The following is a 56917-nucleotide window of genomic DNA, read 5'->3' on the forward strand; positions in this document are numbered from 1 at the left end:
GCGGCACAAACACGGCAAAACACACAAACCGAAAATGAAACAGCCCGAGATTGTCCTCAGCGGCGGGATTGTTTACAGGTTTCGGCGGCAGAGACCACCGGGGCGCGGAGCTACTCGAGCATCTCCACACTCTCCTTGGCCGGCTTGGCCTGCCGCAGCGGCAGTTCCTTCCACGTCACGGTGCCCAGCACAGCCAGCAGCGACGTGATCGACACGATCAGGAACACATAGTCCATCGAGTCGGCGAAGCCCTCCTTGATCGGGGTGGCGATGGCGTGCGGCAGCTTCTCGATGATCGACGTGTCGTTCATGACGCTGCCGGTGTCGCCGCCGCCTCCGCTGTGGCTCTGCGCCACCAGCGCCTTGCCGAAGGCCTGGACCTGCGGATCGTGACTCTGCACGGCCTCGACGACGGCGGAACGGAACTCCGGCGTCTTGGCCGCGGACTCCATCGACGTCGAGATGTTGGTACCCATCGTCGAGAACAGCAGCGAGAAGAACACGGCCACACCCAGGGTGCCGCCCATCTGGCGGAAGAACGTCGCGGTGCCGGTCGACATACCCATGTCCTTGGGCGGCAGGATGTTCTGCATGGCCAGGGTGATCGGCTGCATCAGGTTGCCCAGCCCGAAGCCCAGGCCGAAGGCGGCAAGCATGACCAGCCACATCGCCGAGGTGTTCGTCACGAGGTGCAGCAGGAAGGTCATCAGCGTGATCATCAACGACCCGACGATGGTGAAGACCTTGTAGCGGCCGGTCCGCGAGATCATCTGGCCCGACGCCACCGATCCGATCATCAGACCCAACACCATCGGCAGCATCTGCAGACCCGCCACCATCGGCGACGAACCGCGCAGCACCTGGAAGTACTGCGGCAGCATCGAGATGCCACCGAACATCACCATGCCGATGATCACCGACACGACGATGCCCTGCGCGAAGACGCGGTTGCGGAACACGCGCAGCGGAATCAGCGCGTCGTCGCCCATCTTGTTCTCGATGAAGATGAACGCGGCGATCCCGACGACGCCGATGACGTAGCAGATCCACGACTTGCCCGACGTCCAGCCCCAGTTGTAGCCCTGCTCGGCGACGATCAGGAGCGGAGCCACGGCGACGGCCAAAGCCGTTGCGCCCCAATAGTCGACGCGTTGGCCCTTGTTCTTCTGCTGACTGTAGTTGAGCACCCGGAACACGACGAACAGCGCGGCGATGCCGATCGGCACGTTCACCAGGAACACCCAGCGCCAGCCGGAGATCCACAGGATCGACGCCTGGCCGGCGAACAGGCCGCCGAGCACCGGACCGAGCACGCTCGACGTGCCGAACACGGCGAGGAAATAGCCCTGGTACTTCGCACGTTCGCGCGGCGGCACGATGTCGCCGATCGTCGTCAACGCCAGCGTGAACAGACCGCCCGCGCCGAGGCCCTGCAGCGCACGGAACGCGGCGAGCTCGTACATCGACGTCGCCAAGCTGCACAGCAACGACCCGACGATGAAGATCGTGATCGCGACCATGAAGAACGGCTTGCGTCCGTAGATATCGGACAGTTTGCCGTAGAGCGGGGTCACGATGGTCGACGTCACCAGATAGGCGGTGGTGACCCACGCCTGCATCGAATAGCCCTGCAGGTCGTCGGCGATGGTGCGGATCGCGGTGGACACGATCGTCTGGTCCAGCGCGGCGAGGAACATGCCCATCATCAGGCCGCCCAGGATGGTGAGGATCTGACGATGCGTCAGTCCCGCCCCCGCCTGGCCGGCCACGGTCGCCGTGTCATTTGTCATGTGGCACTTCCCTTTTCACTACTTTCGCGGAGTGTATTCTGCGGGTTTTCGTCGTCCGGTTTCGCGCCGCCGGGCTGAGCGCACGCCGCCGGAACGAGGACGTCTTCTGCGGCGTCGACGAATCGGGTCAGCAACCCGACGAGCGTGCTCAGTTCGCCTGCCGACCATCCGTCGAGCAGACGGTGCAGCCGTTCTCGACGATGGCTGCGGATCACGTCCGCGCGGGCCAGCCCGTCGTCGGTGGCGACGAGCAGCGTCGCACGGCCGTCGTCGGGGTCGGCCTCGCGCCGGACGTAACCGAGTTTGACCAGGGCCGCGACATGCCGACTGATGGTCGACGGGTCGGCGCTCATGAGCTCGGCGAGCTTGCTGCTGCGCATCGGTCGCTCGGCGAGCTGGAACAGGCACTTGTAGGCCGCGGTCTCGATGACGCCGTCGTCGGTGCGCATCGTGACCTGACTGGCGCGCTCACGCATCCGGACGTATCTGGTGAGCACACCGAACAATTCGTCGACGGTGGCGTCGTCGATGTCGGCCATCACGCCTCCTTACGAACAGTTCCGCAGATACTTGCGGGCCCCAACTAGTTGACGCCTGCAAGTATGCGCCGACGTTGTGATGGACACAACTCCGACATCTGCCCCGAACACGTCAAAATCCCCCGGATCGAGACGATCCGGGGGATTTCGTGTCTTCGGTCAGGCCGCGAACGCCTCCGCGAACAGCGGCAGCACCTGTTCACGCACGCGCGCGGCGGTCGGCGATCCGTCGATCGGGGTGATGATCACAGCGTCGGCCACTTCGGCCGCGTAGATGTCGCGGATCAGAGTCGACAGACCGTGTGCGGTCCCGACATAGCGGACCGTCTGTTCGTCGCCGGTCGCCGCGCCCGCCGAGGCGCGTGCCGAATCGGCGACGGGTGCGATGGCCGCCTGTATCTCCAGGGCGACCACGTAGTTGGCCTGGTCGCGCACACCGGCACGCAGAACCGCGCGTGAGCGCTGAGCGTCACGCAGATTCGCCTGCCGCACGACGATGCCGAAGGTGTTGGCGACGTCGTCGCCGGCCAGCGCCACCTGCAGCTTCGGCCGCCCGACGGTGACCAGCGCATTCGTCGACGCCGGGGAGGTGAGTGTCGCGGTCATGAGCGTGGTCCTTTCACGTCGTCGAGGCCGGTGAGCCAGTCGGCACGGCCGATGAGGATTGCGCCGCCCCGGGTGTCCGGCAGCGGACCAGCGTCGCAGATCACGTAGTCGATGCCATGCGACACGATCGAGAATGGTTGACGCGCAATGATTTCCGTAGCATCGACGGCAACTCGGGCGCCGTACCGATGCACATGATTGGTCAGGGCGACGATCGACGGTACGTCGGTGGCGCCGGTGATCAGCACCGTCGAGACGCCGCCCGCTCGCAGGTCCGACGTCAAATCGTCGACGCTGCCCAAGTTGTTGACCGCACAATGCGCGATCCGCCCGAACTCCGACCCGACCAGTGCGATGGCAGCATGCGCGTCGTCTCGACTGCCCGCGGTGAGCACGACGTCGTCGATGCGACCACGCACCGCCGCGCGAATCCGATCACGCTCGACGCCGTGCAGCGTCGTGACTTCGGGTGCCCGGACCTGCGGGCCTGCCAAGACTGCGGTGTCACTCATCGCACATTCCTCCAGGATTGCCGTGCGAATGAAGGGGATCGATCCCCTAGCGGCATCCGCTCGGCCAGGTCGTCACCCGGAGCACCCCGCCGCTGCGACGATGTACGTCGCGCCGTTCGCCTTGGAGGGTTGCCGACCAGCAAGCCGGGGCTGTTCCATCGCCAGATGGATGCTGGTACTCGTGACCTTGCCAGCCACTATGCCCCGCGATTGCCTCGTGCGCGAGGTTTGCGATCACGGTGAATGTAAGGACACCCAAAGATCCGCGCCCGAAGTGTCGCGGACAACCTCTGTACGGTTGATGCGTGCCCGACGTGCCTTCACCGACGACATTCGTCCTGTCCCGCTCCGATCGCAGCATCACCGCGCTCGGCGTCGACCGCGCCTTCCCGAAGGCATCCGACGCCGCCGCCGCGGCCCGAGCGGGACGCATGATCGTCGGAGCGATCGGCTTCGATCCCGATTCGCCTGCCGCACTGTTCTCCCCCCGCTCGGTCGTCCGATCCGACCGGCCTGTTCCGTCGTCGACGCCGCGGGCGCGCGGCATCAGCAGCGTTGCCACCATCCCCGCCCCGGCGACGCATCGGGACCGGGTCGCCGCCGTCATCGACATGATCGACGCGGGCGACGCCGAGAAGGTCGTCCTGGCTCGGTCGCTGACGCTTCGCGCCGACGTCCCGCTCGATCCCGCGGAACTACTGGGCAACTTCGCGGCGGGCAACCCGGCGGGCAACACCTTCGGCGTGGACCTGTCACCGTGCGGCGACCCCGACTACACCGACAACTGGTTTCTCGGTTCGACGCCGGAGTTGTTGATACGCAAGGCCGGTCGAACGGTGACGTGCCACCCGTACGCGGGATCTGCTGCGCGCCAAGCAGATCCGGCCGACGATGCGGCGGCGGGCCAGGCCTTGCTCGACTCGGCCAAAGATCGCGCCGAGCACGCCTTCGTCGTCGACTATCTGCGCGCGTCGCTGGCCGCGTTCTGCTCCGAACTCGACGCGCCCACCACCCCGAAACTGTTGTCCACCAACGAAATCTGGCATCTCGCCACGCCCATCACGGGCACCTTGCGCGACGACGCCACCACCGCCCTCGACCTCGCTCTGGCGCTCACGCCGACACCCGCCGTCGGCGGAACACCGAAGGACGCCGCGACCGCGATCATCGCGAAAGTCGAAGAGCCACGCGGGTTCTACGCCGGCGCCGTCGGCTGGTGCGACGAGAACGGCGACGGCGAGTGGATGGTGTCGATCCGGTGCCTGCAGCTCGCCGCCGACCGCGTCACCATCCAGACGTGGGCCGGCGGCGGAATCGTCGCGGCGTCGGATCCGCAGGCCGAACTCGACGAGACCACGGCGAAATTCCGCACGGTGTTGCGAGCGTTAGGTGCGACGAAAGCCCTGTGAACGAGCCTCGGTGTGAATCCTGTGCTTTCGGACCTGGATTCACCGGCGGCGGCGCTGTTCAGCTCGTTGAGCCTGGAGCCGCCGACGGCTGCATCTTCCGTTCGCCCAACCTCGATCCACCGATGGTGAGCTCATTTCGCTGGTTGAGCCGGGCCGAAGCGCAAGCGTAGGCCCGTGTCGAAACCACGCGAGCCGACGATGCCAACGCACCAAACACCTTGAAACAGTTGATCATTCAGATGACGAGTGTTCGGGTCGGCTTGCGATCGTCGGCTCACCAGACCCCTCGTTACACCGAAGCTCGTTCCTCGCTTCGGCACTCGGGGAGCGGGCGGTCACCCTCGTTCCTCGCTCCGGCACTCGGGGAGCGGGAAGGTCGCGTCGGCACTCGGCCTGGATCCACCGATGGTGAGCTCATTTCGCTGGTTGAGCCGGGCCGAAGCGCAAGCGCAGGCCCGTGTCGAAACCACGCGAGCCGACGATGCCAACGCACCAAACACCTTGAAACAGTTGATGATTCGGATGACGATTGTTCGGGTCGGCTTGGGATCGTCGGCTCACCAGACCCCTCGTTACACCGAATCTCGTTCCTCGCTTCGGCACTCGGGGAGCGGGCGGTCACCCTCGTTCCTCGCTTCGGCACTCGGGGAGCGGGGTGGTCGCTTCGGCACTCGGCCTGGATCCACCGATGGTGAGCTCATTTCGCTGGTTAGCCGGGCCGAAGCGCTAACGCAGGCCCGTGTCGAAACCCCGCAACCAACACACGTTGAAACAGTCGCGAATTCACCCGGTGGGTGGTTTCGACTCGCTGCGCTCGCTCAACCGGCAGATGCAAGTGCCCGGACCGGTGAAACCAAGACCAGCGGAGGGGACCTGCTCAACCAGCGCGCCCGCCCAACCAACAGAAGCGCGCCCGCTCAACCAGCAGCAGGGGTTAAGCATCCTGCCGCTTCCCCGACCACCGGCGTCGATCAGCCCAGGGCGCGATCCAGATCGGCGAGCAGGTCCTCGACGCCTTCGAGCCCGACCGACAGGCGAACCGCGGCGTCGGTCAGACCGATCGACGCCCGACCCTCCGGGCCCATCGCGCGGTGCGTGGTGGTCGCCGGGTGCGTGATCAACGACTTCGAGTCACCGAGGTTGTTGGAGATGTCGATCACGCGCAGGCTGTTGAGCACCTCGAAGGCACGTTCCTTGCCACCGACCCCGGCGCGGTCGTTGAGCTCGAAGGTGACGACTGTGCCGCCGCCCGACATCTGCTGCCGTGCCAGCTCGTACTGCGGATGTGATTGCAGGAAGGGGTATTTCACCCAGCGAACGCGTTCATCGTGCTCGAGGAACTCAGCGATGCGCAACGCCGACGCGACCGAGGCCTCGACGCGCAGCCGCATCGTCTCCAGACCCTTGACCATCGTCCAGGCGTTGAACGGGCTCAACGCGGGTCCGGTGTGGCGCATCAGCTGCTGCACCGGCCCGTCGATGTACTCCTGCTCACCGAGGACCGCTCCGCCCATCACACGACCCTGACCGTCGATGTGCTTGGTGCCCGAGTAGACGATGACATCGGCACCCAGATCGAGCCCCCGCTGGAGCAACGGCGTCGCAAAGACGTTGTCCAGCACCACTTTTGCGCCGGCCGCATGAGCGAGCTCGCTGACCGCGGCGACGTCGACGAGCGTCTGCATGGGATTCGACGGCGTCTCGAAGAACACCGCCGTGGTCGGTACCGACAGCGCCTGCTCCCACTGCTGCAGGTCCTCGCCGTCTACGAAGACCGTTTCGACGCCCCACCGCGGAAGGATCTCGTTGCACACGACGAAGCACGACCCGAACAGGCTGCGTGCGGCGACCAACCGGTCCCCCGTCTTGAGCAGCGCACCGAGCGCGACGAACACCGCGGCCATACCGCTCGCCGTCGCGAAACATGCCTCAGCGCCGTCGAGCAGGCGCAGCCGCTCCTGGAACATCGCCACCGTCGGGTTGCCGTAGCGGGAGTAGACGAATCGCTCATCCTCACCGGTGAAGGCACGCTCGGCGGCTTCGGCCGACTCGTAGACGTAACCGCTGTTGAGGAACAGCGCCTCCGACGTCTCGAAGAAGTTCGACCGAGCCAGGCCACCCCGCACTCCGATGGTGTCCGGGGAGACGCCGTCGGGCAACTCACTGAAGATAGAACTCACGCCTGCCACTCCAACTTGATAGCGGAGGCACTGCTCACGACTGCCTCCAGGGAAGATTCGACGCCCGCCACCCGGCCGCGCCGCGGTGATCGTTCTCGTCGAGGCCGCCTTCGAACCCGTCAACGACGTTGTACGCGTTGGTGATTCCCGCGGCGGTCGCGGCTTCGGCGGCGCCGATCGACCGGTGTCCCGACCGACAGATGAACAGCACTTCGTTGTGCTCGGTGATGCCCGCCTCACGCAACTCGTCGACGAAACTCGTGTTCAGGCTGCCATCGGGGAAGCGCACCCATTCGATGAATTGCGCTTTCTTGCCGAGGATTTCGAGGTCGGGCACACCGACGTAGTTCCACTCCGCCTGGGTACGACAGTCGACCAGCACGGCGTCGGGGTTGGTCTCCAGGCGCAGCCACGCCTGCTCGGGGGACACATCGCCTGCATAGGTCATTTGCATACCTTCCACTCGTCACCCTCGCGAACCACCACGGTGGGTGTCACGGTCGGGGTGTCCGAACCCTTCTTCTCGAAATGCCAGTGAACCTGAGCGGTCGCCCGACCGCCGTCGACGACGACGTCGGAGATCTCCGGGATCAGAATCTTGCCGAACGTGTCGCGCGAGCGCTGGTTGTCGGCAACGAACACCTGTTCGGTCGGAAAGTCCGCGGCGTTGACGACCTGCGCGCACATCGCCGAGCGATACTTGCCGTAGTCGAGGCTGTTGCGCGCGGTGTAGCTGTCGTTGATGGCGTACTGAACCTGGGCCGAATCGCTGACTCGATTGTCGCTCGGACGCAGGACGTTCGACAGGACCACGCCACCGACCGCGAGCACCACGACGATCACTGCGGCGGCGAAGGGCCACAGGCTGCCCTTGCGTGGAGACTGATCGTCAGCGGTTTCGGCCATGGACCCAAGCTTAACGAGCGGCCGCGCCGATGCTGTAGTCGGCGGCGTCGAAGCCGCCTTTAGGTGAGGTAAGCCTCACAGTCAATTTTATCTGCGGGTCCCGAACGCTTAACGTAGAGATGTTCGCGAAACAAATCGCAGGATAACGACCCGAAGGTAAACCCACTCTCATGAGCGACTCCAGCCGCCCGCTGCGCGTGGCGATCGTCGGTGCCGGCCCCGCCGGAATCTACGCCGCCGACGCGTTGATGAAACACGATTCGTTGACCGACCGTGGTGTGAGCATCGATCTCTACGAGCGCATGCCCGCCCCGTTCGGCCTGATCCGGTACGGCGTCGCCCCTGATCACCCGCGTATCAAGGGCATTATCACCGCTCTGCACAAGGTTCTCGACAAGCCGCAGGTTCGGCTGCTCGGCAACGTCGACTACGGAACCGACATCACGCTCGCCGAACTGCAGAGCCACTACGACGCCGTGATCTTCTCGACCGGCGCGACCGACGATCGCGGCCTGGACATCCCCGGCGTCGAACTCGACGGCAGCTACGGCGCGGCGCAATTCGTCGCCTGGTACGACGGTCACCCCGACTTCCCGCGCACCTGGCCGCTGGAGCAGGAAAAAGTTGCAGTCATCGGGGTTGGAAATGTTGCCCTCGACGTCGCTCGTGTGCTAGCCAAGACCGGCGATGAGCTCCTGCCCACCGAGATTCCGGCCAATGTGTACGAAGGTTTGAAGGCCAACAAGGCCGTCGAGGTGCACGTGTTCGGCCGGCGGGGACCGGCGCAGGCGAAGTTCACGCCCCTCGAACTCAAGGAGCTCGACCACTCGCCGACCATCGAGGTCATCGTCAATCCCGAGGACATCGACTACGACGAGGGCTCAGCCGTCGCGCGACGCAGCAGCAAGATCACCGACCAGGTCGCGACGATCATCGAGAACTACGCGATCCGCGAACCGAAGCAGGGTGCGATCCACAAGCTGTTCCTGCACTTCTTCGAGAACCCCACCGAGATCCTCGGTGCGGACGGCAAGGTGGTCGGTCTGCGCACCGAACGCACCGAACTCGACGGCACCGGCAACGTCCGCGCCACCGGCAAGACCACCGATTGGGAGATCGGCGCGGTCTACCGCGCCGTCGGCTACCTGTCGGACAATCTGCCGCAGATCCCCTTCGACCAGCAGGCTGGCGTGATCCCCAACGAGGCCGGCCGCGTGTTCGACGAAGGCGCCCACCTCACCGGCATGTACACCACCGGCTGGGTCAAGCGCGGTCCGGTCGGCCTGATCGGTCACACCAAGGGCGACGCCAACGAGACCGTCGAGTGCATCGTCGAGGACATGACCAACGATGCGCTGCTGTCGCCCGCCACACCGGGCGACGACGCGATCATCGCGCTGCTCGAAGGCAAGGGTGTTCCGTTCACCACCTGGGACGGCTGGTACCGCCTCGACGAGCACGAGCGCAAGCTCGGTGAAGCCGAAGGCCGTGAGCGCGTGAAAGTCGTTGAGCGCGAAGAGATGTTGGCGGCGTCGGAGCCGCACAAGGTGCCCAAGGCGTAAGTCTCGGGTCTGTCAGCGCGAAAACAGCTCGGCCCCGACACATTCGGTGTCGGGGCCGAGCTGTTCGACGGCCAGAGCGGTCCGGTTACGGCATGCTCGGAATCAGCTGCTGAGTGCCGGGCATCTGACGCGAATTCGACCAGTAGCCGTAGTTGTTGAAGACGTTCTCGACCTGCGCTCCGATGGTGTAGCCGGAGATCGACGCCGGCCAGCAACCGTTCCACGTGGTGTCGACCGAGATGAAGGTCTGGCCCGGGCGCAGCTCGCCCCACGCCTGGTTCGGCAGCTTGACCTGCCGGGTGCCGCCGTTGATCTCGGTGACGTTGACGCCGGTCATCGTCGAACCGCCGATGTTCTTGACCCCCATCCAGCGATGCATGCGCCAGCCGGGAGCCTTGTCCCAGGTGGGTCCCCAGCCCTTGAAGTAGCAGTCGACGCCGCCGACGAGCCACAGGTCACCCGGTCCAGCTGCCTGTGCCGGCGCCGCGGTGATCGCGGTCGATCCGGCTGCGATGCCGATGGCCATCGCGAGACTCGCAACCGTACGCTTCATCGTCTGGTTCATCTTCGAAGACTCCCTCTTGTCGACTGAGACCCGCAGGTCATTGTTCGTCCGATTTCCCGGGTATCGGGCGCGTTGCCATTCCGTATATCGAACGGTCGACGCGGCTCGTTACCGGCATTCACTATCCACAACCGCACCTACGTCAGAAGTAGAAGGCGGCCGCGAGCCAAATTCCCGATGCCACGAGCGCGCCCAGCAATTCGATCAGCATGCTGGTGCCCACCGCCTTCAATGCCGCAACCGCACCCTGCCAGGCATGACTGAACGTGCGGTGACGTACGAGTTCCGACGCGTAGGCACCCAGCACGAATCCGAGGAACAACCCGACGACCGGCACCACGAAGAACCCCACGATGCCGGTGACTCCGCCGACGATGATCGTCGTGCTCGGGACTCCGGCCGACTTCAGTCCTCGGCCGGCGACGAGATACTTCACCACCTCGCCGGCGGCCAGTACCACGGCTGCCGCCGCGAACACGGCCCACGCCCAACCGCCGACGACGACGGCCCACACCAAGATGGCAACGGCGACGAGCAAAGTGCCGGGAAGAACCGGCAGCACAATACCGACAAGTCCGACACAGATAGTCAGTGCGACGAGGAGTTCGCCGTAGAAAGGCATGCGCGAGTGGCGGTTTCGCTATCGCGAACCGGCGCTCGGCGGCACCGGGCGACGCGGACCCGACGGCCCCGGGCCCGCCTGCGCCGCTCCGTTCGGTCCGCGACCGGCGGCACCCGCGGGCGGTCCGGGGCGGTGGGGCTGAACCATCGGGGTGCGACCGTTCGGCAGCGGCGAATTCGGCGGGCCCGCGTTCGGCCCGGCGTTGGGCCCTTGCGGCGGGCGCTGCCGACTCGGCTGCACCGACGGCGGTTGCCCCACGCCGGGAGCGACGGGGCGCGGCGCACCGGGGGGCGGACCTTGCGGATTGGGCCCCGCGCCTTGCGGATTCACCGGTGCGGGACCAGCCGGCGCCGGTCCAGCTGGCGTCGGTCCTGTCGGCCGCGGCTGATGAGACGGAGACGGGTGGGCCTGCGTGGCCTGCATCACCGGGTACGGTTCGGTCGGCTCGTCCGGCGACGGCGCCTCCTGCCCCGCCGGAGGTTTCACCAGCGACTGCTTCGCGGTGGGCGACGGCGGGGCCACGACGGTGGCGACCGCGGTGGCTTCGGCGGCGTCCTTGCCGTCCGCGGTGCTCACCGGATTGACCAGTGACGCCGCCGCGACAGCGCGTTTGCGGGCGGTCGCGACGTCGTCGGCAGTGGCCGTCACCACGCCCATCCGACGCCGGTGGAAGCTCTCCGGCTTGCCGAACAACCGGATGTCGGTCTCTGGAATCGCCAGTGCGGCAGCGACATTCGTGAAACCGATGCCCTTCTCGTCGAGCTGGCCGTAAATCACCGCCGACGCCCCCGGGGACGCGAGCGTCACGTCGACGGGCAACCCGAGAATCGCGCGGGCATGCATCTCGAATTCCGAAAGCCGTTGCGTGGCAAGGGTGACGAGGCCGGTGTCATGTGGACGCGGGCTGACCTCGGAGAAGTACACGTCGTCGCCCTTGACGAACAGTTCGACGCCGAAGATGCCGCGGCCGCCCAGCTTTCCGTCTCCGAGTGCCGTCGCGATACGGGCGGCGATCGACGTCGCCGAGCCCAGAGCGAACGAATTCATCTCGTGCGGCTGCCAGCTCTCCACGTAGTCGCCGTTGACCTGGAAGTGACCGATCGGCGCGCAGAAATGCGTCGAGAGTCTGCCGGTTGCCGGATCGATTGCCCGTACGGTGAGCAGCGTGATCTCGTAGTCGAATTCGATGTAGCCCTCGACGATCAACCGGGTCGACGCGACGCGGGCGCCGGTGGTGGCGGTCTCCCACGCGGCGGGCACCTCGTCGGCGCTGCGGACGATGCTCTGCCCCTTGCCCGACGACGACATCACCGGCTTGACGACGCACGGGAAACCGATCTCACCCGCGGCTTCGGTGAGCTCGTCGAGGGAGTCGACGAACAGATACGGCGAGACCGGCAGTCCGAGCTGCTCGTCGGCGAGGCGTCGAATGCCTTCCCGATTCATCGTGGTGACCACCGCGTGCGCGGTGGGAATCACCTCCGCCAGGCCGCGCCGCTCCACCTCGACGAGAGCGTCGGTCGCGATCGCTTCGATCTCCGGCACGACGAAGTCGGGCTGGAACTTCTCGACGACGTCGATCACCTGGTCGGGGTCGGTCATGTCGATCACCGCGCTGTGATGGGCGACATGCTGGGCCGGGGCGTCGGCGTAGCGGTCCACCGCGATGACTTCCACGCCGAGGCGCTGGAAGGCGATGGCCACCTCTTTGCCGAGCTCGCCCGACCCCAACAGCAGCACCTTCGTCGCTGCGTCGGTCAGTGGAGTTCCAAGCACGGCGGGCGGCGTGGCGTCGCGGCGGGGTGCAGTCATTCCTCGATCCTACTGGCCGAAGCTACCAAGGTAGGAGGGTCCGGTGCGTGCGATCTATCCGGTAGCCGTGTCGACGTAGCACCAGCGCCAGCTCTCGCCGGGTTCCGCTGAGCGCATCACCGGGTGCCCGGACTCCTCGAAGTGGGCCGTCGCATGACGTCGGGGACTGGAATCACAGCATCCGACGTACCCGCATGACAGGCATCGCCGCAGGTGCGCCCAGTGATGCTCGCCCAGCGCGATGCATCCGACGCACTCCAGCGACCCCACGATGGGATCGTCGGTGGGATCGAGACCGATCGACGCGAGATGCTCGCAGGGGGCGTCGGACTCCGGCGTCGAAGACTCCGGCGCTGCGCTGTCGGCTGAGGAACGTTTGAAGAAGGCCACCACTCGATCTTTCCACCTCGGTCCGATCTGCGGCGACTCCGGTTCTACCCCGCGCCATGCCATAGCATTGCCGCGTGGAATACGGGATTCTGATCGCCGCCGTGATCGCCTTGTCGGTGGCCGCAATCGCACGGCGGTACAGCTGGCCGGCCCCGCTGGTCCTGGTCGCCGTCGGACTGGGCCTGGGCTGGATTCCCGGCCTGCCCGACGTCGAGCTACACCCCGAAGCCGTGCTCTTTCTGATCCTGCCGCCGCTGCTGTACTCGGCCTCGATCGACAGTTCCTATCACGCCATCAGGGACAGCAAACGCGGCATCCTGATGCTCGCGCTGGGGTTGCCGGTGTTCAGCACCGTCGCCGTCGGCGTCGCCGCACACCTGCTGCTGCCCCAGCTGCCGTTGGCGGCGGCACTCGTGCTCGGCGCGGTCGTCGCACCGCCCGACGCGGTGTCCGCGCAGGCGATCGGCCGCCAGGTCGGGCTGCCGCGGCGGGTGATGACGCTGCTCGGCGGGGAAAGTCTGCTCAACGACGCCACCGCACTGACGCTGCTGCGGGTGGCGCTGGCCGCCGCGGTCGGTGAGACGACGTCGGTCGGGCGCGGCGTCACGATGTTCCTGGTGGCCGCCGTCGGCGGCACCGCGCTGGGCATGATCGTCGGATACTTCGTCAGTTGGGTACGCACCAAGCTCACCGATCCGCCGCTGGAATCCGCGGTCGGCTTCGTCGTACCGTTCGCCACCTACTACATCGCCGAGGAACTGCACTCGTCGGGCGTGATCGCGGTGGTCGTCGCCGGCCTGTTCCTCGGCCAACGGTCGGCGCGCGACAGCTATACGACTCGATTGCAGGACAACGGAATTCGCAAGTCGCTCGACGTGCTGCTGGAATCGTTCGTGTTCTTGCTGATCGGTCTGCAGCTGCCCGCCCTGATCGACGGCCTGTCCGGCGAGTCGCCGGTGCGAGTGGGGATCGACGCGGCGGTGATCCTCGCGATCGTCATCGTCTCCCGGTTCGTGTGGGTATACCCCGCGACGTACTTCTCCCGCATCTTCAGACGGGTTCGCGAGTCGGAGCCGGAACCGAATCCGCGAGCCATGTTCATCATCAGCTGGGCAGGCATGCGCGGCGTCGTGAGCCTCGCGGCCGCCTTCACCATCCCGTTGACGTTGAACAACGGCTCCCCGTTCCCGGCACGCGGCGAGATCCTGTTCCTGACCTTCGTCGTGGTGGTGGGCACGCTGCTGATTCAAGGGACCACGCTGGGCTGGTTCGCGAAGAAGCTCGGCGTCGTCGGCGACGAGGATGCGCAGGACCGGCTGGCATTCGCGACCGCGCAGGACAAGGCCAGCCGGGCGTCGGAGAAGCTGCTCGACGAGCTCGCCGCCGAACTCTCCCTCGACGACCCCTATCGGCACAAGATCGCGATGCAGCGCAAATGGGTTATGTCCCAACGCAATACGGCCTGGGAGTCATTGGGGCGCGGCGTCGAGGAGATCGGCGAGTCACCGACCGCGGCCGCCGACCGGATGCGTGGCGAGATCCTACGGGTACAGCGCGCGGTCTTCATCGAGGAGCGCGACGCCGGACGCCTCGACGACGAGGTCTTGCGAATGGCCTTGCGCCGCTTGGACTTCGCCGAAGGCGCGATCGACCGAGAAGGCGACTAGTGGCGTACTCGCGGGGGTTGGCGTTGTTGCGTCGGCCGGGAGAAAATCGTCCGAATAGCAGGTCACCGAGGGCACGCTGCCCTTGCTCACCAGCTATTTTCCGGATTTTCCGGACTCGTGTTCTCCTCAGACGACCGCCGCGTAGACCGTCGTTCCTTCGGTGCGCCCGCGTAGCGTGATCGTGTCCTGCTGCTCCCAGTGGACCGTCTCGCTCGACGACGCCGCGTCGATCGTCCGCGCCGATGCGACGGGGCGTCGAGGATCGCGCTTGGCCAATTCCGACAACCGGGCCGACTCGTTGACCGGGTCGCCGATCACGGTGTACTCGAACCGCTCGATGGCCCCGACGTTGCCCGCGACGACCGGGCCGTAACCCACACCGATGCCCGCGGAGATCTCCGGCACCTCCACGGCGAGGCGAACCGCGATCTGGCGGGCCGCGGCCAGCGCGCTGCCCGCGGGGTCGTCGAGGCTGATGGGCGCGCCGAAGATGGCGAGCACGGCGTCGCCCTCGAACTTGTTGACCAGTCCGCGTTGCTGCTCCACCTCGTGCACGATCACCGCGAAGAACCGGTTGAGGATGGTGACGACCTCGGTCGGCGGATGTTCCGCCGCCAGCGTCGTCGAACCGATGACGTCGACGAAGATGGTGGCCACGACGCGTTCGGCGCCGCCCAGTTCGGGGTTGGAGGCGAGGGCCGCCTCGGCGACGTCGTGCCCGACGTGGCGGCCGAACAGGTCGCGTATCCGTTCCCGTTCCCGCAGGCCGCGCACCATCGTGTTGAAGCCGACCTGTAGGTCGCCGAGTTCGGTGCCGTCGTAGACCACGACGTCGACGTCGGTGTCGCCGCCACGGACTCGGTTCATCCCGTGTTGCACGCTGCGGACCGGACCGGTGATGCCGATCGTGTTGAGGTAGGTGAGCAACATCCCGGTCGCAATCGCGATGGAGGCGATCACCGTCACCGCGATCACGTAACTCCACCTGTCGACGGCGTCGAAGAGCACCATGAACAGGCTGACGAGCAGGATGCCGGTCAGCGGTATCCCCGATCCCACCAGCCACGACATGAACGCACGTGTGCGCAGACCGGCCCGCTTGCGTCCCGAGTACCCGGCCTTGATCACATCGGCCAGGACCGGCCGCATCGCGAAATCGACCAGCAGATACGAGATTCCGACGACAACCGCGCCGCTGAACAACACGACCAGCATTATCTTCGGGATCAACCGCGGGTCGTAGACGCCGTAGGCCACCGAGCCCAGAACCGCGGCGCCCGACCAGAGAATGCCCTGGATCACGATCAGCTTCCACGGCGCCCGACGAGTCTTGCGGACGTCGCGCGGGGTCGGCTTCGTATCGCGGATCGACCATTTCAAGTCGCGCACCACGACGATCGTGCCCCACAGCACGCCCACGGACAGCGCGAAAGTCACGTACAGCGGCACCGCGATGAAGTTGATCCACCACAGACGTGCCTGGAAGACGCTGGGTTCGGGGATGCCGACCCACGCCAGGACCACCGCGATCACCGCGCCGATCGAACTGGCCAGAAAGATCAGGCTGGTGATCAACACCTGAATGCGGATCCGTTGTTTGACCCCGCGATCCGACGCCGATCCGAGCAGCACCGACCCGTAGTCCCAGCTCAACCGCGCCATGTTGGTTCCTGTCGCTCCGCTTGCCCGGTCGTTCGGTCTGGCTTCACCCGCCCGTCGGCCTACAGGAAATCGCGCCGCACAATCGTCTGATCACGTCCCGGTCCGACCCCGATGCACGACACGAACGCACCGGAGAGTTCCTCCAGCCGCAGGACGTAGTCCTGCGCATTCTTGGGCAGGTCGTCGAACGTCCGTGCGGCGGAGATGTCCTCCCACCAGCCCGGCATCTCTTCGTAGATCGGCTTGGCGTGATGGAACCCGGTCTGGGTCATCGGCATGTCTTCGACGCGCTCGCCGTCGACCTCGTAGGCGACGCAGATCGGCACGGTGTCCAGGCTCGACAGGACGTCGAGCTTGGTGAGGAAGTAGTCGGTGATGCCGTTGACGCGGGTGGCGTAGCGGGCGATCACGGCGTCGAACCAGCCGGTGCGCCGCGCGCGGCCGGTGGTCACCCCCACCTCGCCGCCGGTCTTCGCGAGGTATGCGCCGGAGTCGTCGAACAGCTCGGTGGGGAACGGCCCCGATCCGACGCGGGTGGTGTAGGCCTTCAGAATGCCGAGCACCGTGGTGATCTGGGTGGGTCCGATGCCGGACCCCACCGCGGCGCCGCCGGCCGTCGGATTCGACGACGTCACGTACGGGTAGGTGCCGTGGTCGACGTCGAGCAGGGTGCCCTGCGAGCCTTCCAGCAACACGGTCTCACCGCGTTCGAGAGCCTGGTTGAGCAGCAGCCGGGTGTCGGAGATCCGATGCTTGAAGCCCTCGGCCTGCGTCAACACCTCGTCGACGACGGCGGCGGGGTCCAGTGCGCGGCGGTTGTAGATCTTGGTCAGGATCTGGTTCTTGACCTCGAGTGCCGCGTCGACCTTCTGAGTGAGGATCTTCTCGTCGAGGACGTCGGCGACCCGCACGCCGACGCGTGCGATCTTGTCCTGATAACAGGGTCCGATACCGCGGCCGGTGGTGCCGATCTTCTTGTTCCCCAGGAAGCGTTCGGTGACTTTGTCGATCGCCACGTGGTACGGCATCAGCAGGTGCGCATCGGCGGAGATGAGCAGCCCGGTGGTGTCCACGTCGCGGGCTTCGAGTCCGGCGAGTTCTTTGAGCAGCACGCCCGGATCTACGACGACCCCGTTGCCGATGACATTGTGGACTCCCGGGGTGAGAATGCCCGACGGAATCAGGTGCAGCGCGAAAGTCTCACCGTTGGGGAGGACGACGGTGTGCCCGGCGTTGTTGCCACCCTGGTAACGAACAACCCACTGGAGCCGTCCGCCAAGCAGGTCGGTCGCCTTGCCTTTGCCCTCGTCGCCCCACTGAGCGCCGATCAGCACAATCGCAGCCATGTTGTCCAAACTCCTGTTCGGTCGGTGGTCAACCTCGATAACAGTACTTGGTACCAACACAGTTCTGACGGGCCACAGCCGTAATTCACCGGTGCAATACTCTTGCGCGGTGTCTTTCGCGGTGATTGAGCAACCAGAAATCGAAGCCGACGTCGCCGTCGTGACGGCCGCGGCGAAACGATTGGTCACCGACGTGGTCGGCTCCGAATCGTCCCGCATCGTCGTCGTCGGGCGGGGTGACGTGTGCAGTGACTTCTTCCTGAGCGCCGTCGTCGCGCGGTTGATGATCGCCGAACGGCTCGACGTCGAGGTGGGCTACGCCTCACCGGTGTCGTCGCCGGTGACCAAGCGCTACCGGCTGCCGATCGGCCCGGACGGGCGTCGAACCGCTGAAATCGGTACGGCACAACGACTTACGCTGATCCGCGACGACGCCGCGACGGTCCTGCTCGCCCGCGCACGCCACCTCGGAGCCGACGGCGAGCTGTTCGGCGAGGGGATCGTCGACGACGCGCGGCTGTTCCACGGCACGGTGGGCGCGGTGGAGATCGAGGTGTCCCCCGACCTCGCCGACGTCCGCGGTCGCGTAGCGCGCCGACTGCCCGGCGGCTGGCGCTACGGGCGCGCGGTACAGACCGGCGGGCCGGCGATCGTCGTCGAACGCGAAGGCGTGTCGACGTCGCGCCCGGTGAAACGGTCCACGTTCTACAAACATCACGAACCGTGGTTGTTGGTACGTCCGTAGCATTGTTGATCCGTTCGGACGATTGATCTGCGCCACAGCCGTGCCATTGGATTGAACAATGTCTGTCCCTGGATCCCCCGACGACGAATCCACCACTCCGACCGACGACACCACAGTCATCGATGATGCTGCGGCACATACGATTTCACTCACCAAGACAGAGGATTCCGAGCCGACGCCGACGAAGGTGTCGCTGACCAAGCCGATCGTCGTCGACGATGCGCCGGGCGAGGTCACCGTTGAGCGGGCCGGCATCGAGGCGGCGACCGTCGACGTCGAGCAGGAGGATCCGCGGTACGCGGTGACCGGGACGGCGCCGACGGGTCCGCAGTACGCGGTGACCGCAATCGCGCCGACCGGACCGCAGTACATGCCGACTCAGGAGGCGTCGACCGCCGACTTCGGCGCATATCAGCCTCACGGCTACACCCCCAGCGGCCCGATCCCGCTGGGCGGCCGGCAATTCGACGGCCCGCCCAGCTACCCGGGCTATCCGCAGTCCGGCTACCCGCAGTCGGGCTATCCGCAGTCGGGGCGGCCGCCGCGTAATCCGGTCAAACTCATGCTGATCGGCGTGATCGTGCTGTGCGTCGTCGCACTCGTGATCGGCGGCGTGCTCTGGTGGAAGACAAGCAGATCCGACGCCGGGCAACCACCGCTTGCCGGCCAACTCACCAAAGAGTTCCCAACCGCGCCGGGAGCGGCGTGGACGTATGGGATCGGGTCGGCGACGTCGTTCGTATCGACGGACTCATATCTGAGCATGTACATGGTGCCGGGCGCGATCCATGACGACACCTCGCTCGTCACCATGGCTCAAAACAACGGCACGGGCGCTCGAAACGTCGTGGGCGTCACCGCATCGGGCGGCCACTGGGAGTACACGAACGGAATGAAGGGTTGTGCAAACGCAGTCCTCAAGCACCGAGTGGCGTGCTATGGAGACAATCGAATTGTCATCCTCGATGCCACTAATGGCCAAGAGGTGCAGTCGTTCGCGACGCAAGTCTCCATCGGTGGCCTTGCGTTCGACGGCGAGAGCGTATACGTCCGGTCGAATACTCCGACGTTGACCGTGACGAAGTATTCCCAGAGCGGTGACGTGAAGTGGTCGAAGTCTTACAGTGAGTCGGCCGACCCAGCGTCGACCTCGGGCGACAGCGCGACATTCTTTGCGACGCCCGCGTTTGTGGTCGCCATTTACACCGGCAGCATGATCGTCGCATCGACCGCTGATGGCCACGAATTCTTGAATCGAGGCGGATCGACGTCGACAAGCTTGCTGTCTGACGGGTCTGTCGTGCTCCAAGCGTCAAGTCGAGCGTCGCAGACTGATGGCCCAGTGATCGTGGTGAGGCCTGATGGTTCGGTGGTTCAATTGGCCGGACATATGGGGATTTCCGCCGACGTCTCTTCGCCGCATTTCGGCGACAGCGTATTCGTCGACGGCAAGCCGATGACGGTCTCGACCCGATCGTCGTCCTGGTCGACAACCCCGTCCGCCAAGCCCTCAACGGTGCCGCTGGCTACCGACAGCACAGTGGTCGTCGGAGCAGACGACAAGCTCACCGCGGTAGACCCGGCTACGGGCGCATCGCGCTGGTCGGTCGACGCGAACAGTCGAACCAGTACGGCGGTCACCGACGGAAAGAACCTCATCTTCTCGAAAGCGGACGGCAGTGTCAGCGCAGTCGCTCTGATGAGCGGTCAGCAGGCTTGGTCGATTCCATCTGCGACGGTCGGCATGACGGGATCTGACTACGCCACGTCCACGTCCGTCTATGCGCTCGGCGACACCCTCGTCACCATGACCGGAACCCAGATCACCGGTTTCGCTCCGACCGGCGGCACGGCCTTCGCGCCCGGCGCGACCACCAGGAACAACGGGTCCGGCGACTCCTACGTCACCCGCTGCGGCAGCGCACCGACCTTCACTCCCGAGCAATTCACCAGCGCCACAGGCGGACTCATCATCCGCATGAAAGTCACCGCGACCTGCCCGGACGGCGACGTGCTGTCCGGCGCGCAGACACGGATCACCGTCAAGGATGGCAGCAACCTCGTCGCGTCGGGCTATTTCAACTTCTCCGGGACCCCACTAGCATTGCCGAGGTCCGACAGTTCGTCGGGCGGGTCGCGCAGCGTCGACCTCACGTTCGGTCCCGGGTCGTTCTACCGGCTTCCCGATACTCTCGGGTCGACGTCAAGCAACGGAACGTCGACCGCGGGCGGGACCACCTACCTCGTCGAATGCGAGCGCGGCACCGAGGCGGCCACTCAGGCGCCGGCACCCGACGCGTCCATCGGGGCCGCGGCGTCGGCGACCGGACCTGCCCCAGCCCCCGGCGTCGACACCGACGTCAGCACCGATGACGCCCTGCGACGTCAGGCGAACGCCGACCGTAGTTTCATCCTGAGCAATCTGAACAATCGATGGGTCGCGCAGCTGTCGTCGAAGCGCCCCGGACTCGTCGCCGAAGGCAAGACGTGGACCAACGCCGACATCCTCAACGAATTCCTCGCCTTGCGCCTGCGGTTCAACGACGTTCGGCTGCTGTGGAGCGACGAGTGGCCGGTCTTCAGCTACCAGGGCTGGTGGGTGACGGTCGCGGCGGCGACGTTCCCCGGCCCCGACGCCGCCAACAGCTGGTGCCCGCAGCAGGGATTCGACCCGGCCCACTGCTTCGCAAAGTTCATCAGCAGCACGGCAGGTCCGGACAATTCGACGCGATACTGGCACTGAACGGAGCGGTCCGCCCGGCTCCGCGCCGGCGCGCACGCGCCGAAAGTCGTTGTGTCACCGTGGTTTCGGCACATCGGCGTTAGCCGGGGCCCCGGCGGTAGCCGCGACCCCGGCGGTCAGGCCCCCACCCGACCAGAGCACGGCTCGCGCCGCGCCGATCACGCGTGCGGACTGCCGCTCGTCGCCGCTGCCGATCCGGCGGAACAGCGGTGACTGCAGGGTGAAGATCGCGGCGTACACCAGCACACGGACGGCGGTGTCGTCGACCTCGGAGCGCAGTTCGCCCGGCAGCCGTACCCATTCGTCCAGGTACCGCCGCCGTCACACTTGCTCCTCCGGCCGGGCACCGGCCGCGGCGAGCAGATGTCGCTGCAGCTTGCCGGTGGTGCTGCGCGGAAGTGACTCGGCCGCCATGAATTCGACGTAGCGCGGTCGTTTGAAGCTCGCAATCCGATCCCTGGACCACCGCGCGAGATCCTCCTTGGTCGCGGTGGCACCGGGAGCGACGACCACGACCACCTTCACCACCTCTCCCCATCTCGGGTCGGGGACGCCGAAGGCGCAGGCCTCCACCACCTCGGGATGCAGCGTGAGCACCTGCTCGACCTCCGCCGGAAAGACATTCTCGCCGCCCGACTTGATCAGATACTTCGCGCGATCGACGTAGGTGTAGGTGGCGTCTTCGTTCTCCACCAACACATCCCCGGTGTGCAACCAGCCGTCGGCGAAGACCTCCTCGGTGGCGGCCGGATCGTCGAGATAGCCCGACATCAGGCTTGGGCCGCGCACCAGACACTGCCCGGGTGTGCCGGGCCGCACGCGGCGGCCGGCGTCGTCGACGAGCCTCATCTCGATTTGTGGGCACCACGTCTTGCGCCCCGAGGGCAGCTCGCCCGGAATGGACCGGCCGTGTGCCACGAGATAACTGGCCTCGGTCTGGCAGAAGGCGTCACTGAACTCGATGCCGAACTCAGCGGTCAATCTCTGCACCACGTGCGGCATCATGTTCGCGTACCCTCCGGCCAGGCGGAAGGTGCGTAGGTCGAAGTCACGACGCGCGGGTTCTCCAGGAAGACGGTGATCACGCCGGGGAGCAGTAGCGTCCAAGTGAGCCGCTCGCTCTCGATCCGTCGGTACATCGCCACCACATCGGCCTTCCCGAAGGCCGCGAACCTACCACCGCTGGCAAGTGTGGCGTACAGCGATTCGTCTCCGCCGCAATGAAAGAGCGGAAGCCATCCGACGAACCCATCGTTCTCGGTGAGCCCGAACCACTGCACTATCCGGTGTGCGCGGGTGGCCGCGGCTGCCTGACTGATCATCGCCCCTTTGGGACGCCCGGTAGTTCCACTGGTGAACAGAATGTTGTGAATGTCGTCCGCGGTGGGGAACTCAGCATCGAGTGGGCCGTCGACGAGAATTTCCGCATACGGCGTCGAATCCTGAGTCGTGCCGTCGAGGCAAATCCATTCGCCGACCGTCGGACAACGCTGCCGCAGGTCGGCGATGGTCGCCGCGAATGCCCCGTCGGCGATGACGACGGACGGGCGGGCCCTGCCGATGCACCACACCAACTCGTCGGGGTGTGCACGTGTGTTCAGTCCGACGACGGTGACGCCGAGGCGCGCCATCGCGGCGTAGCACTCCACGTACTCAGCCCGCGGCGGAGCGAGCATCGCCACCCGACCGCCACGCCGTACGCCGACTCCGATCAGACCGACGGCCAACCCGAGCCCGCTCGCCCAGCTCGGCGTAGGTGAACGCGCCGCGCTCGTCGGTGACCGCCACGCGGTCTGCGAACACCGAGTACGACCGCTCGAGGACCGCTGCAAGCGTGATGGACCGTGCGTTCGAGTGTGACATCCGCACCTCCTCCCGGTTAGTGAATCACCGACAACTACAGCCTCAGACTAACTGCACGCTAGCGCGGAAACAAGAACCGATTTCCTAGCCGCGATTCACCTACATCGCCACCACCTGCATAGAAGATGTTGTGCGCTTGACCTGAGTAGTGTATCGGTGTTCACTAATGATTGGATGAAAGGCAAGGCAATGCCAGTACTCAAGCCAGACGTCGCGCCCCAGTCCGCGACCTACCTCGAGTGGTTCATCACCGCGACCCAGCGTCGTAACCTCGCCGACCTCGACCTCGCTGTCACCGGGCCGGTCGCGTCGGAGTGGATGGACATCGCGCAGATCTACGCGGGCGAGCCCGGGCCGGGCCGCGCACCGTCGAACGCCCGAGGAGACCAGTCATGACCGAGCCCCGCCGCCCCGTACGCATCGGCAACGCGTCGGGCTTCTACGGCGACCGTCCCGCATTGATGCGCGAGCTCGTGGAGAACGGCGACGTCGACGTGGTGACCGGCGACTACCTCGCCGAACTGACCATGCTGATCCTGTGGAAGGCCCGGCAGAAGGATCCCGACGCCGGCTACGCGCGGACCTTCCTGACCCAGTTCCGGCAGGTGGCCGATACCTGCGCCGAACGCGGCATCAAGGTGGTCGTCAACGCGGGCGGCCTCGCCCCCGCGACTCTCGCGACCAACGTGCGCGCGGTGCTCGCCGAAGCCGGCCTGGACCTTACCGTGGCGCATTTCGAGGGCGACGACCTCTCGACCCGCCTAGACGGACTGCAGCAGTCGGGCGTGCCGCTGCGCAACCTCGGCACCGGCATCGCGCTCGCAGATTCCGGTGCCGAGCCGGTGACCGCCAACGCCTATCTCGGCGGCTTCGGGATCGCGGCGGCGTTGCGCGCGGGCGTCGACGTGGTGATCGCGCCCCGCGTGACCGACGCCGCGTTGGTGGTCGGCGTGGGCGCCTGGTGGCACGGCTGGGAACGCACCGACTTCAACGCCCTCGCCGGCGCCGTCGCCGCGGGCCACATCATCGAGTGCGGACCGCAGGCCACCGGCGGCAACTACTCGCAGATCCGTGAGGTGCTCGACCGACGCTACCCGGGCTCGCCGATCGCCGAGCTCGCGCACGACGGCTCCTTCGTGATCACCAAGGTGGCCGATACGGGCGGCCTGGTGAACGTGGGTACCGTCACCGCGCAGCTGCTGTACGAGGTGGACTCCCCCGCCTACCTCAGCCCAGATGTGGTGGCGCACTTCGATGCGCTACGTCTGCAGCAGGACGGCCCGGACCGGGTGCGGGTGAGCGGCACCGTCGGCTCCGCCCCACCCAGCACACTCAAAGTGGCGATGAACTACATCGGCGGCTACCGCAACACCATGACGCTCGTCCTCACCGGGCTCGACATCGAGGAGAAGGCCCGGTGGGCGACCGAATCGCTGTTCGCTCTGCTCGGCGGCCGGGAACGATTCGACGAGGTCGATGTGCAGTTGCTGCGCTACGACTCGCCGGAGCCCACACATATGGCGCAGGCCACCGCGCACCTGCGGGTCACCGTCAAATCCTCCGACCGCACCCGCGTGGACCGTGCCTTCTCCGGCGCCGTCACCGAGTTGGCTCTGGCCAACTTCGCAGGCTTCCACACGACCACTCCCCCGTCGTCGGCGTCAGAGTTCGGGGTGTACTGGCCGACGACGGTGCCCGCGGAGGTGGTGACGCACGAGGTGGTGTTCGCCGACGGTGCACGCGAGGTCGTTCCACATGCGCCCGTCGTCGACGATACCCAGGTCAACGCCCGATTCGACCGTTCCACACCCATATCCGACGGTGCCGTCGCCGACGTCGGCCCGACGCACCGTATGCCCCTCGGATCGGTGGTCGCCGCACGGTCGGGCGACAAGGGTGGCAACGCGAACGTGGGTGTGTGGACCGACACCGACGATCGGTGGGCGTGGCTGCGCGATCACCTGACCGCGGAGCGGTTCGCGGAGCTCGTGCCCGACGCCGAGGGCTTCGAGGTGCGCCGCTACGAGTATCCGAACCTGCGGGCGCTGAACTTCGTGGTCGTGGGCTGGCTCGGTGCCGGCGTCGCTTCCTGCACGCGTACCGATGCACAGGCCAAGGGCTTCGGTGAGTTCCTGCGCGCCACCATGACAGACATCCCCGACTCGCTGCTGGAAGGCGACTGATGCCCGACGAGATCCTGATCGACGATGCGGGCGCGGTTCGCACCGTCACACTGAACCGGCCGCACGCCCGCAACAGCTTCACCACCGACACCGCGGCCGAGTTGGAGTTCGCGCTGCGCAACGCGGGCAACGACCCGGACATCCACGTGGTGGTACTCACCGGTGCGGGCGGATCGTTTTCCGCGGGAGGCGATGCACACACGATCCTGCACCGGATCGCCTCCCCCGACGACACCGCGCGGCTCGAATTGATGCGCTCGTGCCACCGCCTCATCGAGGAGATCTGGAACTGCCGAGTACCGGTGATTTCCGCCGTCGACGGACCGGCGGTGGGCGGCGGCTTCAGCATCGCACTCGCCAGCGACCTGGTGGTGTGCTCGCCACGTGCGACGTTCAGCCAGATGTTCCTGCACCGCGGCATCGCCCCCGACCTAGGGTCGGCGTGGTTGTTGCCTCGTGCGGTCGGCCGCAAACGCGCCAACGAGATCGTCCTGACGGCGTCGGTCATCGACGCGGAACGGGCCGTGGAGCTCGGGATAGCGAACCGCGTGGCCGACGACGCGCTCGTCGACGCGCAGGAACTGGCGGAAACGATCGCTTCCGCGCCCAAGCTCGCCACCACTCTGAGCAAACGACTCCTCAACGGCACCGCCGACGGCGACCTGCACTCCGCACTCGAGCTCGAAGCGGTGACACAGTCACTCGCCTTGCTCGGCTCGTCCGCACAAGCCGCCTTCGACGGCTTCCTGCGCAAGGGAAAGGCATGACGATGACCGACCTACAGGCTTTCGACGTCGAGACCGATGATCACGGCGTCACGACGGTGACCCTCATCGGGCCCGGGCGAGGAAACGCCATGGGACCGGAGTTCTGGACCGAACTCCCCGCGCTGTTCGCCCGCCTCGGCACAGATCCTGGTACCCGTGCCATCGTTCTCACCGGGACCGGGAGCTGTTTCTCCGTAGGCCTCGACCTCAAGCGCGTCGCCGAACCCGAATTCCTACCCGCTGTCCGGGATCGGGCTATGGCAGCCGATCGCCTCACCCTGCTGCAACGTCTGCGACAGCTGCAGGCGGCGATGACGGCGGTGGCCGACTGCCGCAAGCCCGTGCTCGCCGCGATCCACGGTTGGTGCCTGGGCGGCGGTGTCGACCTCGCCGCATGCGTCGACGTCCGGTACTGCAGCGCGGACGCGGTCTTCAGCATCCGCGAGGCTCGGGTGGCGATCGTCGCCGACGCCGGCTCACTGCAGCGCCTGCCCGCGATCATCGGCGACGGCGCTCTACGCGAACTCGCCCTCACGGGCAAGGACATCGACGCAGCGCGTGCCCTGCAGATCGGCCTGGTCAACGAGGTACTCCCGGACCGCGACGCCGTGCTGCGACGCGCCGTGGACACCGCCCGCGAGATGGCCGCGAACCCCCAGTTCGTGCTTCACGGGATCAAGGACGTACTGGCCCAACAGAGCGCGTCCGCGGTCGCCGGGGGCTTGAACTACGTCACCGCGTGGAACGCGGCCTTCCTTCCCTCCCACGACCTCGCCGAGGCCGTCGTCGCACTCGGCGAGCGACGACCGCCGGTCTTCTCCGACAACTGATCCACGAAAGGTATCCCATGAGCCTCCCCGAATCGGTCCGCGACCGACTCCGCCTCCCTGTTCTCGCCTCGCCCATGTTCATCGTCTCGGGCCCCGAGCTGGTGGTCGCTCAGTGCACGGCCGGAGTCATCGGCTCGTTCCCCACCCTCAACGCCCGACCGCATGCCCAGCTCGAGGAATGGCTCGACCGGATCACCCGCGAGCTCGCCGACTACGACGCGCGGCATCCCGACCGACCGTCGGCCCCATACGCGGTCAACCTCATCGTGCACTCGTCGAACCAGCGGCTCGACAAGGACCTCGCCACGGTCGTGAAGTATCGGGTGCCCGTGGTGATCACCTCGCTGGGCGCGCGTACCGACGTGAACGACGCGATCCACTCCTACGGTGGCATCGTGCTGCACGACGTGATCGACGAGCAGTTCGCCCGCAAAGCAGTCGAGAAGGGCGCTGACGGCCTCATCGCCGTGGCCGCGGGCGCGGGCGGGCACGCGGGCACCCGATCACCGTTCGCCTTCATCGAGGAGATCCGCAGCTTCTTCGACGGTCCGCTGGTGCTCTCGGGTTCGATCGCGACGGGCCGTTCGGTGCTCGCCGCACAAGCCATGGGCGCCGACCTCGCCTACATCGGCTCCGCGTTCATCGCCACCGAAGAGGCCGATGCCGTGCCCTCATACAAGGAGATGATCGTGGACTCGTCGGCTCGCGACATCGTCTACGCCGACTGCTTCACCGGCATCCACGCCAACTACCTGCGCGGCAGCATCGTCGGGGCCGGGCTCGATCCCGCCGCGCTCACCCCCGCCGGCCAGACGCCGATCGACTTCGCCATCAACGAATCCGACGCCGTCGCACCGGCGCGTCAGGTCAAGCCCTGGCGCGACATCTGGGGTGCGGGGCAGGGCATCGGCGCCGTCAGTCAGATCGTGCCCGCAGCAGCGCTCGTCGACCGGCTCGAGTCCGAGTACCTGGCGGCGCTGAACACCCTCGCCTCGCATGCGCCCTCCCCGGCGGTCGGATCATGACCGACCGCCAGTGTTACCGGTGTTCTGGGAGCCGGGCGGTGACGAGCTGACTCCCACGATGAAGACCAAAAGCAGGCCGGTCTCCGAAAAGTACGCCGCCGAGTTGGCGAGCCTGTACGCCGAGCCACGTCCGGAGGACGTCCATGAGCCGACGGTTCGGAGGACGTCCATGAGCCGACGGTTCGGCGGTGAGGAGGTCGGACCCGAGACACTCTCGGTCCGATTCACTCCCCGCCGAACGTGACGACGAGGACCGCGCGAACCAGGTCGACGATATCGGCGGTCACCGCGTCTCCGCGGACGCGATGGAGGTAGTTCGTCCCGTTGATGACGTCGATCGCACACCGCACGACGAACGCGACGTAACGTTCCGCCAGGTCGGGCCGCACCTGTGACACCAGTGCCACCCACTCCTTCGCATATTCGCGCGAGCGCTGGTCCACCACCTGCTGGGCGGGCTCGGGCAGGTTCCCCGGCTGCGCGGTGACGACACGCATGAGCGCAGGATGCCCGGTGGCGAAACTCACGTAGCCGGTTACCACGCGGTCGAGGGCCGTGGCGGGGTCGGGGCTCAGGTGCAGCACGCGGTCGAGGTCCAGCCACAGCGCGTCGGCGGCCCGGCTCAGGATGCGCACCGCGATGTCGACCTTGGTGTCGAAGTAGTTGTACACGCTGGGACCGGCGATACCGGCGGCCTGACCGATGTCCTCCAGGCCGACATTCGGGTAGCCGTAGCGAGCGAATTGGTCGGTGGCGACGATCAACAACGCCTCCCGCCGGCTGACCGGTAACGCCGGCCGTTCGGCCGGCCGGGCGCCCTCCCCCTCCGCCGGGCGGGGCAGGTCGGCCCGCGCCGCCAGCCGGTCCAGTCCGTCGGTCACCATCGCCTCGGCGACGGAGATCAGTGCGCGCCGCTGCTCGCCCACCGGCAGGCCGGGGGGACGGCGCGCAGGTAGCCAGAGCAGTGCGAGCACCGCGAACGCGATCGTGGAGCGCTGCGGGTCGGTGACCTCTGGCACCTGCGGTAGCCGCGCCGCGAGGGCGTGGGCCATGGCGTTGATCCGTTCCCGGAAGGCGGCCCGCTCACCGCTGCTGAGGACACCACGATCGCGATCCCACATGCGTCCGAAGGCCCGGTCGTCAAAGGCGACGTCAGCGGCCCTGCGGACGCAGTCGTGCCAGTCGCCCGCGCCGGCGATCGCGTCCTCGAAGGCGGTCAGCCCACCGTCGAGCACCGCGACGAGCAGCTCCTGCTTGCCGCGGTAGTGCCGGTACAGCGCGCTTGGCCCGATGCCGACCGCCTCCGCGATGTCGGCCATCCCGACATCATGAAACCCCTGGTCGCGGAAGCGATCGGCAGCCGCCGCGAGGATTAGCTCCTTGCGGTTGCTCGGGCGGGTACGGCGCGGCGCGCTCATCGGGCGATCCGCCCCGCTGCAGGTGTCGCAATCACGCGCCCACGATATCGGGTGTGCCGGGCCAGTACCTCTCGCGCACCGCCGCCCGGGGAATCTTCCCGACGGCGTTCTTGGGCAGCGGCTCGTCCGCGATCACGACCACCGTCGGCTTTCGCACCGGTCCCACCCGTGCGCGGGCCCAGTCGATCAACTCGTCCTCGCCGGCTACCGTGCCCGGTTCCAGGATCACCACCGCCGCGACGGTCTCGCCCCACTTCTCGTGCGGGATCCCCACCACCGCGGCCTCGCTGATCGCGGGATGCTCGGCGAGAGCGTTCTCGATCTCCGCCGGATACACGTTGTATCCGCCGCTGATTATCACGTCCTCCAGCCGGGCGTCGAGGTAGAGGAAGCCGTGCTCGTCGAAATGCCCGACATCGCGCGAGCGCACGGCACCGTCGGCCGTGAACCGCGCCGCGGTAGCCGCATCGTCGCCCCAGATCCCGAGCATCGCTCCCGGAGTCTTGACGCAGATCTCCCCGATCGTCCCGACGGGCAGGACCCGCTCACCGTCGCGGATCGTGATCTCGCTGTTGACAGTCGGCCGACCGGCCGAGCGCAATCGACCCGCGAACTCGCCTTCCAGGTGGTGCTCCGACGGGGCGAGAAACGTCGACGGCACCGCCTCCGACTGCCCGTACACCTGATACATGATCGGTCCGAACAACTCGAGTCCCGCGCGCAGCGTGGCGTCGGTGATCGGCGAGGCGCCGTAGTAGATCGCACGCATCGAGGAGACGTCGTAGGGCCGCTCCGCCGCGGCGGCGACGGACGCGACCACCTGGATCATGGTGGGCACCGCCATCGTGAGCGTGGCACGCTCGGATTCGACCAAGGACAGGAAGGTCGTCGGGTCGAACTGGGGCATCACGGTGATTCGGGCGCCGGCGGCGATGAGCGGCCACACGTAGTAGCCGGTCGCGTGCGACAACGTACCGGCCGCGAGGAAAACGTCCTCCTCCGTCGGCGGGTCGATGAAGGTGAAGAGCTCGTTCGCGATCGCCTGCAGTCCCTGCGCGGAGTGCACGATCCCCTTCGGCCGACCCGTGGTGCCGGCCGAGAACCGGATGATGTGCGGCGAGGTGACGTCGGTGTGTACGGGCGGCTCACTCGTCGACGCCGCGGCGATGACCGCCTCGTAGTCCAACGCGCCGGACACGCTCGCCCCGGTCCCGTCGTCGACGAGCACCAGCCGCGCATCGTCGGGTTCGGTGAGTTCGGCGGCCAGCGCCGCCGCGTACTTCGCCTCGACGAGGATCACCGACATGCCGGTGTTGCGCGCCAGATAGGTGTTCGTGGCCGCGGTGTTCTGCGTGTACAACGGCGCGCGGACCAGGCCCGCGACGGCGAGCGCGGCGATCTGCTCCGGCACGTGGATCGAGTTGTCCGAGAGCATGCCCACCCGGTCGCCGGGCCGGAGCCCGAGGTCGGTGAGGGCGTTGGCCAGGCGGTAGGCGCGTTCGCCCAGTTCGGCATAGGTCTGGAGACGGCCGGGGGCGGCCACGGCGATGTTCGCGCCGCGACGACCCACCGTCTCGCGCAGGACGTCCGCGAAGTACATGGTCAGTTCACCTCACATCTGGAATCCGCCGGCGCACAGGAGGACCTGGCCGGACACGTAATCACTCTCAGGGGCACAGAACAGGTAGGCGGCGCCGGCGGCGTCCGATGGATCTCCCGGCCGTCCGAGCGGGATGGCGGACGCCATCTGCTCCAGGATCTCCGGATTCACACCGAACTTCAGATCCCGGCCGCCGATGTTCACGGTCTTGCCGGAGTCCGCGGGCGCCTCGGTCAAGCGCGTGCGGATCAGGCCGTAGGCCACGGCGTTGACGGTGACGTCGTAGCGGCCCCACTCCTTGCACAGGGTCTTGGTGAGGCCGATCACACCGGCCTTGGCGGCCGAGTAGTTGGCCTGCCCGGCATTGCCGCCGGTGCCCGCCATCGAGGAGATGTTGACCACCTTGCGGGTCACCCGGCGCCCATCGGCACGTTCGGTCTTGACCGCGGAACTGATGTGCGGCTGCGCGGCGCGGAGGATTCGGAAGGGCGCCTTGAGGTGCACGTCGAGGATGTCGTCCCACTGGTCGTCGGTCATCTTCTGAATGACGTTGTCCCAGGTGTAGCCCGCGTTGTTGACGATGACGTGGAAGTCACCGAAGGTCTCGAGCGCGGTCGCGATGAAGCGGTCCGCGAACTCCGGATCGGTTACACTGCCGACGCAGGACACCGCCCTACCGCCGGCCGTCTCCACGTCGGCTACCGTCTGCGCGGCGACATCGGAGTCGAGGTCGTTGACCACCACGTTCGCGCCCTCCGACGCCAGCTTGAGGGCGATCTCGCGGCCGATGCCGCGACCCGATCCGGTGACGAGTGCCGTTCGTCCGTCCAGTTTGTTGCTCATGGTTTCTCCTAGGTGTCCGGTACGTCAGCCGAGGGCGACGGTGGCCTTTCCGGCCAGGGTGACGGTGCCGTCGGCGAGAGTGACAGTGATGTCGAGTTCGGCGGTGCGATCGGCACCGTCGCCGGCGACCGCGACGACGACGCCCCTGCAGGTCGGCTCCCCGTACAGCGGAGTTATCGACAGGAAACGGGTGCTCATGGCGCGGATCCGCTGCTGCGGAACCCAATTCGTCAGCATCCGGCCCAGGTAGGCCATCGAGAGCATGCCGTGGGCGAAGACATCGTCCAAGCCCGCCGAGCGGGCCACGTCGAGGTCCACGTGGATCGGGTGCAGATCGCCCGACGCCGGGCCGAAGACGGCCAGCGTGGCGCGGGTGATGGTGCCGGGGGACAGCGGCGGCAGCTCGGTGCCGGCGGTGACCGACGCCAGGTCGACGACCGGGGTCATCGCACGGCCCCCTCGCCGGCCCGTGGGGGTGCCGGTTCGCGAACGGCCACGGTCTCGATCATGTCGACGATCCGCTCCCCGTCGCCGATCCGGACGACGCTGATCGTGCGCGTGATGAACTGAAGGGCACCGCCCCGCTTGGTCTCCAGGCCGGTGATCGAGGGGGAGAACCTGAGCTCGTCGCCGGCGTACGCGAGCGCGTGGTAGTCGAAGGACTGCTCACCATGCAGGATGTTTCGCATGTCGATGCCGAGGTCGGTGAGCCAGCGCGCTTCGTCGGCGAAGCTCCGGCCCGTCAGTTTCAGCCCGAACAGATAGGTCGGCGGCACCAGGAGGTCGCGGTGACCGGCGGCCCGGGCCGCGTCGAGGTCGGTGTACACCGGATCGGCCGCACCGATGGCGAGCGCGAACAGGCGCAACGCGCCTCGTTCGACCTTGTACTCCAGGGGTGGCTGCTGGGTTCCGACCACACTCTGGTCGATCACGGGCATCAGGCGTCCACTTTTTGGTAGAGCGTCACCACACCTGCGCCGCCGAGGCCGAGGTTGTGCTGCAGGGCCAGGGTGGCACCGTCGACCTGCTTGTCGCCCGCGGCGCCACGTAGCTGCCACACCAACTCGGCGCACTGCGCGAGCCCGGTGGCTCCGAGCGGGTGCCCCTTGGACAGCAGGCCACCGGACGGATTGGTGACCACGCGGCCCCCGAAGGTGTTGTCGCCGTCGTCGACGAACTTCTCGCCCGTTCCCTCGGGAGTCAGACCCAGCGCCTCATAACAGATCAGCTCATTGGTCGCGAAGCAGTCGTGCAGCTCGACGACGGGGATGTCATACGGGTCGACGCCCGCGTCCTCGTACACCTGCCGCGCCGCCGAGGCGGTCATCTCGAAGCCGACCATGTTTCGCATGTCGCCTTGGAAGCTGCTCGGGGTGTCGGTGGTCATCGCCTGCGAGCGGATGATCACGCCGGACGCGATGCCGTGCTTGCGCGCGAACTCCGGGGTGCAGAGCACTGCCGCCGCGGCACCGCACGACGGTGGGCAACACATCAACCGAGTCAACGGGCCGACGATCGTCGGCGAATTGAGCACCTCCTCGACGGTGATCGGGTCGCGGAAGATGGCCAGCGGATTGAGCCCGGCGTGCGTGCGCGCCTTGACCGCGATCTTCGCGAAGGTTTCCCGACTGGTTCCGAATTGGTCCATGTGTTCCTGGCCGGCGAGGCCGAAGTACTGCGGGGCGAAGGGAACGTCGTCGCGGAGGTCGTATTTGGTCTTGATCGCGTCCTCGAAACGACCCATGACCGACGGACGGTCGGTGTAACTCAGCGAGAGTGCGCCGTTGGGCATCTGCTCGAAGCCGAAGGCCAAAGCGCACTCGACTGCGCCGCTCTGCACGGCCTGCCGGGCCAAGTACAGGGCCGTCGACCCCGTGGAGCAGTTGTTGTTGACGTTGATCACCGGGATACCGGTCTGTCCGACGCCGTACAACACTGTCTGGCCCGACGTCGAATCGCCGTAGATCCAGCCGGCGTAGGCCTGCTGAATCACCGAGATGTCGACGCCCGCATCGGCGAGCGCGGCCCGGATGGCCCGCTCGCCCATCTTGTCGAAGGTCTCACCATCGCGCGGCTTCTTGAAGGGAACCATCCCCACGCCGCCGACCACAACCTGATTCATCTGCCACTCCAAGCTTGTCTTCGATCCGTTTCGGAAATCACCGAAACGCTTAGAGCTATCTAGCCATCATTCACTTATCGGTGTCAACAACCAGGTAGGACTTTTTTTAATACTTTCCATTTGCGAGTCACTAATCTACAGTCAGATCGCGGACGCAACGCGTCCACGGCATCCGGCCCGTGGCCGAACGAGAGACAGGAACCCGCCCATGACCGATCTGTTCGGTGACTACCGGCCCGCGTGGGAGACCGACGAACACCGCGAACTACGCCTACTCGCCCGCGACTTCTTCCGACGCGAGGCGACCCCGGAGAATCAGGAGCGTTGGGCCGAGCAGCACCACGTCGACCGGGACCTGTGGACGAAGGCGGGCGACGTCGGCCTGCTGTGCCTCGATGTTCCCGCCGAATACGGCGGAGGCGGAGGGGACTTCGGCCACGAGGCCGTCGTTCAGGAGGAACTGTCCAAGACCGGCGACACCGCTTTCGGTTTCCCGATCCACTCCACGATCATCGCCCACTACATCGCGGGCTGCGGCACGGAGGAACAGAAGCAGCGCTGGCTGCCCAGAATCTGCACCGGAGAGACGGTTCTCGCGATTGCGATGACCGAACCCGGAACGGGTTCAGACCTTCAGGCCGTCCGCACGACTGCCGTGCGCGACGGCGACCACTACGTGATCAACGGCAGCAAGACCTTCATCTCCAATGCGACGCTCTGCGACCTGCTCGTGATCGTGGCCAAGACCGACCCGACCAAGGGCGCGAAGGGCATCTCGCTGATCGTCGCCGAGACGAAAGACCTCGAGGGCTTCGAACGCGGGCGCGTACTCAGGAAGGTCGGGCAACACGGCCAGGACACCCGGGAGCTCTCGTTCACCGACATGCGGGTGCCCGTCGAGAATCTGCTGGGTGGAGTCGAGGGCCAGGGCTTCTACCAGCTGATGAATCAGCTCCCCCGCGAACGCCTGATCATCGGCGTCAACGCGGGCGCCACGATCGAATCGGCGGTCGTGCAGTCGATCGACTACGCCAAGCAGCGTAAGGCGTTCGGCGCGCCCCTCCTCGATCTGCAGAACACTCAGTTCGTACTCGCCGAGTGCAAGACCGACGCACTCGCCGCGCGCACCCTGCTCGACTACTGCATCGCACGTGCCATCGCCGGCACGCTCGATGCGCAGACGGCATCCATGGCGAAGATGTGGGCCACCGACAAGCAGTGCGAGGTGATCGACAAGTGCCTACAGATCTTCGGCGGCTACGGCTACATGATCGAGTACCCGATCGCCCGGATGTACGCGGACGCGCGCGTCCAGAAGATCTACGGCGGTGCGAACGAAGTGATGAAGCTGCTCATCGCGCGGGGACTGTGACCTGATGGACATCGCAGTGCTGATCAATTATGCCTGGGATTTCCACGACACCGTCGTGGAGGCGCGCGCGATGGTGTCGGCCGGCGTCGACACGATCGCCGTCCCAGAGCCGTACTCCTTCGACGGCGCGACCCAACTGGGCTACCTCGCCGCAGCGGTCCCCGAGGCGAAGTTGACCAGCTCGATCCTCCCGCTCTACAGCCGTACCCCGACACTCACCGCGATGACCGCGGCCTCCCTCGACTACCTGACCGGCGGGCGTTTCCGGCTCGGTCTCGGCACGTCGGGCCCCCAGGTGATCGAAGGCTTCCACGGGGTCGCCTACGACGCCCCGATCGGGCGGACCCGGGAGTACGTCGACATCTGCCGCATGGTCTGGACGGGTCAGAAGGTCCGCTACGAGGGCGAGTACTACCGACTGCCGGTTGCCGAGGAGAAGGGCACCGGCCTCGGCCGACCGCTGGCGATGATCCGCAAGCCGCTCCGCGCGGACATCCCCATCGACCTCGCCGCATTGGGCCCGAAGAACGTCGAGCTGACCGCGGAGATCGCCGACGGCTGGCAACCGATGTTCGTCGACCCGCAGCGTTTCCGCGACGTGTGGGGAGCGGCCCTGGTTCGCGGCACAGCACGGCGCGACAAAACTCTCGGTCCCCTACTCATCCACGCCCAGACTCCGACCTGCGTCGGGGGCCCCGGAAGCCCCGGTTTCCGCGCGATCGCCGAGCACTACGCACTCTACATCGGCGGAATGGGTGCTCCCGGGAAGAACTTCTACTACAACCTCGTCTCGACGTACGGGTTCGGCGCGGAGGCCGCGCAGATCCAGGAGGCCTTCCTCTCCGGCCGCAAAGACCGGGCCGCCGATCTCGTGCCCGACGCACTCATCGAAGCGACCTGCCTCACCGGTGGGATCGACGAGAAGCGCCGACACCTCGAGAGTCTGCGGGAAGCCGGCGTCGATTCGGTGTTCCTCATCCCCTTCGACCAGGATCCGGGAACCCGCCTGGCCGCCGTTCGCGAGGTGGCGGCCGCACGTTCACAAGGAATCGCGCAATGACCGGACCACTGCACGGATTGCGCGTCGTCGAGCTCGCGGCGATCGGACCCGTGCCCCACGCCGCGATGATCCTGGCCGGCCTCGGCGCGGACGTCGTCCACGTGGCCCGCAAGCAGGGTGGCGGACTCGACCTGTCGGGCGGGAAGCCGGACTTCCTGTTCCGAAACCGCCGCACGATCATCACCGATCTGCGCGACCCCGACGACCACGCCGTCATCCTCGACCTGGTGCAGACCGCGGACGTCCTCCTCGAAGGCATGCGTCCCGGAACCGCGGAACGACTGGGCCTCGGTCCCGACGATTGCGCCGCGGTGAATCCGCGACTGATCTACGGGCGAATGACCGGGTGGGGCCAAACCGGGGAGCTGGCGCCGCTGGCCGGCCACGACCTCAACTACATCTCGATGACCGGGGTACTCGACGCGATCGGCCGTCCCGGTGAGAAGCCGACCGTCCCGCTGAACATGATCGGCGACTTCGGCGGCGGCTCGATGTTCCTCATCGCGGGTGTTCTCGCAGCATTGTTCGAACGCGAGCGCTCCGGACTCGGCCAGGTGGTCGACGCCGCGATGGTCGACGGCGCCTCCGCCTTGGCGCAGGCCTTGTGGGCGTTGCGCGGCTACGGCGCATGGAAGCCCCGCCGCGGCTCCAACCTGATCGACGGCGGTACTCCCTACTACGACACCTACGAGTGCGCCGACGGTGGCTACGTCGCCGTAGGGAGTATCGAGCCTCCCTTCTACGCCGCTCTGCTACGCGGTCTCGAGCTGGACCCACAGACGATTCCCGACCGGTCCGACGAGGCGATGTGGCCCGCGCTCCGGGACCTGTTCACCGAGACCTTCCGGCGCCGCACGCGTGACGAATGGGCCGTCGTCTTCGCCGGCACCGACGCGTGCGTCACCCCCGTCCTCACCCTCGACGAGGTGGCCGGCGACTCGTACCTACGAGCCAGGGGCACCGTGATCGACGTCGGCGGTGTGCCACAGGCTGCTCCGGCTCCACGGTTCTCCCGAACGCCGACCGACGTTCCCTCGCCGCCCTCCCCGCACGATCAGCGTGCCGCTGTGCTCCGCGACTGGGTCCGCACAAGCGCAGGTCGCCCGTCTGATTCCGCACCACGGCCGTAGGCACCCACCCCCGCCTCAGACTGAAAGTAGATCGATGTCAACAGATTCGACCATGTTCACCGAATCCGACACCCATCGCGCCATCCGCGACGCCGTCGGCTCCATCACCGAGCAGTACGGGCGAAGCTACTTCGCCGAACACGCCTCCGCGCAGACCCCGACCGCAGAATTGTGGGAGGAACTCGGTACGGCCGGATTCATCGGCATCAACTTGCCGGAGGAATACGGCGGCGGCAGCGCCGGCATGACCGAACTCGCAATCGTCTGCGAAGAGACCGCGGCCCGCGGCTGCCCGTTGATGCTGCTTCTGGTCTCCAGCGCGATCTCCGGCGAACTCCTCGCCAAGTACGGGTCCGAAACCCAGAAGCGGCGATGGTTGCCCGGAATGGCGGACGGTTCCTCGAAGGTCGTCTTCGCGATAACCGAACCCGACGCCGGGTCGAACACGCATGCGGTGAGCACCACTGCGGTCCGCGACGGCGACGGATTCGTGTTGTGCGGCACCAAGTACTTCATCTCCGGCGTCGACGAGGCCGACGCGCTCGTGGTGGTGGCCCGCAGCGGTTCGGATGCGTCGACCGGCCGGGCGAGCATGTCCCTGTTCGTCGTGCCCACCGACAGTCCCGGCCTGGTCAAACACGATCTCCCGGTGGCCGCACAGATCCCGGAGAAGCAGTTCACGCTGTTCTTCGAGGACGTCCGCCTCGGCCCCGAGGCGCTGATCGGTGAGTGGAACGAGGGCTTCCGTCAGGTATTCGACGGGCTGAATCCAGAGCGGATCACCGGCGCGGCGATTGCAGTCGGAATCGGTCGACACGCGGTGGCCACCGGCGCCGAGTACGCCCGCGGCCGTGCGGTCTGGGGCACTCCGATCGGTGCGCATCAAGGCATCGCCCACCCGCTGGCCAAGGCCAAGATCGAGGTGGATCTGGCCCGGCTCGCGACCTACCACGCCGCCCGACTGCACGAGACCGGTCGTGACGCCGCCGAGGCTTCCAACATCGCCAAGTACGCGGCCGCGGAGGCCGCGGTGAACGCGGTCGACACCGCGATACAGACGCACGGCGGCAACGGCCTCAGCGTCGAGTACTCGCTGATCCCGCAGTGGGCGAACGCCCGCCTGCTGCGAACCGCCCCGGTCAGCCGCGAGATGATCCTGAACTACGTCGCCCAGCACAGCCTGGGGCTACCCCGCTCGTACTGACCTATATCGCCGACCGGGCACTGCATCTGCTGGTTGAGCCGCGAGGAGCGCAAGCGCGCCGTACTGAGCGAGGCGCTAGCCGAGTCGAAGTGACGAGCGTGTCGAAACCCCTGTACCACAATGCATTTGATGGTAGCGCACGTGTCGAACTGTGATGGAATCGAACATCGAGGCGTGTGCATCCGAAGGGTGCACACGCGTCACTTGCCGGGTGACATCGCCAATGTTGGCGCGGACTGACGAAAGTCGTTGTGGCTGAGAGGTTTCGACACGGACTCGGCTAGCGCCTCGTCCGGCTCAACCTGGTTTCACCGGTCGGGGCCACTACGTCCGCCGGTTGAGCCGCGAGGAGCGCTAGCGACGAGCGTGTCGAAACCTCTGTACCACAATGCATTTGATGGTAGCGCACGTGTCGAACTGTGATGGAATCGAACATCGAGGCGTGTGCACCCGTAGGGTGCACACGCCTCACTTGCCGGGTGAAAGTCGCCGATATTGGCGCGGATCGTCGAAAGTCGTTGTGGCTGAGAGGTTTCGACACGGACTCGGCTAGCGCCTCGTCCGGCTCAACCAGCAGAGCGGCGCTTCGGTCGGTGGATCCAGGCTCAACCAAGGCTCAACCAGCGGAGGGCCTGCCATCGGTGGATCCAGGTTGAGCGAGGCGAAGCCGAGTCGAAACCACTGTGACGCTGCGGGGTTCGTCGCTGCCCGGCTGGCCGGCGGGTTTCGACTCGCTCCGCTCGCTCAACCGGCAGCGGAACGCGACGTCATACAACTCGTTAAGTGCGACACTCCACTAGTGGTGTGTCGCGGCTAATGGTATTGATATCTTGCGCGCAACCTGCTTCGCCGCATCTGCTGGTTGAGCGAGGCGAAGCCGAGTCGAAACCACTGTGACGCTGCGGGTTCGTCGCTGCCCGGCCTGGACGGATACACGATTCCGAAACGTATCGTGATCGTGGCGAGTCTTCCGAAAACGTGTACCGGCAAAGTTCAGAAGAACCTCGTCCGCGATGGCAATCTCGACCTGTACACGCACGGAGCCGAGGGGTCGGCCTGAACGCCCCTGACTGCGCCGCAGTGCGCCTCGGAGGGCGACCACCAGCGAGGACGTTCCGCTTTCGAAACCAGGTCTCCCGGCCCTCGACTGAAACGGCACTGCGGTTAGCACTCCCTAACCGACGCACACCATAATGCGTAGTGATATTCGACGACGCATGGAGTGAGGTGCGATGACAACGCGGAGCCGACGCGGGATCTCGGTGACCGATGTGACACAGGCCGCGGTGTTCGCGGCGCTGATCGCGGTTCTCGGTCTACCCGGCACCATCACCATCGGGTCGTCGGGTGTGCCGATCACGCTGCAGACGATGGGCGTGATGCTCGCCGGAGCCATCCTCGGGCCACGCAAGGGCACACTCTCCGTCGCGATCTTCATGGTGCTGGCCCTCGTCGGACTGCCGATCCTCGCCGGCGGACGCAATGGCCTCACCGCCCTGTCGTCGCCCACCGCCGGCTTCTTCATCGGCTTCCTGCCGTCGGCGTTGCTCATCGGACTCGCCACCGCCGCACTGATGCCCCGCTACCGACTCGTCTGGGGATTCGTCATCAACGTCGTCGGCGGCATGGGCGTCATCTACCTGTGCGGCACGCTGGGCCTGATGATCCGCAGCGACATGACTTTCTTTGCCGCACTTGCCACTAACGGTCCGTTCGTGATCGGCGACGTGGTCAAAGCCGCAGTCACCGCCATCGTCGCGCAGCAGGTACATCGCGGGTACCCCGGTCTGATCGACCCGATCCTGTTGCGCGGCAAGGCTTCTGACTCTCCGTCGTGACCAGTGCACAGTCAGTCGTCGAATTCGACGGCGTCACACACGGTTTCGGAGATCGACGGGTGCTGACCGAAGTTTCGACCACGCTCACCGAACGTCGGGTCGGGATTGTCGGGGCCAACGGCAGCGGTAAGTCGACGCTGGTGCGGATGATCAACGGCCTGGTGGAGCCCGACGTCGGGACGGTACGCGTCAACGGGACAGAGGTGACCGGCCGGCATCGACGCCGGGTGCGCCGCGAGGTCGGTTTCATCTTCTCCGACCCGGACCGGCAGGTCATCATGCCGACCGTCGTCGAGGATGTGGAACTGTCGCTGTCACGGTCGAAACTGAGCGGTGCGGAGCGGCGAACCGTCGTCGACGACGTGCTGGCGCGCTTCGGGCTCGACGGTCACGCCGACCATCCCTCGCATCAGTTGTCCGGCGGCCAGAAGCAATTGCTCGCGCTGGCGTCGGTTTTGGTGACCAAGCCGCGGATAGTCGTCGCCGACGAACCGACGACGCTGCTCGATCTGCGCAATACGCGGATGCTCGGCGAGGTGTTCGCCGGATTGGACCAGCAACTCATCGTGGTGTCGCACGACCTCGACATCCTCACCGGCTTCGACCGGATCCTGGTGGTCGACGACGGGCGGATCGTCTGCGACGACGTTCCCGCCGACGCCCTGACCTTCTACCGCAAGCTCATGTCATGACCGCGATGGGCGTCTATCAGCCGGGACACTCGGTGCTGCACCGACTTCCGGTGGGCGTGAAGCTTCTCGGGCTGGCGTCGATCATCGTGTTCCTCAGCTTCTGGGTGACCAGCGTCGCGCGGCTGGGCGTCGCGGCGGGCGTCGTCGTCGGGGTGTATCTGCTCGGTTGGATCAAGCCGAGAATCGCTGTATCGCAATTGATTCCGGTGTTGTGGACGATCGCGGTCCTGTTTGTCCTGCAGGTCATCCTGACTGATTGGCAACGCGCACTTGTGGTTTGCGGTGTTCTGCTGGCGTCGGTCATGTTGGCCGTCGCGGTAACGCTGACCACCCGCACCGTCGACGTGCTCGCGTGGATCAATCGCACGCTGAGTCCGTTGCGACTGATCGGCGTCCGTACCGACCAGCTGGCGCTGGGCTTCGCGTTGGCGATCCGAGCGATCCCGCTGATGGTCGAACTGGTGCGGCAGGTAGAAGAGGCAAGGCACGCAAGGAATTTGCCGCTGCGCTCAGCCACAATGCTGACACCGCTGGTGATTTCGGCCCTGCGCACCGCGGATGGCTTCGGCGAAACCCTGATTGCGCGCGGCTTGGATTGAGGTTGCGCGCCAGGCAAGATTCACCGGTCGCTGCGGAGCAAGCTCCCCGCTCCGGCGCTGGGTAGCTCACCCGACGGGCGGGACACACCCGCTCCCCGAGCGCCGAAACAAAGCACGCACCCCCGCTCCCCGAGCCTGGATTCACCGATGGCAGGCTTCTCCGCTGGTTGAGCCGTGAGGAGCGTTAGCGACGAGCGTGTCGAAGCCAAGGTGAGACAACAGATTTCAGTGAGTCGAGCCAGACCAGGACCGCGACATCAGCGCAACCGTCGAATGCACCTGCTGGAAGCACGACCGGAGATGATCACCACGATCGAACGCGAGACAAGCGGTCGCACGTAACCTGTTGTGTCACCGTGGTTTCGACACGGCCTCGGCTAGCGCTACTTCGACTCGGCTAGCGCCTCGCTCAGCACGGCGCTCGACCTGCTCAACCAGCGAAATGGGACCACCATCGGTGGATCCAGGCCGAGTACCGATACAAAGCACGCACCCCCCGCTCCCCGAGTGCCGAAACGAGCTTGCGAGTTTCGGTGTAACGAGGGGCCGGCGAGACAAAGAACCCAACGCAACCAGATCCGTTGCACGCAAACGAATTCGCGGAAGAGAACTCCGGCTTCAGTCAGCTGCGGCGATGAGGTTGGAGCTGCGCCGAGATGTTCCCGACAATCCTGAAATTCGCCAAACAGCCCGGGATAGGAACCCGGACGGGGAACATTTCAGCGCCGCTCAGCACCCTCCTAGATGAGTGACATCGGGCGATCGCCGGGGAATCGTTGGCGGCCGGACCGGTGTGATGGCCTTGCCAACGGACCAGCGTCAGAAATCCGCAAAATAGCAGGTCACCACGGATGAATCTTTCGGCTACCACGTCATCTCGTCGTGACAACGTGCTCCGCCGCGGCAGCTGTCGACCTGGATGGTGGCGTGGTCCAGGCCGTGGTGATGAAGCACCTGTTTGGCGGCGGCGAGGACGGTGGTGTTGTCGGCGTCGCTGGAGACATGCACGGTCGCGACGTCCATGCCGGTAGTCAGCGACCATACGTGCAGGTCATGCACGTCTTGAACCTCGGGGATCGCGGCGAGCTCGGTGCGCACGGCGTCGACGTCGATATGCGACGGCGCCTGCTGATTGAGGATGCGCAGGGCGTCGAGCGCGAGGCGGATCGCGCGCGGCACCACCCACAGGGCGATCAGAACCGCGACGACGATGTCGGCGTAGCCCCAACCGGTCGTCATCGCGACGATTCCGGCCACCAACACGCCCACGCTGCCCAGCGCGTCGGCGAGGACCTCCATGTATGCACCGCGGACCGCGATAGAGGCCTCCGAATCAGCGCGCAGGAGAAGCATCACGACGACGTTGATCGCCAAGCCGATCGACGCGACGATGATCAGCGTCAAACCCGACACTTCCGGGTCGGTGCCAATACGTCGGATCGCCTCGTAGAGGACGAAGACGGCGACACCGATCAGGAGAACTGCGTTGGCGACGGCCGTGAAGACCTCGGCCCGATGCCAGCCGAAGGTCCGCTCGTCGGTGACCTTGCCATGCCGCGCGAGCAGCAGCGCGACCAAACCCATGACGAGTGCGACGACGTCGGTGAGCATGTGCCCGGCGTCGGCGATCAGCGCCAACGAATTGACGACGATGCCCGCGACGAGCTCGACCACGAAGAATCCGCCGATGAAGACGACCGACAGAGCCATCGGCCAGATTCGACGCTGCGCGCCGCCGGAGGCGAGGTCGGCCGCGGTCGGGCCGTGCGAGTGTCCGTCATGTGAATGTCCCACGTGGCCAATATATGCGTACTTTCGCATATATTGCAAGGCTTAGGGTCGCCTTTGTCGGTGCGATTCGGGTTACAACCGGCCGATGCCGGCGCGGCACCACACGCTCACCTCAGCTGTGCGAGTGCAGATGTCCGTTTCAGTCCGCAGATCATGAACATGTCGACGATGATCGACCGGATCTGGGCGACCGTCGCGGTTTCGGCCATCGACGCCTCGTCGGCGAGACTGCGTTTGGCGCGCCGACCGATCCGGCGCACGACTTTCGCGGCGTCACTTTGATCGGGGAAGTCGCCCGGGTCGGCCATCATCATGGCTCGCAGAATGTCGAAGGCGTAGCCGAAGTCGGAGATGATCTCGATGACCTCCTCGGACAGTTGCTCGCCGCGCTCGACCATCGACAACGCCCGACGCGAGAGCACCCGGAAGTTGCGGACCGCGTTGTCGATCGGATCGGCGGTCTCCGAGATGCGTTCCAGCCGCTCGCGGGAACGCCAGTACAGCGGCGAAATCCGCGACACCTCCTGACCGCCGCCCATGTCTGCGCGCATCTGAGTGATCGCACCCTGGGTGGCTCGCGCGTCTTCGAGGGCGCCGAACACCTCGTCTTCGTCAGCGTTGCGCAGGCCGTCGGCGAGGCGCCACGCGGCGTCGCGCATCGTGGTCAGCACACCGGCTGCGTCACGACGCGCCCGGTGAGCCGGATTGACCGGAAACACCGCCACGACGATGAGCCCGATCACGCCGCCGATCAGCGCGTCCACCGCCCGACTGAAACCGGCGGTACCGCCGGGCGGCAGGAGTGTGGCTACCAGCGTCGCCGACGACGCCGCCTGCATCGGTACCAGCGGCCCGTCGTCGAGGAAGACCGCGGTGGCCATCGCGAGCGCCACGACGACGACCACCTGCCAGGTACCCGATCCGATCTGCCGCACTAGCAGGTCGCCGACCAGGATGCCGATGACCACACCGCCGACGAGCTCGACCGACCGTCGCCAGCGTTTGCCCAGTGACAAACCGAGCGAGACCACAGCCGCGATCGGCGCGAAGAACGGTGCGGGATTGGTTCCGGTGACCATGCTCGCGACCCACCACGCCAACCCGGCGGCCACCGCGCACTGCAGAATCGGGCCGCCGGACAGCCAGAGTCGACGCAGCCTGGTCTGCAGGATCGCGGGGAAGGTGAGGAACCAGGCGTGCAGCCTGGGCCGGATGGGACTAATCAAGCCCCAACTGGCCGATCGCGTTGGGATCGCTGTCGTTGAGCAGGTCGAGGCAGCGGAGGTATTCGTCTTCCTCACCGATGGCCTGCGCGGCACGGGCCAGCGCGCCGACGCAGCGCAGGAAACCCTGGTTGGGTTCGTGGCTCCACGGGACCGGGCCGAATCCCTTCCATCCGTGGCGCCGCAGCTGATCGAGTCCGCGGTGGTAGCCGGTCCGCGCGAAGGCGTACGCGGTGACGTATCCCTGGGTGGCGTGCGCGTCGTCGACGATGTTCTCCAGCGCCGCTTCGGCAAGGTAGGCCCAGGCGATCGAGGCCGTCGGGTGAGCTGCTGCCACCGCAGCCGGGTCGACCTTGTTGAGCAGGTCTGATTCCGCCTCGTCGTCGCCGGTCAGCAGGGTGGGATTGGGGCCGAGAAGATCTCCGAAGGAAGTCACCTCTGCATTCTGTCATCCAACCGCGACGCCGAGTGCGCGATGACTGACGACACTCGGCGACGAGCACCGAAATGCCGTTACCGCGGCGCATTAGATAGGCTGGTACGACTTCGGGTGTGTTCCGACACCCTTATTCAGCGTGACCTCACCGCTGCAGGGCGGGTTTTTCAAACAAAGAAGGCAGGACGTGCCGTATGGCGCCATCGGACGACACCAAGCGGTTCCCCGCACCTAAGAAAGCGGTGGGCAGGGCAATCGCCGCATTCCGCAACCGCGGCGAAAACGATACCCCGGCATCCCCGAACATCACGCGCGCCGCGCCGCCGGCTCCCCCGTCTACCGGTGGTGCGGCCCGCAACGGCTCTGCCGGCGCGCCCGCTGCGCCGTCCACGCCCCCTGCGCGGCCCACCCCCTCCGCTCCGGCGACACCCGCGAAGCCGGAACCGGAGAAGCCCAAGTCGACGATGAAGCCCCGGGGTGGACGCGGCATCGACTCGGCGACGATGGTCATCGACCGCTCCAAGCTGCCCAAGGCCGAGGAGCTCACCGACCTCGACGACATCGACGCCCTCGCCGGCGACAAAGCCGATGAAAAGCACGAGTCCGATTCGAGTGCGTCGAAGAAGGCAGCCGTCGCAGGCGGCGCGGTTGCCGCGGGTGTGGCAGCTGCGGCAGCCGCGGGCGCGGACAAGGCCGACGAGGCACCGTCCGACGACGATTCGACGAAAGACGATGACACGAAGGCCGCCGCGGCGACCGAGGAGCCCGGCGTCGAAGATGGCGCCGAGTCCGCTGCCGAAGACGAGCCCGCAGCCGCGGACGCCGCCGGCGATCCCGCGGCCGAAGAACTTGCGGCAGAGCCCGCAGCCGATTCGGCTGCGGCCGGTGAGGCTTCTGCCGACTCGACTCCGGTCGACTCGACTCCGGCCGGGGAAGCTACGGCCGATTCGACTCCTGCCGATGGAGCTGTGGTCGAGGAGGCGGCAGGTACTGCGCCGGCCGATGAGGCCGCATCCGACGAGGTCCCGACGGCGCCGGAGGCAGTCGAACCGGCTGAGCCGGTCGTCGAGTCGACGGTCGAGGACGACACCGCTACCCCCGCTGCGGAGACCACGACCGAAAAGGACGCCGACGCCGAGCCCGCCGCGGACGACGACAAGACCGCGAAGATCGCAGCGGCGACGGCTGCTGCGGGGGCGGCCGCTGTGGTGGCCTCCGCCGTGGCCAAGTCGAAGGCCGACGAAAAGACCACTGCCGAGGATTCAGCGAAAACCGAAGCAGTACAAGAGGACTCGTCCGTTTCGACCGACGAGGTCAGCACGGACGACGCCGAGCAAGGCACCGTCGCCGACGCCGAGGAGCAGACCGGCGAATCGTCGGACGACACCACCGATGTCGTACCGACCGCCGACACGGACGAGAAGACCGACGTCGTCGAGACGCCGACCGATGAGAAGACCGTCGAGCTCGACAAGCCCGATCTCGACCAGAAGACCGTCGCCATCTCGAAGGCCGACGCCGCGGCCGCCGTCGCCGGATCAGACGCCGCGACGACGGTGATCCGCAAGCCGGAGATCCGCAAGCTCGAGCCGTCGACCACGGTCATCAACAAGCCGGCCGCCGTGGCCGGTGGCCCGGCGACATCGCCGAGCGCGCCCCCGCAGACCGGGCCCGGCTGGACGTCGACCGGACACGAACCGCAGGTCATCACGTCCGAGGCGCCGGCCAAGACCAAGCGCAAGTGGCCGTTGCTCGTCGGCGCCGCCGTTGTGGTGGTGGTCGTGGCCGCCGCGATCCTCGGGTATCTGTTCGGCCGGTCGCCGGCCGACGCCGACGAGGCGGCCAACGTCGCGGTCAGCTATGTCGCCGCCCAGAACAACGGCGACATCGCGACCCTGCGCAACGTCACCTGCGGCGATCGCCACGAGTTCTACACTCGCATCTCCGACGCCGACTTCGCGAAGATCTACGCCGCGCAGAAGACCCGCAACGAGCTGGTCAACATCTCCGGCGTCAAAGCGTCGAAGGTGACCGGCGGGAGCAGCGCCGTCGTCGAGGTCAACGCGTTCCGCACCAGCACACCGCAGACGATCACCCCGGTCTCGATCAACCTGCAGAAGCAGGGCGACGACTGGAAGGTCTGCGACCCCAAGTAGAAGTCCCGCACACAACGAAGCGCCCCTTGGAAATCCAAGGGGCGCTTCGTTGTTCGACTCACTTACTGATCGAGCGGCCCGCCGAGCGCAGGTCGTTGCAAGCCTCGATGACACGCTCGGTCATCGACGCTTCGGCCTTCTTCATGTAGACGCGGGGGTCGTAGACCTTCTTGTTGCCGACCTCTCCGTCGACCTTGAGCACACCGTCGTAGTTGGCGAACATGTGCCCGGCGACCGGACGGGTGAAGGCGTACTGGGTGTCAGTGTCGACGTTCATCTTCACCACGCCGTAGCTCAGCGATTCTTCGATCTCGCTCTTGAGCGAGCCGGACCCGCCGTGGAAGACGAAGTCGAAGGGCTTCGACGCCGGGTCGACGCCGAGCTTCGCGGCAGCGGCCTTCTGTCCGTCGTCGAGAACCGACGGCTTGAGCTTGACGTTGCCCGGCTTGTAGACGCCGTGCACGTTGCCGAAGGTTGCGGCGAGCAGATACTTGCCCTTCTCCCCCGCGCCGAGCGCCGCGACGGTCTTCTCGAAGTCTTCCACCGAGGTGTAGAGCTTGTCGTTGATCTCGGCCTCGACACCGTCTTCTTCACCGCCGACGACGCCGATCTCCACCTCGAGGATGATGTTGGCGGCCGCGGTCTTGGCGAGCAGTTCCTGGGCGATCTCCAGATTCTCGTCGATCGGCACCGCCGAACCGTCCCACATGTGCGACTGGAACAGCGGATCCTGGCCGTTGCGCACGCGCTCGGTCGAGATCTCGATGAGCGGGCGGACGAATCCGTCGAGCTTGTCCTTCGGACAGTGGTCGGTGTGCAGCGCGATGGTGACGTCGTACTTGGCCGCGATGACGTGCGCGAACTCGGCGAGCGCGACCGCACCGGTGACCATGTCCTTCACGCCGAGGCCGGAACCGAACTCGGCGCCACCGGTGGAGAACTGGATGATGCCGTCACTGCCGGCGTCGGCGAAACCCTTGATCGCGGCGTTGATGGTCTCCGACGACGTGCAGTTGATCGCCGGGAACGCGTAGCCACCCTCCTTGGCCTTGGCCAGCATCTCGGCGTACTTCTCGGGGGTTGCGATGGGCATCGATGAATCCTCCATACTTGTCGGCAACGGCAGCCTTGTGCTGTGTCCGCGGCACCTTCTTCGTCGCGACCCACTTGTGGCGAGTCGTGAGCTCCGGGCGACGAACCTGCGGCGAATCGCCGCGACGATGAGTCGTCGGGCGAGTCGCGGTCCGTCGCGAGCATCACCTAAGTATGGCAAGTCGTGATCGGCGTCGCAGCGAGAGGGAGGACGCGGCCGGATCTGCGTCGCTATCGCTCGCTGATCCGCCATGGATCGCTGTTCAGCGGGCCGTTCACGGCGCGCAGTCGCAGCGTCGTCCCGCCATCGACGCGGACGTCTACCGGGACGGTGCCGAGGACCCTGCGCCATCCCCGGTACCGGATCCCGACCGCCACACGATGCGCGCCAGCCTCGCAGTGGATGAGGGCCGCCTTGTTCCATCGGACGGCGTGTTCCGTCTCGTCGACGGCGACGATCGGTCGGGCCAGCGCGTAGACGAACCACCCGTTGACCCAGTGGGCACCTACGACGACTTCGATTGCGGAGGTCATGAATCGAGTGAAGCAGGTCGGCTTGCTCGTCGGGATCGGTCAACTGTGGTAGCGACTAAGGCCGACGCCCGACGCGTTCCTCTGCCGGTTGAGCGAGCGCAGCGAGTCGAAACCCCACCGGCCGGACAGTAGCGAAACCCGCAGCGTCACCGTGGTTTCGACTCGGCTTCGCCTCGCTCAACCAGCAGGATGCGGCGAAGCAGGGTGCGCACAAGATATCAATACCATTAGCCGCGACACTCCGAGCCCAGCCCAACCAGCGGATATCGCTGAGGCGCCGGGGCGAGTGGCTCGTCGCGATTCACCCCTCGCGCCGCGAGCGTCACGCACAGTCCGAATATCGCCACCACGCCGACGGTCGAGGTGCCACACACTAGTGCTGACATCACCGCTCCCCCCAGAATCGTGTCGGTCACCCCCGTGATCCGACGTGCTCCGCAGCATCGCACACGCCTATGACATCGCCCACTGGCCCGCCAACACTCAGCCGGGGTTCAGGTCCGCCCAGGTAGCCTGTATTTCCGTGATCAATGCGCTGACCGACACCTCGACCGCCTGGGCCGCCGATGCCGCGAACACCGTCGTCCAAGCCGGGCTGATGCCGGGCTTCATGGACCCGTTCACCCTGATCGGATACTTCGGCGCATTCGCCTTCTGGGGCTTGTTGATCGTCATCTTCATCGAGTCCGGCGTGCTGTTCCCGGTACTCCCCGGCGATTCTCTGTTGTTCGTCGCGGGCCTCATCGCCGCAGGCAGTGCCACTGCGGAGCACGCCCAGCAAGTCGCCGACGCCAACTTCAAACTCTGGTACCTGCTGATCGGTGTACCCATCGCCGGCATTCTCGGCGGGCAGGTCGGCTATTGGGTCGGCCGCTTGGCGGGGACGTCGATGTTCAAGCCCGACGCACGGTTCCTCAAGGAGAAGTACCTGCTCGAGGCGCACGAGTTCTTCGAGAAGCGCGGCCCGTTCACCATCTTCATCGCGCGCTTCGTTCCGATCGTGCGCACGCTCGCCCCGATCGTCGCCGGCGCCGCGAGGATGAAGTACGCCCTGTTCAGCGCCTACAACGTGATCGGCGCGATTGTCTGGGGCGCCGGTATCGTGCTGCTCGGCTACTGGCTGGGCAGCTTCACGATCATCCAGAAGCTGATCGAGCCGATCTTCATCCTCATCGTGTTGGTGTCGGTGCTGCCGATGGTCTGGGAGTGGTACAAGCGTCGCAAGAACACTTCGCAGGGAGCAGTGTCCGACGCCGCGTAGGCCAGCTCTGGCAAGACCGAGGATGCGGCGATAGCGGCAGCCATCGTGGTCGAGCCAGGCCGGGACTCGCAAGGTCGCTCAGCACGGCGGGGGCCGCCGAGAGCCGCAACGGAAATTGGGAGACACGCCCTAGCTGGTCCGACGCTTGGTTGGTGAGAGCTGGTGGTTCGGTGCGCTGACACCGTCGGCTTACGGGGTTTCGACACGGGCCTACGCTTGCGCTCCGGCCCGGCTCAACCAGCGGGTGGGCACGCTCAATCTACGGGTGGCGCCCGACTTACGCTCCGACCCGACTCATCAAACCAGCGGATGCGCACGCTCAACCAGCGGAGTGACCCGGCTCATGGCACCCACTGAAACCAGCGGGTGAGCCCGATCCGGCTGGATCTGGGCCCCGACATCCCCGTCTAGTCACAAACCGGTCCCCCTCAGCGGAGCAGATGCTGGGGAGCATCCGTCGCGCTGAAGGGGACCGGTTTGCCGGATCAAGCGAACAGGTCACGTACGTCGCGATCACATTCAGTCGTGCACTCGGTCATCACCATGCCTGGTCGAGGTCCGCGTGCTGGGAAATCCACGCGTGCATCGCGATTCCGGCCGCGACCCCGGCGTTGATCGAGCGTGTGGAACCGAACTGCGCTATCGACACGGTCAAGTCCGCGGCGGCCTGCGCGTCGTCACTGACTCCCGGCCCCTCCTGACCGAACAGCAGGACGCAATCACGAGGCAGCGCAACGGTTTCCAGCCGCACCGAGCCGGGCGTATTGTCCACCGCGACGACCACCAGTCCCGCTTCGCGCGCCCAGGCGACCAAGTCGGCGACGGTCTCGTGGTGCTCGATGCGCTGATAGCGGTCGGTGACCATCGCTCCCCGACGATTCCACCGGCGTCGGCCGACGATGTGCACCGCGGCCGCAGCGAAGGCATTCGCCGTCCGCACGACCGTGCCGATATTGGCGTCATGAGCGAAATTCTCAATAGCGATGTGCAGCGGGTGACGTCGCGCGTCGATGTCGGCGACGATCGCATCGCGCGTCCAATAGCGGTATGCGTCAACGACATTGCGCGAATCACCGTCAGCCAGGAGTTCGGCGTCGAACATCGGATCCGACGGCAGCGGCGCACCGCGCTCGATCAGCCACGGCCCGACGCCGACCGGCGCCGAGCGCGCCTGCCATTCGGTGGGGCCGGGCTGGTGCTCAGGCGAGTCCGAGGTCACTCAAACCCAACAGCGACCGATACGGAACACCCAGCTTGCCGATGACCTCGTCGGCTCCGGTGGCGCGGTCGACGACGGTGGCCACCCCCACGACGTTGGCGCCGATCGCGCGCGCGGCCTCGACGGCGGTGCTCGGCGACGCCCCCGTCGTCGACGTGTCCTCGACGATCAGCACATCGCGCCCGACGATGTCGGGCCCTTCGATCTGCCGTTGCATCCCATGGGCTTTAGCGGCCTTGCGCACCACGAATGCGTCTATCGGCCGGCCGTCGGCGTGCATGATCGACGTCGCCACCGGGTCGGCGCCCAAGGTGAGGCCGCCGACCGCGTCGTACGCCCAATCCGCGGTCAACTCGCGCATCAGCTTGCCGATCAGCCGCGACGCCTCGTGGTGCAGGGTCGCACGGCGTAGATCGACGTAGTAGTCGGCCTCCTTACCGGAGGACAACGTGACTCTTCCGTGCACGACGGCGAGCTCGGTGACCAGCTTCGCGAGGCGGTCCCGATCAGAAACTTCGGTCATCGATCATCCCGTCGAGAGCGGTCGGCCGGACGCTGGACCGGCATCGGTCCCATCCGACGTCCCGCGGTGTTGGTGGAGGGTCCGGGCACGCGGGTGCGGGCGGCCGCGTCGTCGAGACTGTCGGAGCGCGCTGCGCGGTTGACGGTCGGCGGCACCGCCGCCCAGACCGCCGTCGGCTCCTCCGATTGAGCGTCGGCGACCGAGTCCGCCTCGCCGCGGGTCGCGGACTGCTCGTGGGCAGACTTACGGAGCGCGGCGCCGCGCTGCTTGTCGCGCATGTTCTCGGTCTTCTCGTCGGCCAGCTCGGCGCGAGCAGGACCGTGCGGGTCACGCGGGTCCGGTGATCCCTGCGGATCGCGGACCGGCGGCAGCGCACGCAGAAGGTCGGCGAACCGTCGCACGACGTCGAGCGCGGCGTCGAGCTTGGCGTCGTCGGCGGTCAGCGGCATCGAGCCGATCGCCCATTTGCCCTCGGTCCAGAGGATCTCGACGAACGGCGGCGCGTTGGTGGCCAACGCGATCATCCGGCGGTCGCAGACGCGGCGCGCGACGTCGAGGTCGTTGGAGAACATGACGCGCGGGCCCATGGCGCCGAGCAGTTCGACGTCGTCCTCGGCCGGTGCGAGCACGTCTTCGTGACGCAGATCGACGATCACCGGCGACGGCGCGGTGCGTCGAACGGCGATCACGGTAGCCGTTTCGGACAGGTCGAATACGACGGCTTCGGCGTCCTCGTAGGTGCCGTACGCGACGTCGCGGACCGTCACGTGGTCGGGGACATCCATGGCTGCGCGGCGAAACACCTTGCGCAACTTGGTATCCGACTCGCGGTACGCGAAGCCGTGCCGGTCGCCCCACACGGCGCGGTGGTGTCGTTTCTCCGTCGACCGTTGCCGATCGAGCCACAGGAGGACCGCGGCGCCGGCCAAGGCCAGGGCTGCGATCACAAAATACACGATGGTCATCGCACTACAGCCTACTATCGGTGCCGCAAACCGCTGCGCCAAGCACGAGACACCGGGGTGTGTCTTCCAACTCTCCTTGCGAGCTACCGCAGCGACGGGGCGTTCGTCGGTGGCCGATCTGGCAAAGCGGAGAAGGAACGATAGCGGCAATGTCGCGTAGTGGAGGGGGCTGATGTGGCGGATGTGGACGGTCAAGTGCCGAGGAGCGCTGGCGCAGGTCTAGCTCGGGCGGTCGGTTCCGAGGAGCGCTGGCGCAGGTCGGACAACCTCCCGTATTCACCTCGTTTACTCGCACCCACCTCGCCTGGCCGGTGGGGTGGGTGCGAGTAGATGAGGTGGATTGCGGGGCCCGCCGAGAGCGGCAAGGGGAATTGGGAGCCACTAGCGGTGTGTCGCACTTAAAGAGTTGTATGACCGTTGCGTTCCCCTGCCGGTTGAGCGAGCGCAGCGAGTCGAAACCCGCCAGCCCCGCAACGACAAAACCCGCAGCGTCACAATGGTTTCGACTCGGCTTCGCCTCGCTCAACCAGCAGGATACGGCGTCGCACAAGATATCAACACCATTAGCCACGACACGCCACTAGATGACGGTGCCCACGTCGCGGGCGACGATGTTGTCGAGGGCACGCTCGGCGACGGCGGCGATGGTCATCGACGGGTTGCAGGCCGCAGCGGTTCCGGGGATGAGCGCGCCGTCGATCACATACAGCCCGCGCTGTCCGGTCACGCGGCCGTCGAGGTCGCAGACCGTGCCCATCGACGCCCCGCCGAGCGGATGCCAGGTGGTCGGGAGCAGGGCGTTGGTGTCGACGAGCGTGGCCGTCGGCCCCGCGATGCGGTGTACCGCCGGGTCGATGTGACCGCGCTGGATCGCCGCGTCGCCGTTCGACGGCCACTTCAGCACGGCCTGATCGCGCGCGGTGTCGTATACGTAGCGCCCTCGACTACGACTGACTCCGTAGCCGACCAGCATCGTCGAATGGGCGTCGACGCCCAGCGGCGGGATCGACGCCTGGATGACGGTGAACGCCGACGTCGGGTCGGACCAGTTGAGACTCCCGTAGACGACCGGTCCGCCCTGTTCGACGCCGAAGTCGTTGGCCGGGTCGGTCCAGGTGTAGATGCGGTCGGCGTTGGTGCCCCAGCCGCCGCCGAGCCCGTCGGGAAGGTCGGTGATGTGCCCCAGCGCCGACGCCCGGACCAGCAGGCGATTGGTGTGGACCGCGCCGGCGGCCATCACCAGGGTCGGCGCGGTCATCACGATCTGTTCGAGCACACGACCGGTCTCGTCGGTGCGATTCACCCTGACCACCCAGCGCCCGCTGCGAGCGCGCTCGACGTCGGTCACCTCGTGCAGAGTTCGGATCGACAGTCGGCCGGTGGCCTGGGCCTGTGCGAGATAGGTGACGTCGACGCTGTGCTTGCCGCCGTTGTTGACACCGATCGAGCAGTCGCCGTTGGTATACGAGCGCGCCATCTTGCCGTGCAGCTCGTCGACCGCGTATCGCCAGTCGATGGGCATGGGGATCTTCGACAACGGCATGCCGGCGCGCCTGACATTGCGCGCGAAGGTCCGTGGGGCGGCGTAGGTGGCACTGCGGATCAGTTCATCGGGGGCCGTCTGCAGCCCGAGCATCCGGGCGACGCGCGGGTAGTGCACGCGGTTCATCCGCCGCCAGTCGAGCGCGTTGGGCAGGTATTCGTCGAACACCGCTTGCGCCGGTTGCAGCGTCATCCCCTGATAGACCAGGGATCCCCCGCCGAGGCCGGCCGCACAGATCGGCGTCATGTTCTCGCCGGGCACGGCGTCGAACAGGCCGACATACGACGCGACGTCGATCGGCCGTCCGAACAGGTATCGCGCCGAACCGTGCCAGAGGGCGCGCGCGTCGGGTGCGGCGGCGTGCGGGAATGTCTTCGCATCAGGCCCGGTGCGCCAACGCTTTCCACGCTCCAGGAGCGTGACCGGCACGCCGGCCCGGGTCAACCGCAAGGCGGTCACGCCGCCGCCGAAACCCGATCCGACGACGATGACGCGATGCTCCTCGCGACGCAGCCGGATGGGTGCGGCCGACGCCGTGGCCCGCGCCGCGCCGACGGCCACCGTCGCACCTACCGCCGCGGCGCCGCCGAGGAGAGTTCGGCGAGAGAAGTCGGTCATCGATGTGCTCCATTCTCAGTCATCCGACTGATCAATATCATGTAGATCACCCGCTGATCAGCGTGAGATCGGACCGGTGTCGGGTGCGCGCCGCCGCGACGACGTTCGATCCGCCCCAACCACCACGACCGGGAACGTGATGGTGGACCATGGATCAGTGGCAGGCGCACGGAGTGAGCAGACAGTCCAAACGCGGCAGCGGCTGCTGCGAGCGGCCGAGGAGTTGTTCGCCGAACACGGGATCGCAGGCGTGTCGAACAGGCAGGTCAGCGAGGCGGCCGGACAGGGCAACAATTTCGCGGTCGGGTACCACTTCGGGTCGAAGCTCGACCTGGTGCGCGCCCTGCTGACGCAGCATCAAGAGGCGATCGACGTGATCCGCAGCCGCATGGTGGACCAGCTGGGCTATATCGCAGAGTTTCGACATTGGGTAAACTGCCTGGTCAGACCGCAGTTCGAATACATCGATCGATTGGGTTCGGACTCCTACTTCGCTCGATTCTGCGCGCAGGCGTCGGTCGAGCCGACAACCCTGCAACTGGTCTACGACACCGCCGCGGCGTCGCGTCCAATGCTCACGACTCTCGACGGCATGTACCGGACATTGCCGACCCTGCCCGCCGCGGCGATCGAGGTGCGCAACACCATGACTCGTCACGCGATCGTGCACACGCTCGCCGATTTCGAAGGCGCCCTGGCAGCCGAGGCAGTGGGCCAGACCGATTGGTCCTCATACTCCGACGGCGTGACCGATGCCCTCGTGGGGCTGTGGCTGGCACCCGCGACGTAGCGACAACACCCCTCACACGCGGCACCTCCTGACTGCCCGAGGACTCCCTGCCCTCACAATCAACTCGTCAATAGTCAGTCAGTTGCCTGACGATTGCCACATCGAATCAGGTTTTGTGACCTATTTCACTCACCGGTTGATCGACGCGGCAGCCCACCCGCGCAAGCAGGATCGGCGGGTCCGATGCGCACACGATCCCGGCACTGCGAAGATTGACAGACCCTTGTCGCGCACGGAGAGGATGTGCTGATGACGGCCATCGAACGATTCATCGACACCGATGCGCTGACCGAATTGACGGTGGCGCTCGTCGAGACCGCCAGCGAGAATCCCGGCGGCACCGAAGCCGCGGCGGTCGCCGTCCTCGAGAAGGCGTGTGCCGAACTCGGGCTGACCACCTCGACGCATGAAGTCGAGCCGGGACGCCCCAACATGACCGCGACATTGAGCGGGGGCAACGGCCCCGGCCTGATGTTCCTCGGCCACTCCGACGTCGTGCCCGCGGGCCCGGGATGGACCGACGACCCCTACCGCGCGCGGATCGTCGACGGCCGGATCATCGGCCGCGGGACGTCGGACATGAAGGGCGGCCTGGCCGCGATCGCGATCGCCATGGGCGCGCTCGCGAGCACCGGCGTCGAATTGTCGGGTCCGGTGGAACTCGTCGCCACGGTCGACGAAGAGGAAATGGGCCTGGGTGCGCGCAATTATGTTGCACACCAATCTGATTCACGGTTCGTCGGCTGCGTGGTGGCCGAACCCACCAACATGCGGATCGTCCACGGGTGCCGCGGCGCCGCGTACCTGCACATCGACGTCACCGGCCGCGCGGCCCATTCCGGACGCACGTCGGACGGTCGCAGCGCCATCGATGCGGCGGCGGCGATCATCGACCTCATCCACGACGACGAGCCCGCGGTGGACCCGATCCTCGGCCCGGGAAGCTGGAATGTCGGATTGATCCAAGGCGGACAAGGGATTTCGATCGTCGCACCGTCGTGCTATCTCGGCGTCGACCGCCGGCTCGCCCCCGGCGAACGCATGGACGACATCGCCCGCATCGTCCGCGCGAAGATCGAAGCTGCCGGGATAGTCGGGGACGGCATCGGCGTCGAACTGCGACCGACTCCGGACACGCCCGCGTTTGTGACTTCGCCCGACGAC

General features: G+C 66.5%; 53 protein-coding genes and 1 riboswitch (1 of these 54 cut by a window edge). Of the genes, 21 read left to right on the forward strand and 32 right to left on the reverse strand.

The genetic code is table 11. From position 1 onward, the window contains the following. Window positions 1-110: 110 nt before the first annotated feature. From HH308_RS20435 to HH308_RS20450, 4 genes are all read right to left on the reverse strand, one after another. The gene (locus HH308_RS20435) at window positions 111-1790 is read right to left on the reverse strand and encodes an MDR family MFS transporter (protein WP_170196096.1); all 1680 of its coding nucleotides are present in this window, start codon (window positions 1788-1790) and stop codon (window positions 111-113) included. Continuing rightward, on the reverse strand, window positions 1787-2329 hold the full coding sequence (locus HH308_RS20440; RefSeq protein ID WP_170196097.1) for a MarR family winged helix-turn-helix transcriptional regulator: 543 nt from the start codon (window positions 2327-2329) through the stop codon (window positions 1787-1789). Before HH308_RS20440 ends, HH308_RS20435 begins: the two co-directional genes overlap by 4 nt. A 159-nt stretch (window positions 2330-2488) precedes the next feature. Continuing rightward, a complete protein-coding gene (locus tag HH308_RS20445) occupies window positions 2489-2935 on the reverse strand; it encodes a hypothetical protein (protein WP_170196098.1) in 447 nt (148 codons plus the stop codon). Continuing rightward, entirely contained in the window at window positions 2932-3447 is a 516-nt protein-coding gene (locus HH308_RS20450) for a hypothetical protein (protein ID WP_170196099.1), read from the reverse strand. Before HH308_RS20450 ends, HH308_RS20445 begins: the two co-directional genes overlap by 4 nt. Before the next feature lie 33 nt (window positions 3448-3480). Beyond that, window positions 3481-3634: riboswitch (SAM riboswitch) on the reverse strand. Window positions 3635-3752: 118 nt separating this feature from the next. Here HH308_RS20450 and HH308_RS20455 point away from each other — a divergent pair. Continuing rightward, window positions 3753-4856 (forward strand): isochorismate synthase, encoded by a 1104-nt coding sequence (locus HH308_RS20455; protein WP_312870751.1) that lies wholly within the window; start codon window positions 3753-3755, stop codon window positions 4854-4856. Window positions 4857-5827: 971 nt separating this feature from the next. Here HH308_RS20455 and HH308_RS20460 read toward each other — a convergent pair. Genes HH308_RS20460 through HH308_RS20470 form a run of 3 tightly spaced genes read right to left on the reverse strand, consistent with a single transcriptional unit; the run spans window position 5828 to window position 7942 of the window. Further along, on the reverse strand, window positions 5828-7027 hold the full coding sequence (locus HH308_RS20460) for an O-succinylhomoserine sulfhydrylase (RefSeq protein WP_170196181.1): 1200 nt from the start codon (window positions 7025-7027) through the stop codon (window positions 5828-5830). Between the two features lie 43 nt (window positions 7028-7070). Then, window positions 7071-7484 carry a rhodanese-like domain-containing protein gene (locus HH308_RS20465; protein WP_170196100.1) on the reverse strand — a complete coding sequence of 138 codons (414 nt, stop codon included), beginning with the start codon at window positions 7482-7484 and terminating at the stop codon, window positions 7071-7073. Further along, on the reverse strand, window positions 7481-7942 hold the full coding sequence (locus HH308_RS20470; RefSeq protein WP_170196101.1) for an Rv0361 family membrane protein: 462 nt from the start codon (window positions 7940-7942) through the stop codon (window positions 7481-7483). The genes HH308_RS20465 and HH308_RS20470 overlap by 4 nt, the downstream gene beginning before the upstream one ends. 170 nt (window positions 7943-8112) lie before the next feature. Here HH308_RS20470 and HH308_RS20475 point away from each other — a divergent pair, with 170 nt between their 5' ends. Beyond that, entirely contained in the window at window positions 8113-9504 is a 1392-nt protein-coding gene (locus tag HH308_RS20475; protein WP_170196102.1) for an FAD-dependent oxidoreductase, read from the forward strand. Between the two features lie 85 nt (window positions 9505-9589). On the opposite strand, the gene HH308_RS20480 is transcribed toward HH308_RS20475, so the two are convergent. The 4 genes from HH308_RS20480 to HH308_RS20495 all read right to left on the reverse strand — a co-directional run bounded on the left by HH308_RS20480 (window position 9590) and on the right by HH308_RS20495 (window position 12896). Next, window positions 9590-10069, reverse strand: coding sequence for a hypothetical protein (locus HH308_RS20480; protein ID WP_170196103.1), 480 nt, complete (start codon window positions 10067-10069; stop codon window positions 9590-9592). A 142-nt stretch (window positions 10070-10211) separates the two neighbouring features. Then, complete coding sequence (locus tag HH308_RS20485; RefSeq protein WP_170196104.1) at window positions 10212-10691, reverse strand: DUF456 domain-containing protein; 480 nt, start codon at window positions 10689-10691, stop codon at window positions 10212-10214. A gap of 18 nt (window positions 10692-10709) precedes the next feature. Continuing rightward, entirely contained in the window at window positions 10710-12503 is a 1794-nt protein-coding gene (purT, locus tag HH308_RS20490) for a formate-dependent phosphoribosylglycinamide formyltransferase (RefSeq protein ID WP_170196105.1), read from the reverse strand. A gap of 54 nt (window positions 12504-12557) precedes the next feature. Further along, window positions 12558-12896 carry a UBP-type zinc finger domain-containing protein gene (locus HH308_RS20495; protein WP_170196182.1) on the reverse strand — a complete coding sequence of 113 codons (339 nt, stop codon included), beginning with the start codon at window positions 12894-12896 and terminating at the stop codon, window positions 12558-12560. 71 nt (window positions 12897-12967) lie between these two features. Here HH308_RS20495 and HH308_RS20500 point away from each other — a divergent pair, with 71 nt between their 5' ends. After that, window positions 12968-14560: a Na+/H+ antiporter gene (locus HH308_RS20500; protein WP_170196106.1), complete on the forward strand. Its 1593-nt coding sequence runs from the start codon at window positions 12968-12970 to the stop codon at window positions 14558-14560. Window positions 14561-14686: 126 nt separating this feature from the next. On the opposite strand, the gene HH308_RS20505 is transcribed toward HH308_RS20500, so the two are convergent. Further along, window positions 14687-16222, reverse strand: a complete 1536-nt coding sequence (locus HH308_RS20505) for an adenylate/guanylate cyclase domain-containing protein (RefSeq protein WP_170196107.1) — start codon at window positions 16220-16222, stop codon at window positions 14687-14689. 59 nt (window positions 16223-16281) lie between these two features. Further along, window positions 16282-17568 (reverse strand): adenylosuccinate synthase, encoded by a 1287-nt coding sequence (locus HH308_RS20510; protein WP_170196108.1) that lies wholly within the window; start codon window positions 17566-17568, stop codon window positions 16282-16284. Between the two features lie 109 nt (window positions 17569-17677). On the opposite strand from HH308_RS20510, the gene HH308_RS20515 reads away from it, so the two are divergent. Both HH308_RS20515 and HH308_RS20520 read left to right on the forward strand, forming a co-directional pair. Beyond that, entirely contained in the window at window positions 17678-18313 is a 636-nt protein-coding gene (locus tag HH308_RS20515; RefSeq protein WP_170196109.1) for a hypothetical protein, read from the forward strand. Window positions 18314-18371: 58 nt separating this feature from the next. After that, complete coding sequence (locus tag HH308_RS20520) at window positions 18372-21056, forward strand: outer membrane protein assembly factor BamB family protein (protein ID WP_170196110.1); 2685 nt, start codon at window positions 18372-18374, stop codon at window positions 21054-21056. A 54-nt stretch (window positions 21057-21110) separates the two neighbouring features. Here the strand turns inward: HH308_RS20520 and HH308_RS20525 are convergent, their stop codons facing one another. From HH308_RS20525 to HH308_RS29595, 4 genes are all read right to left on the reverse strand, one after another. After that, the gene (locus HH308_RS20525) at window positions 21111-21302 is read right to left on the reverse strand and encodes a hypothetical protein (RefSeq protein WP_170196111.1); all 192 of its coding nucleotides are present in this window, start codon (window positions 21300-21302) and stop codon (window positions 21111-21113) included. Window positions 21303-21377: 75 nt separating this feature from the next. Next, the gene (locus HH308_RS30255) at window positions 21378-22049 is read right to left on the reverse strand and encodes a class I adenylate-forming enzyme family protein (protein ID WP_312870756.1); all 672 of its coding nucleotides are present in this window, start codon (window positions 22047-22049) and stop codon (window positions 21378-21380) included. Between the two features lie 8 nt (window positions 22050-22057). After that, window positions 22058-22732: an AMP-binding protein gene (locus tag HH308_RS29590; RefSeq protein WP_281362999.1), complete on the reverse strand. Its 675-nt coding sequence runs from the start codon at window positions 22730-22732 to the stop codon at window positions 22058-22060. Continuing rightward, on the reverse strand, window positions 22710-22919 hold the full coding sequence (locus tag HH308_RS29595; RefSeq protein ID WP_211188692.1) for a hypothetical protein: 210 nt from the start codon (window positions 22917-22919) through the stop codon (window positions 22710-22712). The genes HH308_RS29590 and HH308_RS29595 overlap by 23 nt, the downstream gene beginning before the upstream one ends. A 189-nt stretch (window positions 22920-23108) precedes the next feature. Between HH308_RS29595 and HH308_RS20535 the strand changes: the two genes are divergently transcribed. From HH308_RS20535 to HH308_RS20555, 5 genes are read left to right on the forward strand one after another with little or no spacing between them, the layout of a single operon-like run. Beyond that, on the forward strand, window positions 23109-23315 hold the full coding sequence (locus tag HH308_RS20535) for a hypothetical protein (RefSeq protein WP_170196112.1): 207 nt from the start codon (window positions 23109-23111) through the stop codon (window positions 23313-23315). Continuing rightward, window positions 23312-25102: an acyclic terpene utilization AtuA family protein gene (locus HH308_RS20540; RefSeq protein ID WP_170196113.1), complete on the forward strand. Its 1791-nt coding sequence runs from the start codon at window positions 23312-23314 to the stop codon at window positions 25100-25102. The genes HH308_RS20535 and HH308_RS20540 overlap by 4 nt, the downstream gene beginning before the upstream one ends. After that, window positions 25102-25869, forward strand: a complete 768-nt coding sequence (locus HH308_RS20545) for an enoyl-CoA hydratase/isomerase family protein (protein WP_170196114.1) — start codon at window positions 25102-25104, stop codon at window positions 25867-25869. Before HH308_RS20540 ends, HH308_RS20545 begins: the two co-directional genes overlap by 1 nt. Window positions 25870-25871: 2 nt before the next feature. Then, window positions 25872-26699: a crotonase/enoyl-CoA hydratase family protein gene (locus tag HH308_RS20550; RefSeq protein ID WP_211188684.1), complete on the forward strand. Its 828-nt coding sequence runs from the start codon at window positions 25872-25874 to the stop codon at window positions 26697-26699. 17 nt (window positions 26700-26716) lie between these two features. Next, window positions 26717-27724 (forward strand): NAD(P)H-dependent flavin oxidoreductase, encoded by a 1008-nt coding sequence (locus HH308_RS20555; RefSeq protein ID WP_170196116.1) that lies wholly within the window; start codon window positions 26717-26719, stop codon window positions 27722-27724. Window positions 27725-27948: 224 nt separating this feature from the next. Here HH308_RS20555 and HH308_RS20560 read toward each other — a convergent pair whose 3' ends face one another. From HH308_RS20560 to HH308_RS20585, 6 genes are read right to left on the reverse strand one after another with little or no spacing between them, the layout of a single operon-like run. Further along, complete coding sequence (locus HH308_RS20560; protein WP_170196117.1) at window positions 27949-29142, reverse strand: TetR/AcrR family transcriptional regulator; 1194 nt, start codon at window positions 29140-29142, stop codon at window positions 27949-27951. Between the two features lie 31 nt (window positions 29143-29173). Next, window positions 29174-30742: a class I adenylate-forming enzyme family protein gene (locus HH308_RS20565; protein WP_170196118.1), complete on the reverse strand. Its 1569-nt coding sequence runs from the start codon at window positions 30740-30742 to the stop codon at window positions 29174-29176. 12 nt (window positions 30743-30754) lie between these two features. Further along, on the reverse strand, window positions 30755-31585 hold the full coding sequence (locus HH308_RS20570; RefSeq protein WP_170196119.1) for an SDR family NAD(P)-dependent oxidoreductase: 831 nt from the start codon (window positions 31583-31585) through the stop codon (window positions 30755-30757). 24 nt (window positions 31586-31609) lie between these two features. Next, entirely contained in the window at window positions 31610-32032 is a 423-nt protein-coding gene (locus HH308_RS20575) for a MaoC/PaaZ C-terminal domain-containing protein (protein ID WP_170196120.1), read from the reverse strand. Further along, window positions 32029-32523, reverse strand: coding sequence for a MaoC family dehydratase N-terminal domain-containing protein (locus HH308_RS20580; RefSeq protein ID WP_170196121.1), 495 nt, complete (start codon window positions 32521-32523; stop codon window positions 32029-32031). Before HH308_RS20580 ends, HH308_RS20575 begins: the two co-directional genes overlap by 4 nt. Further along, complete coding sequence (locus HH308_RS20585; protein ID WP_170196122.1) at window positions 32523-33707, reverse strand: lipid-transfer protein; 1185 nt, start codon at window positions 33705-33707, stop codon at window positions 32523-32525. The genes HH308_RS20580 and HH308_RS20585 overlap by 1 nt, the downstream gene beginning before the upstream one ends. Before the next feature lie 208 nt (window positions 33708-33915). Here HH308_RS20585 and HH308_RS20590 point away from each other — a divergent pair, with 208 nt between their 5' ends. The 7 genes from HH308_RS20590 (at window position 33916) to HH308_RS20620 (ending at window position 41602) form a co-directional block, all read left to right on the forward strand. Then, complete coding sequence (locus HH308_RS20590) at window positions 33916-35079, forward strand: acyl-CoA dehydrogenase family protein (RefSeq protein WP_170196123.1); 1164 nt, start codon at window positions 33916-33918, stop codon at window positions 35077-35079. 4 nt (window positions 35080-35083) lie between these two features. After that, entirely contained in the window at window positions 35084-36139 is a 1056-nt protein-coding gene (locus HH308_RS20595; RefSeq protein ID WP_170196124.1) for an LLM class F420-dependent oxidoreductase, read from the forward strand. Beyond that, the gene (locus HH308_RS20600; protein WP_170196125.1) at window positions 36136-37269 is read left to right on the forward strand and encodes a CaiB/BaiF CoA transferase family protein; all 1134 of its coding nucleotides are present in this window, start codon (window positions 36136-36138) and stop codon (window positions 37267-37269) included. Before HH308_RS20595 ends, HH308_RS20600 begins: the two co-directional genes overlap by 4 nt. 34 nt (window positions 37270-37303) lie before the next feature. Beyond that, entirely contained in the window at window positions 37304-38473 is a 1170-nt protein-coding gene (locus HH308_RS20605; RefSeq protein ID WP_246284742.1) for an acyl-CoA dehydrogenase family protein, read from the forward strand. A 1232-nt stretch (window positions 38474-39705) separates the two neighbouring features. Beyond that, the gene (locus HH308_RS20610; protein ID WP_170196126.1) at window positions 39706-40311 is read left to right on the forward strand and encodes a biotin transporter BioY; all 606 of its coding nucleotides are present in this window, start codon (window positions 39706-39708) and stop codon (window positions 40309-40311) included. After that, on the forward strand, window positions 40308-41003 hold the full coding sequence (locus tag HH308_RS20615) for an energy-coupling factor ABC transporter ATP-binding protein (protein ID WP_170196127.1): 696 nt from the start codon (window positions 40308-40310) through the stop codon (window positions 41001-41003). The genes HH308_RS20610 and HH308_RS20615 overlap by 4 nt, the downstream gene beginning before the upstream one ends. After that, window positions 41000-41602, forward strand: coding sequence for an energy-coupling factor transporter transmembrane component T family protein (locus tag HH308_RS20620; RefSeq protein ID WP_170196128.1), 603 nt, complete (start codon window positions 41000-41002; stop codon window positions 41600-41602). The genes HH308_RS20615 and HH308_RS20620 overlap by 4 nt, the downstream gene beginning before the upstream one ends. 864 nt (window positions 41603-42466) lie before the next feature. Here HH308_RS20620 and HH308_RS20625 read toward each other — a convergent pair. The 3 genes from HH308_RS20625 to HH308_RS20635 form a co-directional block, all read right to left on the reverse strand. Continuing rightward, entirely contained in the window at window positions 42467-43396 is a 930-nt protein-coding gene (locus HH308_RS20625) for a cation diffusion facilitator family transporter (RefSeq protein ID WP_170196129.1), read from the reverse strand. Between the two features lie 104 nt (window positions 43397-43500). After that, complete coding sequence (locus HH308_RS20630; RefSeq protein ID WP_211188678.1) at window positions 43501-44619, reverse strand: FUSC family protein; 1119 nt, start codon at window positions 44617-44619, stop codon at window positions 43501-43503. Further along, window positions 44612-45052, reverse strand: coding sequence for a DUF3151 domain-containing protein (locus tag HH308_RS20635; RefSeq protein ID WP_170196130.1), 441 nt, complete (start codon window positions 45050-45052; stop codon window positions 44612-44614). The genes HH308_RS20630 and HH308_RS20635 overlap by 8 nt, the downstream gene beginning before the upstream one ends. Before the next feature lie 194 nt (window positions 45053-45246). On the opposite strand from HH308_RS20635, the gene HH308_RS20640 reads away from it, so the two are divergent. After that, a complete protein-coding gene (locus HH308_RS20640; RefSeq protein WP_170196131.1) occupies window positions 45247-47208 on the forward strand; it encodes an Rv0361 family membrane protein in 1962 nt (653 codons plus the stop codon). 58 nt (window positions 47209-47266) lie between these two features. Here HH308_RS20640 and fbaA read toward each other — a convergent pair whose 3' ends face one another. Both fbaA and HH308_RS20650 read right to left on the reverse strand, forming a co-directional pair. Beyond that, window positions 47267-48301: a class II fructose-bisphosphate aldolase gene (gene fbaA / locus HH308_RS20645; RefSeq protein ID WP_170196132.1), complete on the reverse strand. Its 1035-nt coding sequence runs from the start codon at window positions 48299-48301 to the stop codon at window positions 47267-47269. Window positions 48302-48531: 230 nt separating this feature from the next. Next, window positions 48532-48834: a hypothetical protein gene (locus HH308_RS20650; protein ID WP_170196133.1), complete on the reverse strand. Its 303-nt coding sequence runs from the start codon at window positions 48832-48834 to the stop codon at window positions 48532-48534. Between the two features lie 598 nt (window positions 48835-49432). Here HH308_RS20650 and HH308_RS20655 point away from each other — a divergent pair. Beyond that, window positions 49433-50095, forward strand: a complete 663-nt coding sequence (locus HH308_RS20655) for a DedA family protein (protein WP_170196185.1) — start codon at window positions 49433-49435, stop codon at window positions 50093-50095. A gap of 538 nt (window positions 50096-50633) precedes the next feature. Here the strand turns inward: HH308_RS20655 and HH308_RS20660 are convergent. From HH308_RS20660 to HH308_RS20675, 4 genes are all read right to left on the reverse strand, one after another. Beyond that, entirely contained in the window at window positions 50634-51314 is a 681-nt protein-coding gene (locus tag HH308_RS20660) for a TrmH family RNA methyltransferase (RefSeq protein WP_170196134.1), read from the reverse strand. Further along, entirely contained in the window at window positions 51295-51837 is a 543-nt protein-coding gene (gene pyrE, locus HH308_RS20665; RefSeq protein ID WP_170196135.1) for an orotate phosphoribosyltransferase, read from the reverse strand. Before pyrE ends, HH308_RS20660 begins: the two co-directional genes overlap by 20 nt. Next, window positions 51834-52802, reverse strand: coding sequence for a TtfA family protein (locus HH308_RS20670; RefSeq protein WP_170196136.1), 969 nt, complete (start codon window positions 52800-52802; stop codon window positions 51834-51836). The genes pyrE and HH308_RS20670 overlap by 4 nt, the downstream gene beginning before the upstream one ends. A 580-nt stretch (window positions 52803-53382) precedes the next feature. Then, window positions 53383-54963 carry a GMC oxidoreductase gene (locus HH308_RS20675; RefSeq protein ID WP_170196137.1) on the reverse strand — a complete coding sequence of 527 codons (1581 nt, stop codon included), beginning with the start codon at window positions 54961-54963 and terminating at the stop codon, window positions 53383-53385. A gap of 157 nt (window positions 54964-55120) precedes the next feature. On the opposite strand from HH308_RS20675, the gene HH308_RS20680 reads away from it, so the two are divergent. Continuing rightward, the gene (locus tag HH308_RS20680) at window positions 55121-55753 is read left to right on the forward strand and encodes a TetR/AcrR family transcriptional regulator (protein ID WP_312870763.1); all 633 of its coding nucleotides are present in this window, start codon (window positions 55121-55123) and stop codon (window positions 55751-55753) included. A gap of 249 nt (window positions 55754-56002) precedes the next feature. Next, window positions 56003-56917: the 5' portion of a M20 family metallopeptidase gene (locus HH308_RS20685; RefSeq protein ID WP_170196138.1), read on the forward strand. The gene runs 240 nt beyond the window's last position; only the first 915 of its 1155 coding nucleotides appear in the window; its start codon is at window positions 56003-56005; its stop codon lies off the right edge, out of view.

This window comes from Gordonia asplenii (assembly GCF_012933505.1).
Lineage (GTDB): Bacteria > Actinomycetota > Actinomycetes > Mycobacteriales > Mycobacteriaceae > Gordonia > Gordonia asplenii.

What these genes read in the sequence shown, in the direction of transcription:
- HH308_RS20435 (WP_170196096.1), bottom strand. Translation starts at nt 1,790, where the DNA reads ATGACAAATGACACGGCGACCGTGGCCGGCCAGGCGGGGGCGGGACTG.
- HH308_RS20440 (WP_170196097.1), bottom strand. Translation starts at nt 2,329, where the DNA reads ATGGCCGACATCGACGACGCCACCGTCGACGAATTGTTCGGTGTGCTC.
- HH308_RS20445 (WP_170196098.1), bottom strand. Translation starts at nt 2,935, where the DNA reads ATGACCGCGACACTCACCTCCCCGGCGTCGACGAATGCGCTGGTCACC.
- HH308_RS20450 (WP_170196099.1), bottom strand. Translation starts at nt 3,447, where the DNA reads ATGAGTGACACCGCAGTCTTGGCAGGCCCGCAGGTCCGGGCACCCGAA.
- HH308_RS20465 (WP_170196100.1), bottom strand. Translation starts at nt 7,484, where the DNA reads ATGACCTATGCAGGCGATGTGTCCCCCGAGCAGGCGTGGCTGCGCCTG.
- HH308_RS20470 (WP_170196101.1), bottom strand. Translation starts at nt 7,942, where the DNA reads ATGGCCGAAACCGCTGACGATCAGTCTCCACGCAAGGGCAGCCTGTGG.
- HH308_RS20475 (WP_170196102.1), top strand. Translation starts at nt 8,113, where the DNA reads ATGAGCGACTCCAGCCGCCCGCTGCGCGTGGCGATCGTCGGTGCCGGC.
- HH308_RS20480 (WP_170196103.1), bottom strand. Translation starts at nt 10,069, where the DNA reads ATGAACCAGACGATGAAGCGTACGGTTGCGAGTCTCGCGATGGCCATC.
- HH308_RS20485 (WP_170196104.1), bottom strand. Translation starts at nt 10,691, where the DNA reads ATGCCTTTCTACGGCGAACTCCTCGTCGCACTGACTATCTGTGTCGGA.
- purT (WP_170196105.1), bottom strand. Translation starts at nt 12,503, where the DNA reads ATGACTGCACCCCGCCGCGACGCCACGCCGCCCGCCGTGCTTGGAACT.
- HH308_RS20505 (WP_170196107.1), bottom strand. Translation starts at nt 16,222, where the DNA reads ATGGCGCGGTTGAGCTGGGACTACGGGTCGGTGCTGCTCGGATCGGCG.
- HH308_RS20510 (WP_170196108.1), bottom strand. Translation starts at nt 17,568, where the DNA reads ATGGCTGCGATTGTGCTGATCGGCGCTCAGTGGGGCGACGAGGGCAAA.
- HH308_RS20520 (WP_170196110.1), top strand. Translation starts at nt 18,372, where the DNA reads ATGTCTGTCCCTGGATCCCCCGACGACGAATCCACCACTCCGACCGAC.
- HH308_RS29590 (WP_281362999.1), bottom strand. Translation starts at nt 22,732, where the DNA reads ATGCTCGCTCCGCCGCGGGCTGAGTACGTGGAGTGCTACGCCGCGATG.
- HH308_RS29595 (WP_211188692.1), bottom strand. Translation starts at nt 22,919, where the DNA reads ATGTCACACTCGAACGCACGGTCCATCACGCTTGCAGCGGTCCTCGAG.
- HH308_RS20535 (WP_170196112.1), top strand. Translation starts at nt 23,109, where the DNA reads ATGCCAGTACTCAAGCCAGACGTCGCGCCCCAGTCCGCGACCTACCTC.
- HH308_RS20540 (WP_170196113.1), top strand. Translation starts at nt 23,312, where the DNA reads ATGACCGAGCCCCGCCGCCCCGTACGCATCGGCAACGCGTCGGGCTTC.
- HH308_RS20545 (WP_170196114.1), top strand. Translation starts at nt 25,102, where the DNA reads ATGCCCGACGAGATCCTGATCGACGATGCGGGCGCGGTTCGCACCGTC.
- HH308_RS20550 (WP_211188684.1), top strand. Translation starts at nt 25,872, where the DNA reads ATGACCGACCTACAGGCTTTCGACGTCGAGACCGATGATCACGGCGTC.
- HH308_RS20555 (WP_170196116.1), top strand. Translation starts at nt 26,717, where the DNA reads ATGAGCCTCCCCGAATCGGTCCGCGACCGACTCCGCCTCCCTGTTCTC.
- HH308_RS20560 (WP_170196117.1), bottom strand. Translation starts at nt 29,142, where the DNA reads ATGAGCGCGCCGCGCCGTACCCGCCCGAGCAACCGCAAGGAGCTAATC.
- HH308_RS20565 (WP_170196118.1), bottom strand. Translation starts at nt 30,742, where the DNA reads ATGTACTTCGCGGACGTCCTGCGCGAGACGGTGGGTCGTCGCGGCGCG.
- HH308_RS20570 (WP_170196119.1), bottom strand. Translation starts at nt 31,585, where the DNA reads ATGAGCAACAAACTGGACGGACGAACGGCACTCGTCACCGGATCGGGT.
- HH308_RS20575 (WP_170196120.1), bottom strand. Translation starts at nt 32,032, where the DNA reads ATGACCCCGGTCGTCGACCTGGCGTCGGTCACCGCCGGCACCGAGCTG.
- HH308_RS20580 (WP_170196121.1), bottom strand. Translation starts at nt 32,523, where the DNA reads ATGCCCGTGATCGACCAGAGTGTGGTCGGAACCCAGCAGCCACCCCTG.
- HH308_RS20585 (WP_170196122.1), bottom strand. Translation starts at nt 33,707, where the DNA reads ATGAATCAGGTTGTGGTCGGCGGCGTGGGGATGGTTCCCTTCAAGAAG.
- HH308_RS20590 (WP_170196123.1), top strand. Translation starts at nt 33,916, where the DNA reads ATGACCGATCTGTTCGGTGACTACCGGCCCGCGTGGGAGACCGACGAA.
- HH308_RS20595 (WP_170196124.1), top strand. Translation starts at nt 35,084, where the DNA reads ATGGACATCGCAGTGCTGATCAATTATGCCTGGGATTTCCACGACACC.
- HH308_RS20600 (WP_170196125.1), top strand. Translation starts at nt 36,136, where the DNA reads ATGACCGGACCACTGCACGGATTGCGCGTCGTCGAGCTCGCGGCGATC.
- HH308_RS20605 (WP_246284742.1), top strand. Translation starts at nt 37,304, where the DNA reads ATGTCAACAGATTCGACCATGTTCACCGAATCCGACACCCATCGCGCC.
- HH308_RS20610 (WP_170196126.1), top strand. Translation starts at nt 39,706, where the DNA reads ATGACAACGCGGAGCCGACGCGGGATCTCGGTGACCGATGTGACACAG.
- HH308_RS20620 (WP_170196128.1), top strand. Translation starts at nt 41,000, where the DNA reads ATGACCGCGATGGGCGTCTATCAGCCGGGACACTCGGTGCTGCACCGA.
- HH308_RS20640 (WP_170196131.1), top strand. Translation starts at nt 45,247, where the DNA reads ATGGCGCCATCGGACGACACCAAGCGGTTCCCCGCACCTAAGAAAGCG.
- fbaA (WP_170196132.1), bottom strand. Translation starts at nt 48,301, where the DNA reads ATGCCCATCGCAACCCCCGAGAAGTACGCCGAGATGCTGGCCAAGGCC.
- HH308_RS20650 (WP_170196133.1), bottom strand. Translation starts at nt 48,834, where the DNA reads ATGACCTCCGCAATCGAAGTCGTCGTAGGTGCCCACTGGGTCAACGGG.
- HH308_RS20655 (WP_170196185.1), top strand. Translation starts at nt 49,433, where the DNA reads ATGCCGGGCTTCATGGACCCGTTCACCCTGATCGGATACTTCGGCGCA.
- pyrE (WP_170196135.1), bottom strand. Translation starts at nt 51,837, where the DNA reads ATGACCGAAGTTTCTGATCGGGACCGCCTCGCGAAGCTGGTCACCGAG.
- HH308_RS20670 (WP_170196136.1), bottom strand. Translation starts at nt 52,802, where the DNA reads ATGACCATCGTGTATTTTGTGATCGCAGCCCTGGCCTTGGCCGGCGCC.
- HH308_RS20675 (WP_170196137.1), bottom strand. Translation starts at nt 54,963, where the DNA reads ATGACCGACTTCTCTCGCCGAACTCTCCTCGGCGGCGCCGCGGCGGTA.